At 60.9% G+C, this 51,466-nt stretch carries 50 protein-coding genes and 1 tRNA gene (1 of these 51 running past the window's edge); 13 read left to right on the plus strand and 38 right to left on the minus strand.

Annotated elements, in window-relative coordinates; all coding sequences use genetic code 11:
- From AKL28_RS11830 to AKL28_RS24835, 3 genes are all read right to left on the minus strand, one after another.
- Positions 1 to 889, minus strand: partial view of an ABC transporter substrate-binding protein gene (locus AKL28_RS11830; RefSeq protein WP_050468340.1) — the 5' portion only. 263 nt of this gene lie to the left of the window's left edge; 889 of the gene's 1,152 nt are visible here — the first part of the coding sequence; the start codon lies at positions 887 to 889; its stop codon lies off the left edge, out of view.
- Positions 890 to 1,020: 131 nt separating this feature from the next.
- Complete coding sequence (locus AKL28_RS11835; protein WP_050468341.1) at positions 1,021 to 1,464, minus strand: acyl-CoA thioesterase; 444 nt, start codon at positions 1,462 to 1,464, stop codon at positions 1,021 to 1,023.
- Entirely contained in the window at positions 1,461 to 1,778 is a 318-nt protein-coding gene (locus tag AKL28_RS24835) for a hypothetical protein (protein WP_197091055.1), read from the minus strand. Before AKL28_RS24835 ends, AKL28_RS11835 begins: the two co-directional genes overlap by 4 nt.
- 76 nt (positions 1,779 to 1,854) lie before the next feature.
- Between AKL28_RS24835 and AKL28_RS11840 the strand changes: the two genes are divergently transcribed.
- On the plus strand, positions 1,855 to 3,531 hold the full coding sequence (locus AKL28_RS11840; RefSeq protein ID WP_050468342.1) for an electron transfer flavoprotein-ubiquinone oxidoreductase: 1,677 nt from the start codon (positions 1,855 to 1,857) through the stop codon (positions 3,529 to 3,531).
- A gap of 82 nt (positions 3,532 to 3,613) precedes the next feature.
- Here AKL28_RS11840 and AKL28_RS11845 read toward each other — a convergent pair whose 3' ends face one another.
- The 21 genes from AKL28_RS11845 to AKL28_RS11945 form a co-directional block, all read right to left on the minus strand.
- Entirely contained in the window at positions 3,614 to 4,192 is a 579-nt protein-coding gene (locus tag AKL28_RS11845) for an NUDIX domain-containing protein (RefSeq protein ID WP_050468343.1), read from the minus strand.
- Between the two features lie 156 nt (positions 4,193 to 4,348).
- Positions 4,349 to 4,663, minus strand: a complete 315-nt coding sequence (locus tag AKL28_RS11850; RefSeq protein ID WP_050468344.1) for a DUF2818 family protein — start codon at positions 4,661 to 4,663, stop codon at positions 4,349 to 4,351.
- A gap of 13 nt (positions 4,664 to 4,676) precedes the next feature.
- Positions 4,677 to 6,185 (minus strand): NADH-quinone oxidoreductase subunit NuoN, encoded by a 1,509-nt coding sequence (gene nuoN / locus AKL28_RS11855; protein WP_050468345.1) that lies wholly within the window; start codon positions 6,183 to 6,185, stop codon positions 4,677 to 4,679.
- A gap of 221 nt (positions 6,186 to 6,406) precedes the next feature.
- A complete protein-coding gene (locus AKL28_RS11860) occupies positions 6,407 to 7,897 on the minus strand; it encodes an NADH-quinone oxidoreductase subunit M (RefSeq protein ID WP_050468346.1) in 1,491 nt (496 codons plus the stop codon).
- A gap of 27 nt (positions 7,898 to 7,924) precedes the next feature.
- Positions 7,925 to 10,009 carry an NADH-quinone oxidoreductase subunit L gene (gene nuoL / locus AKL28_RS11865; protein WP_050468347.1) on the minus strand — a complete coding sequence of 695 codons (2,085 nt, stop codon included), beginning with the start codon at positions 10,007 to 10,009 and terminating at the stop codon, positions 7,925 to 7,927.
- 105 nt (positions 10,010 to 10,114) lie between these two features.
- Positions 10,115 to 10,423: an NADH-quinone oxidoreductase subunit NuoK gene (nuoK, locus tag AKL28_RS11870; protein ID WP_050468348.1), complete on the minus strand. Its 309-nt coding sequence runs from the start codon at positions 10,421 to 10,423 to the stop codon at positions 10,115 to 10,117.
- Between the two features lie 18 nt (positions 10,424 to 10,441).
- A complete protein-coding gene (locus tag AKL28_RS11875) occupies positions 10,442 to 11,098 on the minus strand; it encodes an NADH-quinone oxidoreductase subunit J (RefSeq protein WP_050468349.1) in 657 nt (218 codons plus the stop codon).
- Between the two features lie 171 nt (positions 11,099 to 11,269).
- Complete coding sequence (gene nuoI / locus AKL28_RS11880) at positions 11,270 to 11,758, minus strand: NADH-quinone oxidoreductase subunit NuoI (protein ID WP_050468350.1); 489 nt, start codon at positions 11,756 to 11,758, stop codon at positions 11,270 to 11,272.
- Between the two features lie 21 nt (positions 11,759 to 11,779).
- The gene (gene nuoH / locus AKL28_RS11885) at positions 11,780 to 12,850 is read right to left on the minus strand and encodes an NADH-quinone oxidoreductase subunit NuoH (RefSeq protein ID WP_050468351.1); all 1,071 of its coding nucleotides are present in this window, start codon (positions 12,848 to 12,850) and stop codon (positions 11,780 to 11,782) included.
- Complete coding sequence (gene nuoG / locus AKL28_RS11890; RefSeq protein WP_050468352.1) at positions 12,850 to 15,177, minus strand: NADH-quinone oxidoreductase subunit NuoG; 2,328 nt, start codon at positions 15,175 to 15,177, stop codon at positions 12,850 to 12,852. The genes nuoH and nuoG overlap by 1 nt, the downstream gene beginning before the upstream one ends.
- A 76-nt stretch (positions 15,178 to 15,253) precedes the next feature.
- Positions 15,254 to 16,549 carry an NADH-quinone oxidoreductase subunit NuoF gene (gene nuoF / locus AKL28_RS11895; RefSeq protein ID WP_050468353.1) on the minus strand — a complete coding sequence of 432 codons (1,296 nt, stop codon included), beginning with the start codon at positions 16,547 to 16,549 and terminating at the stop codon, positions 15,254 to 15,256.
- Positions 16,546 to 17,037, minus strand: coding sequence for an NADH-quinone oxidoreductase subunit NuoE (nuoE, locus tag AKL28_RS11900; protein ID WP_050468354.1), 492 nt, complete (start codon positions 17,035 to 17,037; stop codon positions 16,546 to 16,548). The genes nuoF and nuoE overlap by 4 nt, the downstream gene beginning before the upstream one ends.
- 83 nt (positions 17,038 to 17,120) lie before the next feature.
- Positions 17,121 to 18,374 (minus strand): NADH-quinone oxidoreductase subunit D, encoded by a 1,254-nt coding sequence (locus AKL28_RS11905; protein WP_050468355.1) that lies wholly within the window; start codon positions 18,372 to 18,374, stop codon positions 17,121 to 17,123.
- Positions 18,374 to 18,970: an NADH-quinone oxidoreductase subunit C gene (locus AKL28_RS11910; protein WP_050468356.1), complete on the minus strand. Its 597-nt coding sequence runs from the start codon at positions 18,968 to 18,970 to the stop codon at positions 18,374 to 18,376. Before AKL28_RS11910 ends, AKL28_RS11905 begins: the two co-directional genes overlap by 1 nt.
- Before the next feature lie 9 nt (positions 18,971 to 18,979).
- Positions 18,980 to 19,456 (minus strand): NuoB/complex I 20 kDa subunit family protein, encoded by a 477-nt coding sequence (locus AKL28_RS11915; RefSeq protein WP_006712940.1) that lies wholly within the window; start codon positions 19,454 to 19,456, stop codon positions 18,980 to 18,982.
- 3 nt (positions 19,457 to 19,459) lie between these two features.
- Positions 19,460 to 19,819: an NADH-quinone oxidoreductase subunit A gene (locus AKL28_RS11920; protein WP_050468357.1), complete on the minus strand. Its 360-nt coding sequence runs from the start codon at positions 19,817 to 19,819 to the stop codon at positions 19,460 to 19,462.
- A 119-nt stretch (positions 19,820 to 19,938) separates the two neighbouring features.
- Positions 19,939 to 20,023 (minus strand) — tRNA-Leu (locus AKL28_RS11925).
- A 109-nt stretch (positions 20,024 to 20,132) separates the two neighbouring features.
- Positions 20,133 to 20,513 carry a preprotein translocase subunit SecG gene (secG, locus tag AKL28_RS11930; protein WP_082221464.1) on the minus strand — a complete coding sequence of 127 codons (381 nt, stop codon included), beginning with the start codon at positions 20,511 to 20,513 and terminating at the stop codon, positions 20,133 to 20,135.
- An 81-nt stretch (positions 20,514 to 20,594) separates the two neighbouring features.
- Positions 20,595 to 21,344, minus strand: coding sequence for a triose-phosphate isomerase (tpiA, locus tag AKL28_RS11935; protein ID WP_082221465.1), 750 nt, complete (start codon positions 21,342 to 21,344; stop codon positions 20,595 to 20,597).
- A 107-nt stretch (positions 21,345 to 21,451) separates the two neighbouring features.
- Entirely contained in the window at positions 21,452 to 22,429 is a 978-nt protein-coding gene (locus AKL28_RS11940; RefSeq protein WP_050468360.1) for an NAD(P)H-quinone oxidoreductase, read from the minus strand.
- A gap of 27 nt (positions 22,430 to 22,456) precedes the next feature.
- A complete protein-coding gene (locus AKL28_RS11945; protein WP_402700313.1) occupies positions 22,457 to 23,020 on the minus strand; it encodes a winged helix DNA-binding protein in 564 nt (187 codons plus the stop codon).
- Between the two features lie 161 nt (positions 23,021 to 23,181).
- On the opposite strand from AKL28_RS11945, the gene pxpB reads away from it, so the two are divergent.
- The 6 genes from pxpB (at position 23,182) to AKL28_RS11975 (ending at position 28,617) form a co-directional block, all read left to right on the plus strand.
- A complete protein-coding gene (pxpB, locus tag AKL28_RS11950) occupies positions 23,182 to 23,835 on the plus strand; it encodes a 5-oxoprolinase subunit PxpB (RefSeq protein ID WP_050468361.1) in 654 nt (217 codons plus the stop codon).
- Positions 23,832 to 24,866, plus strand: coding sequence for a 5-oxoprolinase subunit C family protein (locus tag AKL28_RS11955; RefSeq protein ID WP_050468362.1), 1,035 nt, complete (start codon positions 23,832 to 23,834; stop codon positions 24,864 to 24,866). Before pxpB ends, AKL28_RS11955 begins: the two co-directional genes overlap by 4 nt.
- 9 nt (positions 24,867 to 24,875) lie before the next feature.
- Positions 24,876 to 25,616 (plus strand): 5-oxoprolinase subunit PxpA, encoded by a 741-nt coding sequence (gene pxpA / locus AKL28_RS11960; protein ID WP_050468363.1) that lies wholly within the window; start codon positions 24,876 to 24,878, stop codon positions 25,614 to 25,616.
- A 215-nt stretch (positions 25,617 to 25,831) separates the two neighbouring features.
- Positions 25,832 to 26,560 carry a DUF969 domain-containing protein gene (locus AKL28_RS11965; protein ID WP_050468364.1) on the plus strand — a complete coding sequence of 243 codons (729 nt, stop codon included), beginning with the start codon at positions 25,832 to 25,834 and terminating at the stop codon, positions 26,558 to 26,560.
- Entirely contained in the window at positions 26,557 to 27,543 is a 987-nt protein-coding gene (locus AKL28_RS11970; RefSeq protein WP_050468365.1) for a DUF979 domain-containing protein, read from the plus strand. Before AKL28_RS11965 ends, AKL28_RS11970 begins: the two co-directional genes overlap by 4 nt.
- A 69-nt stretch (positions 27,544 to 27,612) precedes the next feature.
- On the plus strand, positions 27,613 to 28,617 hold the full coding sequence (locus tag AKL28_RS11975; RefSeq protein WP_050468366.1) for a DUF2891 domain-containing protein: 1,005 nt from the start codon (positions 27,613 to 27,615) through the stop codon (positions 28,615 to 28,617).
- An 82-nt stretch (positions 28,618 to 28,699) separates the two neighbouring features.
- Here AKL28_RS11975 and AKL28_RS11980 read toward each other — a convergent pair whose 3' ends face one another.
- The 3 genes from AKL28_RS11980 to rpsO form a co-directional block, all read right to left on the minus strand.
- Positions 28,700 to 29,986 (minus strand): NAD(P)/FAD-dependent oxidoreductase, encoded by a 1,287-nt coding sequence (locus AKL28_RS11980; RefSeq protein WP_050468367.1) that lies wholly within the window; start codon positions 29,984 to 29,986, stop codon positions 28,700 to 28,702.
- Between the two features lie 327 nt (positions 29,987 to 30,313).
- The gene (gene pnp / locus AKL28_RS11985) at positions 30,314 to 32,452 is read right to left on the minus strand and encodes a polyribonucleotide nucleotidyltransferase (RefSeq protein WP_050468368.1); all 2,139 of its coding nucleotides are present in this window, start codon (positions 32,450 to 32,452) and stop codon (positions 30,314 to 30,316) included.
- A 315-nt stretch (positions 32,453 to 32,767) separates the two neighbouring features.
- Complete coding sequence (rpsO, locus tag AKL28_RS11990; protein ID WP_050468369.1) at positions 32,768 to 33,037, minus strand: 30S ribosomal protein S15; 270 nt, start codon at positions 33,035 to 33,037, stop codon at positions 32,768 to 32,770.
- A 258-nt stretch (positions 33,038 to 33,295) separates the two neighbouring features.
- On the opposite strand from rpsO, the gene AKL28_RS11995 reads away from it, so the two are divergent.
- Positions 33,296 to 33,817 (plus strand): outer membrane protein assembly factor BamE, encoded by a 522-nt coding sequence (locus AKL28_RS11995; RefSeq protein WP_050468370.1) that lies wholly within the window; start codon positions 33,296 to 33,298, stop codon positions 33,815 to 33,817.
- 102 nt (positions 33,818 to 33,919) lie between these two features.
- Here the strand turns inward: AKL28_RS11995 and AKL28_RS12000 are convergent, their stop codons facing one another.
- The 4 genes from AKL28_RS12000 to AKL28_RS12015 form a co-directional block, all read right to left on the minus strand.
- Positions 33,920 to 35,272 carry a GntP family permease gene (locus AKL28_RS12000; protein ID WP_050468371.1) on the minus strand — a complete coding sequence of 451 codons (1,353 nt, stop codon included), beginning with the start codon at positions 35,270 to 35,272 and terminating at the stop codon, positions 33,920 to 33,922.
- A gap of 134 nt (positions 35,273 to 35,406) precedes the next feature.
- On the minus strand, positions 35,407 to 35,790 hold the full coding sequence (locus AKL28_RS12005) for a RidA family protein (RefSeq protein ID WP_050468372.1): 384 nt from the start codon (positions 35,788 to 35,790) through the stop codon (positions 35,407 to 35,409).
- A gap of 106 nt (positions 35,791 to 35,896) precedes the next feature.
- Complete coding sequence (locus tag AKL28_RS12010; RefSeq protein ID WP_050468373.1) at positions 35,897 to 37,411, minus strand: N-acyl-D-amino-acid deacylase family protein; 1,515 nt, start codon at positions 37,409 to 37,411, stop codon at positions 35,897 to 35,899.
- 1 nt (position 37,412) lies between these two features.
- Positions 37,413 to 38,297, minus strand: coding sequence for a MurR/RpiR family transcriptional regulator (locus AKL28_RS12015; protein ID WP_050468374.1), 885 nt, complete (start codon positions 38,295 to 38,297; stop codon positions 37,413 to 37,415).
- 148 nt (positions 38,298 to 38,445) lie between these two features.
- Between AKL28_RS12015 and AKL28_RS12020 the strand changes: the two genes are divergently transcribed.
- Together AKL28_RS12020 and AKL28_RS12025 are read left to right on the plus strand one after the other, a co-directional pair.
- Positions 38,446 to 39,738, plus strand: a complete 1,293-nt coding sequence (locus AKL28_RS12020) for an amino acid deaminase (RefSeq protein WP_050468375.1) — start codon at positions 38,446 to 38,448, stop codon at positions 39,736 to 39,738.
- A 28-nt stretch (positions 39,739 to 39,766) separates the two neighbouring features.
- Positions 39,767 to 40,687: a sugar kinase gene (locus AKL28_RS12025; RefSeq protein WP_050468376.1), complete on the plus strand. Its 921-nt coding sequence runs from the start codon at positions 39,767 to 39,769 to the stop codon at positions 40,685 to 40,687.
- A gap of 48 nt (positions 40,688 to 40,735) precedes the next feature.
- Here the strand turns inward: AKL28_RS12025 and AKL28_RS12030 are convergent, their stop codons facing one another.
- Together AKL28_RS12030 and AKL28_RS12035 are read right to left on the minus strand one after the other, a co-directional pair.
- Positions 40,736 to 42,073, minus strand: coding sequence for a tetratricopeptide repeat protein (locus tag AKL28_RS12030; RefSeq protein ID WP_050468377.1), 1,338 nt, complete (start codon positions 42,071 to 42,073; stop codon positions 40,736 to 40,738).
- A gap of 229 nt (positions 42,074 to 42,302) precedes the next feature.
- Complete coding sequence (locus AKL28_RS12035) at positions 42,303 to 43,847, minus strand: aminotransferase-like domain-containing protein (protein ID WP_050468378.1); 1,545 nt, start codon at positions 43,845 to 43,847, stop codon at positions 42,303 to 42,305.
- Positions 43,848 to 44,183: 336 nt separating this feature from the next.
- On the opposite strand from AKL28_RS12035, the gene AKL28_RS12040 reads away from it, so the two are divergent.
- The 3 genes from AKL28_RS12040 (at position 44,184) to AKL28_RS12050 (ending at position 46,937) form a co-directional block, all read left to right on the plus strand.
- A complete protein-coding gene (locus AKL28_RS12040; RefSeq protein WP_050468379.1) occupies positions 44,184 to 44,537 on the plus strand; it encodes a hypothetical protein in 354 nt (117 codons plus the stop codon).
- A 165-nt stretch (positions 44,538 to 44,702) separates the two neighbouring features.
- Complete coding sequence (locus tag AKL28_RS12045; RefSeq protein WP_050468380.1) at positions 44,703 to 46,208, plus strand: sensor domain-containing diguanylate cyclase; 1,506 nt, start codon at positions 44,703 to 44,705, stop codon at positions 46,206 to 46,208.
- A 3-nt stretch (positions 46,209 to 46,211) separates the two neighbouring features.
- Entirely contained in the window at positions 46,212 to 46,937 is a 726-nt protein-coding gene (locus tag AKL28_RS12050) for an alpha/beta fold hydrolase (protein WP_050468381.1), read from the plus strand.
- A gap of 193 nt (positions 46,938 to 47,130) precedes the next feature.
- Here the strand turns inward: AKL28_RS12050 and AKL28_RS12055 are convergent, their stop codons facing one another.
- The 5 genes from AKL28_RS12055 to AKL28_RS12075 form a co-directional block, all read right to left on the minus strand.
- Complete coding sequence (locus tag AKL28_RS12055; protein WP_050468382.1) at positions 47,131 to 47,655, minus strand: hypothetical protein; 525 nt, start codon at positions 47,653 to 47,655, stop codon at positions 47,131 to 47,133.
- A gap of 215 nt (positions 47,656 to 47,870) precedes the next feature.
- Positions 47,871 to 48,737, minus strand: coding sequence for a CDP-diacylglycerol--serine O-phosphatidyltransferase (gene pssA, locus AKL28_RS12060; protein WP_050468383.1), 867 nt, complete (start codon positions 48,735 to 48,737; stop codon positions 47,871 to 47,873).
- 74 nt (positions 48,738 to 48,811) lie between these two features.
- Positions 48,812 to 49,456, minus strand: a complete 645-nt coding sequence (locus AKL28_RS12065) for a phosphatidylserine decarboxylase (protein ID WP_050468384.1) — start codon at positions 49,454 to 49,456, stop codon at positions 48,812 to 48,814.
- 225 nt (positions 49,457 to 49,681) lie between these two features.
- Positions 49,682 to 50,200, minus strand: a complete 519-nt coding sequence (locus AKL28_RS12070; protein ID WP_231602411.1) for a vesicle formation protein — start codon at positions 50,198 to 50,200, stop codon at positions 49,682 to 49,684.
- 113 nt (positions 50,201 to 50,313) lie between these two features.
- Positions 50,314 to 51,084, minus strand: coding sequence for an SIMPL domain-containing protein (locus tag AKL28_RS12075; protein WP_050468386.1), 771 nt, complete (start codon positions 51,082 to 51,084; stop codon positions 50,314 to 50,316).
- Between the last annotated feature and the right edge of the window lie 382 nt (positions 51,085 to 51,466).

Below are 51,466 nucleotides of genomic sequence, written 5' to 3' on the forward strand. Positions count from 1 at the left end.
CCTTTTGGTAAGCCTCGATGAAGGCCTTGCGCTTGGGGGTGTTGCCGTCCTGGATGAAGGTCTGCGGCATGCGTGCGCCGTTGCCGTTCTTGCCGGAGTTGTCGATGAAGTTACCCATCGACAGCGGCCAGCTGCCGATGATAGGCACGTGCCAGTTCAGCTTTTCCATGCCGTTGGCGATCTGCGCCAGTTCCGGGCCGATGCCGTAGGTCAGCACGACTTGTGCGCCGCCCTGCTTCGACTTCAGCAGTTGCGCAGTCATGTCGACGTCCTTGATGTTGTACTTCTCAACGGCAACCGGGGTGACCTTCTTGGAAGCCAGCACCTTTTCCAGGTCTTCACGGCCGAGCTGGCCGTAGTTGGTGGAGTCGGCCAGGATCGCGACCTTGGTGTACTTCTGCTTGTCGACCGCTTCATCGGCGATCATCTTGGCCTGGATCTGGTCGGAGGCCGAGGTGCGGAAGACGTAGTTGTCCTTGTCCTTCTCGAACTGCTTGGTGATCACGCTGCCGGTGGCGACGTTGTTGATGACGGGGATCTTGGCTTCCTGATAGAAGCGCTGCGATGCCAGCGCCACACCGGTGTTGATGAAACCGACGGTGGCAACCACCTTTTCCTTGTTGATCAGTTCCTGCGCGATCTGTACGCCGCGTTCGTTCTTGGCTTCATCGTCGCGCTCGATCAGTTGCACCTGGCGTCCCAGCAGGCCGCCTTGGGCATTGATTTCAGCCACGGCCAGCTTGACGCCGTCACGCATGGAAGCGCCCATGGGGGCGGAACCACCGGTGTACGGACCGGATACACCGATCTTGATGGGGTCGGCTGCCTGCGACGACATCGCAAACGTCATCAATGCGGCAGCTACCAAGGCTTGGGTCTTGTATGTCATGTCTTCCTCCAGGAATTTAATTGTCGGCTAGCACATCTTTTGGCGGCTAAGCTCTTGTCACTCCTTCCGCTCTTGTGGCGGTTCTCGCAGAAGTGTCGGGCCGATTCTGTCGTAGTTTCCTTTCTCGAAACTTACAACCCTGTCAGGAGCTGTCGCAACGAGTCAGGAAGCGCCGTTGATTTTTCTTTTTCGAAATCGACCCAAACTATTTTTGCAGCGCCATCAGCATAAATGATCTCAGGCTTGCTAGCGTCACGGATGATATACGTAGTTTCCACACTCGTGCGCCCCATCTGGCCCACACCCATCTCCACCGTGATGCTGGCCGGATACTTCATCTGGCGCCGGAAGTTGCAGTGCGCATTGACGATGACCGGCCCCTGGCCAGCAACTGCCATGGTCCCGCAGACCTCATCCAGCCACTCGATGCGGCATTGCTCCATGAAGCGGAAATAGATGGTGTTGTTGACGTGGCCGAGGGCATCCATGTCGCCCCAGCGGATGTCCTGCTTCGAGATGTGCAGCAGTTTTCCTGCTTCCGGTCTTGCGGTGGCGGCGTTTGCGTGGCTGGTCATGCATGGTCCTTTCTATTGTTCAATTCATCGATCAGTGAAATTTTTTTCATCCCGGCGACACCGGATGCGGCGCAATGTTTCCTGACGGCATCAACAAAAACCATCTTACGGATCACTAACAACGCCGCCGTTTCGCGCACGGGCGGCATTGCATAACATTCTGTTATCAACTCACGCCATATCTGTATGAGTGACGGATACAAAATCCAATAAAATACGCGGCATTGCCGAAAAACACACCCGGCGCAGCTTACGAATCTGCCGCCGACGCGAAAAATTTCATTCGCGGGACGCATAAAAACTCGGTTGCCCACTAGCGTTCCGGCGAAAAATACTGAACAATAGCACGATCGTTCGAAAATATGCGGTTCATATAATTACGGGACACCCATGACTTCCTCTCAAGACCTGCTTGAACAATACGGCCCACGCGAAGCGATGGAATACGACGTGGTGATCGTCGGTGGCGGCCCGGCCGGGCTGTCGGCGGCAATCCGCCTGAAACAGCTGGCCGCGCAGCACAGCCGCGAGGTGTCGGTGTGCGTACTGGAAAAAGGCAGTGAAGTCGGCGCCCATATCCTGTCCGGCGCAGTGATGGACCCGCGCGCATTGAGCGAACTGATCCCCGACTGGAAAGAGCAAGGCGCGCCGCTCAATACGCCGGTCACCGAAGACCGTTTCCTTTTTCTCTCCGCCAGCAAAGCCTATAAGACACCGTCTTGGCTGCTGCCAGCCTGTTTCCAGAACCACGGCAACTACGTCATCTCGCTGTCCAACGTCACCCGCTGGCTGGGCCAGCAGGCTGAGGCCTTGGGCGTGGAAGTGTTCGCCGGCTTCCCGGCGGCCGAGGTGCTCTATCACGAAGACGGCTCGGTCAAGGGCGTGGCCACCGGCAACCTGGGCATCAACAAAGAAGGCGAACCAACTGCCGAATTCCAGCTGGGCATGGAGCTGCATGCAAAGTACACCTTCTTCGCCGAGGGCGCGCGCGGCCATCTGGGCAAGCAGCTGATTGCGAAATACCAGCTGGATGCCGGCCGCGATCCGCAAACCTACGCCATCGGCATCAAGGAACTGTGGGAGATCAAGCCGGAGATGCACCAGCCTGGCCTGGTAGTGCACACCGCCGGCTGGCCGCTGGAGAACGATACCTATGGCGGCTCCTTCCTGTATCACCTGGAGAACAACCAGGTGGCGGTGGGCTATGTGGTCGGCCTGGCTTACCAGAATCCCTACCTGTCGCCGTTCGAGGAATTCCAGCGTTATAAAACCCATCCGGAAATCCGCAAGTTCTTCGACGGCGGCAAGCGCATCTCATATGGCGCACGCGCCATCACGGCCGGCGGCATCCAGTCGCTGCCCAAGCTGGTGTTCCCGGGCGGCGCCCTGATTGGTTGCGACGCGGGCTTCCTCAACGCCTCGCGCATCAAGGGCAGCCACGCTGCGATCAAGAGCGGCATGATGGCTGCAGACGCCGCGTTCAACGCACTCAATGAGAACCGCCAGGGTGATGAATTGACCACTTATCCGGCTGCCTTCGAGCAATCGTGGCTGAAAGAGGAATTGCACAAGGCACGCAACTTCAAGCCGTCGATGAGCAAGGGACTTGTCACCGGAACGCTGCTGGTCGGCATCGACCAGGTGCTGTTCGGCGGCAAGGCGCCGTGGACGATGCATCATGCGCATGCCGACCATGAATGCCTGAAACCGGCGGCCAACTATGCGCCGATTGCCTATCCGAAGCCGGATGGCAAGCTGACCTTCGACCGCCTGTCGTCGGTGTTCATCTCCAACACCAACCACGGCGAAGACCAGCCGGCGCATTTGACCTTGAAGGACAAGAACGTGCCGGTGCAGATCAACCTGGCGCAGTACGCCGGCCCCGAGTCGCGCTATTGCCCGGCTGGCGTGTATGAGTTCGTGAAGAATGAGGACAACAGCGACCGCCTGCAGATCAACGCGCAGAACTGCGTGCACTGCAAGACCTGCGATATCAAGGACCCGACCCAGAACATCGTGTGGGTGACGCCGGAAGGCGGTGGCGGGCCGAATTATTCGGGTATGTAAGTACCCTCCTCCAGATGGACAAAAGCCGCATCTCTGATGCGGCTTTTTCATTGGCGGTCACGAACGATGCTTCATCACCCCATCATGCAGCAGGAGACGAAGACGCCGATGGCGTCCATTGGCCGTTGACGATCTTCTCCAGCCAGAAAGTGCCGATCACGGTTTTGACGTCGGTGATCCGGCCGGTGCGCACCTGCTCGATCAGCTCAGACAAGGGTGCTTTGTAGATATCGAGGAACTCGCCCTCGTCCAGTTTGCGCTCCCCTTCCTGCAAGCCGCGCGCGACATACAGTTCGAGCCGCTCATCGGCATAGGCGATGGCATTGTGGATGGTACAGATGTGCTGCCAGTCGGTGGCGGTGTAGCCGGTCTCTTCCAGCAGCTCGCGCTTGGCGCATGCGAGTTCGTCTTCGCCCGGATCGATCTTCCCTGCCGGGAACTCAATGAACACGCGGCCCAGTGGATAACGGAACTGGCGTTCCATGAGCACGGTGCCGTCGTCGAACAAGGGCAACACGGTGACTGCACCGGGATGCTTGATGTATTCACGCACGGCTTCCTTGCCATCGGGAAGGGTCACCGTATCGCGCTGGACTTTCAGGAAATCGCCGTCATAGACCTGCTGGCTGTCTTTTTGCGTTTCTCTCAGATGTGCATCCATATTGGGCTCGCAAAATCGAAGGTAGATGGGAAATGGCGCGACTCTTTCCGGCCCGTGGCGGCCGGAGGAATCGGAGGACGGAATGCTGCTGCCAGATCGCTTGTGCTGCGGTACCAGCGCGGCGACCGTCGGAACGGATGGCCGCGCATGCCTGGATCAGCCGTGCTTCTTGCGCAGGTAGCGCAGCACGTAGCCGGGATAAGCAAGCACCAGAAACAGACAACCGGTGATTGCATAAAATTCCCAGCCTTGGGAGAAGATGTTACCAATGCCGGCTTCGAGGAAATGCGCCACCAGCCCGACAACGAAGTAGAGAACCAGCAACTCGATCAGGCGAACCCATAGCGGCTTGATATAGGCAGCATCCTTCTTGAGCGGCACCAGCGCGAAAAGCTGCTGGTTGAAGAAAGGCAAATTGGCCGCAAGCGCGGCCAAGAGGATGACAATCCAGCTGAACAGGGAAACGTTCACTGTTTCCCCGCGCTTATGCCACTACCTTGCTGAGAAAGGTAGCCAATGTCGTCACGATGGCATTGGTGCAGGCATCCATCAGGTGGCCAGGCCACAGGCCGATTGCCAGTGCCGCGATACCGTTGAGGCTCAGCACCAGGCGCATGTCGGGAGTGGCGACGATCTTGGTGTTGTCGACCGGATCGTCAAAGTACATGACCTTGACCACGCGGATGTAGTAGAACGCGCCAACCAGCGAGAACAGCACGGCCAGCACGGCCAGCCAGATCTGGCCGGTACCCAGCACAGCCTGCAGCACCGACAGCTTGGCATAGAAGCCGACCAGCGGCGGAATGCCTGCCAGCGAGAACATCAGGATCATCATGACCGCAGCGAACCACGGGCTGCGCTGGTTCAGGCCCTTGAAGTCTTCGATCTTGTCGGCTTCGAAGCCGGCGCGCGAGAGCAGGATGATGACGCCGAAGGTGCCCAGCGTGGTGATCACATAGGTGACCGCGTAGAACATCGAGGAGCTGTAGGCGTTGACGGCCGAGAACAGGTTGCCATCCACCACGCCCGACATCATGCCCAGCAGCATGAAGCCCATGTGCGAGATGGTCGAATAGGCCAGCATGCGCTTGATGTTGCTTTGCGCGATCGCAGTGACGTTGCCCAGGATGATCGACAGTACGGCCATGACCATCAGCATCTGCTGCCAGTCCACCGCCAGCGGCAGCATGCCTTCGACCAGCAGGCGGAAAGTAATCGCGAAAGTAGCCAGCTTCGGTGCAGCGCCCAGCAGCAGCGTCACCGGGGTCGGCGAACCTTGATAGACGTCCGGCACCCACATGTGGAACGGCACGGTACCCAGCTTGAAGGCCAGGCCGGCCACCAGGAACACGATGCCGAACACCAGCACGGTGCGGTCGACCGTACCCGAGACGATGGCGCGGAACACTTCATTCAATTCCAGCGAACCGCCGGTGGCGCCGTACAGCATCGACATGCCATACAGGAGGAAGCCCGACGCCAGTGCGCCCAGGATGAAATACTTCATGCCAGCTTCAGTCGAAGCGGCGTTGTCGCGGCGCAGGGCGACCAGCGCATACAGCGACAGCGACATCAGTTCCAGGCCCAGGTAGATGGACAGGAAGCTGTTGCCGGAAATCATGATCATCTGACCCAGCAGGGCAAACAGCGCCAGGGCGTAGTATTCGCCGCCCAGGTGGCCGCCGGTGATGCCGCGCTCGGTATTGTATTGGCGCGAGTAGACCAGGGTAACGCCGACGCCCAGGTAGGTGAACAGCTTCAGCAGGTTCGACAGCGGATCCGAGACGAACATGTTGTTGAAGGTGTAGACCGTCGCACCGCCGTTAAGGTCGCCGATGGTCAGCACCGCGCAAACCACCAGCACTGCCAGCGACAGCAAGTAGGTGACGATGCGCTTGGCTTCCGGCAGGAACATATCGATCAGCAGGATCACCGAAGTGGCGATCAGCAGAAATATTTCCGGATAGACAGGGATCAGATTAATGTTGTTCATTTAGTTACCGCTTGTGTTCGTCCGCTCGTTTCGTCGGCGTATCGGTCCGCTAGTTACGGTGCTGTCCTCGCCTGTCGCCGTTGGCTTCCTTCGAGGCTCCTGCTCACCGTGAAACGCAGCCGGACTGTCGCTTCGCTTGGCCGGCATGCTGCACCGGCTTGTCTGTTACTTACTCAACCGGCAGGGCCCGTACCAGCACCCCACCCTTCCAACCGTCAAGATCAGTTGATCTTGGATACCGCAACGTGCTGCAACAGGTCGGTCACCGAGGTCTGGATGCTGTCGGTGATGATCGCCGGATACAGGCCCATGACCATGGTGGCAATCGCCAGCAGGCCAAGGATGAGGAATTCGCGCGGATTGAGGTCGACCAGCGCTTCCACATGGTGGTTCGCGACAGCGCCGAAGATCACGCGCTTGGCCAGCCACAGCGAGTAGGCCGCGCCCAGGATCAGGGCGGTGGCGGCCAGCAGGCCAATCCAGAAGTTGAATTTGACGGCGCCCAGGATCACCATGAATTCGCCGACGAAGCCGGAGGTCGCCGGCAAGCCGCAGTTGGCCAGCGAGAACAGAATGAAGAAGAAGGCGAAACGCGGCATCTTGTTGACCACACCGCCGTACTGGGCGATTTCGCGGGTATGCATCTGGTCGTACAGCACGCCGATACACATGAACATCGCGCCGGAGACGAAGCCGTGCGAGATCATCTGTGCGATGCCGCCCTGCACTGCCAGGTCGTTGAACATGAAGAAGCCCAGGGTGACAAAGCCCATGTGCGCGATCGACGAGTACGCGACCAGTTTCTTCATGTCCTGCTGCACCAGTGCCACCAGGCCGATGTAGATCACGGCGACCAGCGACAGGAAGATCATGAAGCCAGACAGCGCATGGCTGGCATCAGGCAGGATCGGCAGCGAGAAGCGCAGGAAACCGTAGGCGCCCAGCTTCAGCATGATCGCGGCCAGCACGATGGAGCCGCCGGTCGGCGCCTGCACGTGGGCATCCGGCAGCCAGGTGTGCACCGGCCACATCGGCACCTTCACCGCAAAGGCGGCCAGGAAGGCGAAGAACAGGATCTTCTGCTCCAGCATCGACAGCGGCAGCTGGTGCCAGGTCGGGATATCGAAGCTGCCGCCCGAGACGAAGTACAGGTAGATCAGCGCGACCAGCATCAGCAGCGAGCCGAGCAGCGTGTAGAGGAACAGCTTGAAGGCCGCGTACACGCGGTTGTCGCCGCCCCACACGCCCACGATGATGAACATCGGGATCAGGGTCGCTTCGAAGAAGACGTAGAACAGCATCGCGTCCAGCGACGAGAACACGCCGATCATGATGCCCGAGAGGATCAGGAAGGCGCCCATGTACTGGCCGACGCGCTTCTCGATCACCTTCCAGCCGGCCAGCACCACGATCACCGTGATGAAGGCGGTCAGCGGCACGAACCACAGCGAGATGCCGTCCAGGCCCAGGAAGTAGGAGATGTTGAAGCGATCGATCCAGGGCGTCTTCTCGACGAACTGGTAACCGTGCGCGGCCACATCGAAATGCTGGATCAGGGGGAAAGTAATGACCAGGCCGACCAGCGAACCGAACAGCGCCAGCCAGCGGGCCAGGCCCGGATTGCTGTCGCGACCGACGGCCATTACGAGGATACCGAATGCGATCGGTACCCAGATCGCAAGGCTCAGGATGGGAAAAGTTGACTGCATCATGGTTGTTATTTACTTAACTCCGACAACTTATTTGGCGAATGGGAACGGCATGAACCACACCAGGAAACCCAGCACGCCGATGATCATCACGAACGCATAGTGATAGATGTAACCGGATTGCCAGAGGCGCGTAAATTTCGAGAACCAGCCGACCACCTTGGCGCTGCCATTGACGAACAGGCCATCAATGATGCCTCGGTCGCCCACTGTCGACAGGCCGCTGCCCAACAGGCGCGCCCCACCGGCAAACACGACGTCGTTGAACTTGTCCATGTAGTACTTGTTGTCCAGGATCGTGTAGACCAGGCTGAACTTTTCCTTGAACCAGGCCGGCACGCGCGGGTTGATCATGTAGCAGTAGTAGGCCACTGCCACACCGGCGATCGCCAGCCACAGCGGTGCGCTGGTGAAGGCATGGGTCACCATGGCGACCGGACCGTGGAACTCGTGCGCCAGTTCTTCCATGACCTTGTGGTTTTCGCCGAAGAAGATCACGCCCTTGAAGAAGTCGCCATACAGCATCGGCGCAATCGCGAAGAAACCGACGATGACCGAAGGGATAGCCAGCAGGATCAGCGGCAGGGTCACCACCAGCGGTGACTCGTGCGGCTTCTGGCCTGGGGCCAGGCCGTGGTGGTGCTCGTCGTGGCTATGGTCGTCATGGCCATGGGCATCGTGCGCCACGTGGGCAGCAGGCGCATGGTGATCGTCATGGCCGTGGTCATGCACCTTGCCGAAACGCTCCTTGCCATGGAACACCATGAAGTACATCCGGAACGAGTAGAAAGCGGTCACAAACACGCTGGCCAGCACGGCGAAGTAAGCGAAACCGGAGCCTGCCAGGTGCGACTCGGCGGCGGCTTCGATGATCGAATCCTTGGAGTAGAAACCGGAGAAGAACGGCGTACCGATCAGCGCCAGCGAACCCAGCAGCGAGGTGATCCAGGTAATGGGCATGTACTTGCGCAGGCCGCCCATGTTGCGCATGTCCTGGTCGTGGTGCATGCCGATGATGACCGAGCCCGCGCCGAGGAACAGCAGCGCCTTGAAGAAAGCGTGGGTCATCAGGTGGAATACCGCCACCGAGTAGGCCGATGCGCCCAGCGCGACGGTCATGTAGCCCAGCTGCGACAGCGTCGAATACGCAACCACGCGCTTGATGTCGTTCTGCATGGTGCCGAGGAAGCCCATGAACAGCGCAGTGATGGCGCCGACCACCAGGATCACCGACAGCGCGGTGTCGGACAGTTCGAACAACGGCGACATGCGGGTCACCATGAAGATGCCGGCGGTCACCATGGTCGCCGCGTGGATCAGTGCGGAGATCGGGGTCGGGCCTTCCATCGAGTCCGGCAGCCAGACGTGCAGCGGGAACTGTGCCGACTTACCCATGGCGCCGACGAACAGGCAGATACATGCCACGGTCAGCAGCATCCAGTCGGTACCCGGCAGGGTCAACTGGGCCAGCTCGGCGCGCTTGGCGAACACTTCGCTGTAGTCCATCGAACCTGCATAGGCCAGCAGCAGGCCGATACCCAGGATGAAGCCGAAGTCGCCGACGCGGTTGACCAGGAAGGCCTTCATGTTGGCCTTGATGGCGGTCGGACGGGTATACCAGAAACCGATCAGCAGGTAGGACACCAGGCCCACCGCTTCCCAGCCGAAGAACAGCTGCAGGAAGTTGTTGCTCATGACCAGCATGAGCATCGAGAAGGTGAACAGGGAGATGTAGGAGAAGAAGCGGTTGTAGCCGTCGTCATCCTTCATGTAGCCGATGGTGTAGATGTGGACCATCAGCGAGACGAAGGTCACCACGCACATCATCATGGCGGTCAGGCTGTCGACCAGGAAACCGACTTCCAGCTTCAGGCCGGCCACCGTCATCCAGGTGTACAGCGTACCGTTATAGGTCGCGCCGTCCAGCACTGCGAGCAGCGTCTGGAACGAGATGATGGTCGCGATCAGCACGCCCAGAATGGTCGCGGTATGCGATACCTTGCGGCCAACCACGTTGCCGAAGAATTTGGTACCCATGAAACCCGCGATCGCAGATCCCGCCAACGGCGCCAGGGGTACGGCAAGAAGAAGATGTGGGTTAAGTTGCCCCGCCATGATGAACCTTATCGCTTATTGGCTGCCCCGCTCTGTTGCCGCGGGGCCTCCCATCTTTAAATGAAATTTAAATCGAGTCTCGGACTGCGACCTACACCCGATCCGTCAGCCCTTGAGGCTGTCCAGATCTTCGACGTTGATGGTATCCAGGTTACGGAACAGCACCACCAGAATCGCCAGACCGATCGCGGACTCAGCCGCCGCCACGGTCAGGATGAAGAACACGAAAACCTGTCCGGCCGCATCACCGAGGTAATGCGAGAAAGCAATGAAGTTCATGTTGACCGCGAGCAGCATCAGTTCGATGGCCATCAGCAGCACGATGATGTTCTTGCGGTTCAGGAAAATACCGACGATCGAGGTCGCGAACAGGATCGCGCCGAGGATCAGGTAATGAGAGAGCGTAATTGCCATGTTGTCTTCTCGCCCTTCTTAAGATGGTTGTCCGGGAGTCGGGGTACCGTCGCCGGCGCCGGCTTCGGTGCCGTTGTTGCGGGTCGACTCCGACTTCATGCTGACTAGGCGCACGCGGTCCGAAGCCTTGACCTTGACGGCCTTGGCCGGGTCGAAGTACTTGGTGTCCTTGCGCTTGCGCAGGGTCAGTGCGACGGCGGCGACAATGGCCACCAGCAGGATCACGGCCGCGATTTCAAACGCGTAGACATATTCGGTATAGATCAGGATGCCCAGCGGCTTGGTCTGGCCGATGGTGTCGGATGCGGCCGGCACCTGCGCATCGGAGGTCCAGAAGCTGCGCAGCAGCACGGCGGCCATTTCCAGCACGATGATCACGCCAATGGTGGCTGCCAGCGGGAAATAGCCCCAGAAACCTTCTCGCATCTTGTCCAGGTTGATGTCCAGCATCATCACCACGAACAGGAACAGCACCATCACCGCCCCGACGTAGACCAGCACCAGCACGATGGCCAGGAATTCGGCCTTGAGCAGCATCCAGATGCCGGCTGCCGAGAAAAACGACAGCACCAGGAACAAGGCCGCATGCACCGGATTGCGGGCCGTGATGACGCGCACTGCAGCGATCACGAGGATCACCGAGAACACGTAGAACAAGACAGTTTTAAATTCCATAATCAACCAGAAGTTGGTTCAGTCAGCACGGAATCACGGCAGGGCCGGATTCCATCGCAATACATCTATTACCAATGCACGCATTCGGTTCTTGCTGCATCGGCGCCCGTTTCCGGAGGCCTTTGCCACCCTATCCCACCGTTCGGCCAATGCCGGCGGCGGGAATCCAAATCAGCGATACGCTGCGTCTGCGGTACGGGCGGCGGCGATTTCGTTTTCGTAACGGTCGCCCACTGCCAGCAGCATTTCCTTGGTGTAGTACAGGTCGCCCCGCTTTTCACCGTGGTATTCCAGGATGTGCGTCTCGACGATCGAATCGACCGGGCAGGACTCTTCGCAGAAACCGCAGAAGATGCACTTGGTCAGGTCGATATCGTAACGGGTCGTACGGCGCGAGCCGTCGGCACGCTGCTCCGATTCGATGGTGATGGCCATCGCCGGGCACACCGCTTCGCACAGCTTGCAGGCGATGCAGCGCTCTTCGCCGTTCGGATAACGGCGCAGCGCATGCAGGCCGCGAAAACGCGGCGACTGCGGCGTCTTTTCCTCAGGGAACTGCACCGTGATCTTGCGCTTGAACAGGTAGCGCCCAGTCAGGGCCAAGCCCTTGAACAGCTCCCGAAGCATCAGGCTGCCGAAAAAATCCTTAATCGCTTCCATTTTTAGCCTCAGCCTTCAATCTTATTTCCAGATATTCCACGGCGTCTGCATCCAGACGGCCACCACGACCAGCCAGACCAGCGTCAGCGGAATGAATACCTTCCAACCCAGGCGCATGATCTGGTCATAACGGTAGCGCGGGAACGAAGCGCGCACCCAGACGTACACCGACAGGAAGAAGAAAGTCTTTGCACCCAGCCAGATCCAGCCCGGGATGAAGTCCAGTGCGGCAATCGGAGACGACCAGCCGCCGAAGAACAGCAGGCTGCACAGGATCGAGATCAGGATCATGCTGGCGTATTCGGCCAGGAAGAACATCGCAAACGACATGCCCGAGTATTCGATCATGTGGCCGGCCACGATTTCGGATTCGCCTTCCACCACGTCGAACGGGTGGCGATTGGTTTCAGCGATGCCCGACACCAGGTAGATCACGAAGATCGGCAGCAGCGGCAGCCAGTTCCACGACAGGAAGTTCAGGCCCATGTCGGCGAAGTAGCCGCGAGTCTGGCCCAGCACGATCTCGGTCATGTTCAGGCTGCCCGACACCATCAGCACCACCACCAGGCAGAAGCCCATGCAGATTTCATAGGACACCATCTGCGCCGAGGCGCGCATGGCGCCCAGGAACGCGTACTTCGAGTTGGATGCCCAACCGGCGATGATGACACCGTAGACTTCCATCGAGGTAATCGCCATCAGGTACAGCAAGCCGGCATTGACATTGGCAAGCACGTGCTCAGGCGAAAACGGGACCACTGCCCAGGCGGCCAGCGCGGGCATGATGGTCATCACCGGCGCCAGGTAGAACAGTACCTTGTTGGCCTTGGCCGGCGTCGAGATTTCCTTGAAGATCAGCTTTACGGCATCGGCGATCGGCTGCAGCAGGCCTGCCGGGCCCACGCGATTCGGCCCCAGGCGCACGTGCATCCAGCCGATCAGCTTGCGCTCCCAGTAGGTCATGTAGGCCACGCAGATCAGCAGGGGCACCATCACTACCAGGATCTTGACCAGCGTCCACACAAAAGTGAACAGGTACGGCCCCAACAGGGCCGGACCGGCTGTATTGATTTGGGCGATCAGGTGATCCATTACGCTTTCTCCACGACGATTGCGCCAAACATGCCGCCCAGTGCAGAGGTCGAAGCGTGCGCCGCGGCGACGCGAACCACGTTTTCCGGCAGTTTTTTATCGATGGCCGCGGTCAGCGCGGCGCTGCCTTGGCCTTGTTTTACATTGACACGATCACCGACGGCAATGCCCAGCTTGGCGGCCAGCGCGGCAGAGAGCCATGCCTTGGGCGCTTGGCCGTCGGCAGTCTCCAGCAGCGGTTGCGAACGGCGGGCGATCGCATCGGCGAAGTAGATAGGCACATCGGCCACGCGTTCCAGCGAACCGGCAACGGCTGCAGCTGCTTGCAATTGCAGCGAAGCGATGTTGTTCAGGCGTGCCGACAAGTCGGTTTCCTTGCCCAGCAGTTCGTCGCGGATGGATTCGGCGGTGTCGTACTCGAAGTTTTCCAGTTCCAGCAGGTTACCCAGCACGCGCAGGACCTTCCAGCCCGGACGCGCATCGCCGGCCGGCTTGACGGTGCCGTTGAAGCTTTGCGCACGGCCTTCGGCGTTGACGAAGGTGCCGGCGGTTTCGGTGAACGGTGCGATCGGCAGCAGCACGTCGGCGTAATCGGCGCCATGCTTGTAAGCCGACATCGCCACGACCATTTCAGCCTGGTTCAGTGCGGCGCGCGCGGCTTGCGGATCGTAGCTGTCCAGTTCCGGTTCGGCGTTGAGCAGCAGGTAAGCCTTGCGCGGCTGTGCGAATGCGGACAGCGCGTTGGCGCCCTTGCCTGCGGCCGGTACGGCGTTGGCCAGGTAGCCGCCGACGGCGTTGCCGCCTTCGGTCAGGTAACCCAGCTTGGCGCCGGTCTGTTCGGCAATCCATTGCGCCGCTGCATGCAATTGCGATGCTTGCGGATGCTGGACGGCGGCGTTGCCCAGGAACACGCCCTTGGACTCGCCCGACAGCAGGCTGGCGGCGGTTGCCTTGGCTGCGTCCGATGCGGTCACGCCGGCAAAAGCGGCGGGAGCAGCGATGCCCTTGGCTTCAGCCACGGCGACGGCGACTTCACCCAGTGAAGCCAGCCATGCGGATGGCGCTGCCACGATCTTGTTGGCGATTGGCATCAGCAGGTCGTCATCGGTAGCGTGCAGCACGCTGATCTTGGCGCCGCTCTTGGCCGACTGGCGCAGGCGGGCAGACAGCAGCGGATGATCCTTGCGCAGGAAGGAGCCGATCACGAACACGCGGTTCAGCTCGGAGAATTCGACGATGGACATGCCCAGCCACGGCTTGATCTGGCCGTCCAGCGCGAAGTCGGATTGGCGCAGGCGGAAGTCGACGTTGTCGGAACCGATGCCGCGCACCAGCTTTTGCAGCAGGCTCAGCTCTTCCAGCGTGGAGTACGGCGTACCCAGTGCGGCGATGCTGTCAGCGCCATGTTCGTTGCGGATGTTGCGCAAGCCATGCGCGACATATTCCAGCGCGGTCTGCCAATCCACTTCCTGCCACTTGCCGTCTTGCTTCAGCATCGGCTTGGTCAGGCGCTCTTCGCTGTCCAGCGCTTCATAGGCGAAGCGATCCTTGTCGGAAATCCAGCACTCGTTGACTTCTTCGTTCTCGAGCGGCAGCACGCGCATGACCTTGCCGCCCTTGACCTGGACGATCAGGTTGGCGCCGACGCTGTCGTGCGGGCTCACCGACTTGCGGCGCGACAGTTCCCAGGTACGGGCGCTATAGCGGAACGGCTTGGAGGTCAGCGCGCCGACCGGGCACAGGTCGATCATGTTGCCCGACAGTTCGGAGTCGACGGTCTTGCCGACGAAGGTGGTGATCTCGGAATGCTCGCCGCGGCCCAGCATGCCCAGTTCCATCACGCCGGCCACTTCCTGGCCAAAGCGCACGCAACGGGTGCAGTGGATGCAACGGTTCATTTCCTTCATGGAAATCAGCGGGCCGACGCTCTTCGGTTCCACCACGCGCTTTTCTTCTTCGTAGCGCGAGGTCGAGCCGCCGTAGCCGACCGCCAGATCCTGCAGCTGGCACTCGCCGCCCTGATCGCAGATCGGGCAATCCAGCGGGTGATTGATCAGCAGGAATTCCATCACGCCCTTCTGGGCCTTGACCGCCTTTTCGCTGGCGCTGCGCACGATCATGCCGGCGGTGACCGGAGTGGCGCAGGCAGGCAGCGGCTTCGGGGCCTTCTCGACCTCGACCAGGCACATGCGGCAGTTGGCCGCGATGGACAGTTTCTTGTGATAGCAAAAGTGAGGAATGTAAGTGCCAAGCTTGTTGGCAGCATCCATGACCATGCTGCCTTCTTGCACTTCAACTTTTTTGCCGTCTATTTCGATTTCAACCATGGCTGTTTGCCCAAGCTAAATATTCTTTGCTAATGACACCCGGCGGCCTGTTCGGCTACCGGGCATCCCCTGCCCGTCAGATGTATGCCGGAACCAGGCAGTGTTTGTGCTCGATGTGGTATTCGAACTCTTCGCGGAAATTCTTGATGAATGCGCGCACCGGCATCGCCGCCGCGTCACCCAGCGCGCAGATGGTGCGGCCCTGGATGTTGTCGGCCACCGAATTGAGCACGTCCAGATCTTCCAGCTTGCCGTGGCCCTTCTCGATACGCTCCACCATGCGGTACATCCAGCCGGTGCCTTCACGGCACGGGGTACACTGGCCGCACGACTCTTCAAAGTAGAAGTACGACAGGCGCAGCAGCGACTTGACCATGCAACGCGTCTCATCCATCACGATGACCGCGCCCGAGCCCAGCATCGAGCCGGCCTTGGCGATGGCATCGTAGTCCATCGTGGTTTCCATCATCACGTCGCCGCGGATCACCGGGGCGGACGAACCGCCGGGGATGACCGCCTTGATCTTCTTGCCGCCGCGCATGCCGCCCGCCAGTTCCAGCAAGGTGGAGAACGGTGTGCCCAGCGGGATCTCGTAGTTGCCCGGACGCTCGACGTCACCCGAGATCGAAAAGATCTTGGTGCCGCCGTTGTTCGGCTTGCCCATCTCGGCATAAGCCTGCGCGCCCACCTTGAAAATGAAGGGGACGGCTGCAAACGTCTCAGTGTTGTTGATAGTAGTCGGCTTGCCGTACAGGCCGAAGCTGGCCGGGAACGGCGGCTTGAAGCGCGGCTGGCCCTTCTTGCCTTCCAGCGACTCCAGCAGCGCGGTTTCTTCGCCGCAGATGTAGGCGCCGTAACCGTGGTGCCCATGCAGCTGGAAGCTGAAATTGGTGCCCAGGATGTTATCGCCCAGGAAACCGGCGGCACGCGCCTCTTCCAGCGCTTCTTCGAAGATCAGGTACGCATCGAAGATTTCGCCGTGGATGTAGTTGTAGCCGACCGTGATGCCCATCGCATAGCCGCCGATGATCATGCCTTCGATCAGCGCGTGCGGGTTGTAACGGATGATGTCGCGGTCCTTGAAGGTGCCCGGTTCGCCTTCGTCTGTGTTGCAGACGAGGTATTTCTGGCCCGGGAACTGGCGCGGCATGAAGCTCCACTTCAGGCCGGTCGGGAAACCCGCACCGCCGCGGCCGCGCAGGCCGGAAGCCTTGAGCTCGGCGATGACCTGCTCGGGAGGCATGTTCTCGCTGATGATGCGCTTGAGCGACTCGTAGCCGCCGCGCTTGACGTAGTCTTCGAGGTGCCAGTTCTTGCCGTCCAGGTCGGCCAGGATCAGCGGTTTGATGTGGCGGTCGTGCAGGCAAGTCATTTCTTCAGTTCCTCCAGCAGCGCGTCGATCTTTTCATCCGACATCCAGCTGCACATGCGGTGGTTGTTGACCAGCATGACAGGCGCGTCGCCACAGGCGCCCATGCACTCGCCTTCCATCACGGTGAACTGGCCATCCGCGGTAGTTTCCTTGTAACCCACGCCCAGCTTGTGCTTGAGGTGGTGCGCAGCGCGCTCGCCCCCCGACAGCAGGCACGGCAGGTTGGTGCACACGGTGATCTTGTGCTTGCCCACCGGGCTGGTGTTGAACATGTTGTAGAAGGTGGCGACTTCCTGCACCGCGACCGCAGGCATGCCGATGTAATCGGCAACTTCCTGCTGCAGCTCGGCGGGCAGCCAGCCGTGTTCAACCTGGGCGATGCGCAGCGCGGACATGACCGCAGACTGACGCTGGTCCGCCGGATACTTCGCGAGTTCGCGATCGATTTTCTTAAGAGCTTCTTGACTTAACAGCATAGCGTTGGCCATCCATGCGCATTACTTTGCGCGGTTTTATTGGATATTCCCCAAACCGGACGGGCTCTTTATGGAAGCCCGCCTTGTATTCGACATCAGCGGTCGATTTCACCAAACACGATGTCCTGCGTACCGATGATCGTGACCGCATCGGCAATCATGTGGCCCTTGGCCATTTCGTTCAGGGCTTGCAGGTGGGCAAAGCCCGGTGCACGAATCTTCAGGCGGTAAGGCTTGTTGGCGCCGTCCGACACCAGGTAGATGCCGAATTCGCCCTTCGGATGCTCGACAGCGGCATAGGCCTCGCCCGGCGGCACGCGGAAGCCTTCGGTAAACAGCTTGAAGTGGTGGATCAGGTCTTCCATGTTGGACTTCATTTCAGTCCGCTTCGGAGGAGCAACCTTATGGTTGTCGGTAATCACCGGGCCCGGGTTGTTGCGCAGCCACTCCACGCACTGCTTGATGATGCGGTTCGATTGGCGCATTTCAGCCACGCGCACCAGATAGCGGTCATAGCAGTCGCCGTTCTTGCCGACCGGGATATCGAAGTCCAGCAGGTCGTACACTTCGTACGGCTGCTTCTTGCGCAAATCCCATTCGATGCCCGAGCCGCGCAGCATCGGACCGGAGAAGCCCATTTGCAAGGCACGTTCCGGCGACACCACGCCGACGCCGACCAGACGCTGCTTCCAGATACGGTTATCGGTCAGCAGGGTTTCGTATTCATCGACATAAGTCGGGAAACGGTTGGTGAAGTCTTCGATGAAGTCCAGCATCGAGCCCTGGCGATTTTCGTTCAGGGCGCGGATGGCCTTGTCGTTGCGGACGATCGAGGCCTTGTATTGCGGCATGGTGTCCGGCAGGTCACGATAGACGCCGCCCGGACGGTAATAAGCTGCGTGCATACGCGCGCCGGAGACGGCTTCGTAGCAATCCATCAGGTCTTCGCGTTCGCGGAAGGCATACAGCAGCACGCCCATCGCACCTACGTCCAGTGCGTGCGCACCGATCCACATCAGGTGGTTCAGCAGGCGGGTAATCTCATCGAACATCACGCGGATGTACTGGGCGCGCATCGGCACTTCCAGGCCCAGCAGGCGCTCGATGGCCATCACATAGCCGTGCTCGTTGCACATCATCGACACGTAGTCCAGGCGATCCATGTACGGCACGGACTGCAGGTAGGTCTTCTGCTCGGCCAGCTTTTCGGTCGCGCGGTGCAGCAGGCCGATGTGCGGGTCGGCACGCTGGATGACTTCGCCGTCCAGCTCCAGCACCAGGCGCAGCACGCCGTGCGCTGCCGGGTGCTGCGGACCGAAGTTCAGCGTGTAGTTTTTAATCTCAGCCATTATTTGATCCCGTAGTTTTCTTCACGAATGATGCGCGGCGTGATTTCGCGCGGTTCAATCGTTACGGGTTGATAGATGACGCGCCTTTGTTCGGCGTCGTAGCGCATTTCGACATAGCCCGACACCGGGAAGTCCTTGCGGAACGGGTGGCCGATGAAGCCATAGTCGGTCAGGATGCGGCGCAGGTCGTCATGCCCTTCGAACAGGATGCCGTAGAAGTCGAACGCTTCGCGCTCATACCAGCCGGCCGAATTCCAGATGCTGGAAACCGAGGCCACGATGGGTAGGTCGTCATCCGGTGCGAACACGCGCACGCGCACGCGCCAGTTATGCGAAATCGACATCAGGTGCGATACCGCGGCAAAGCGCGCACCATCCCAGGCGCCGTCGCCGTACGTCGAGTAGTCGACGCCGCACAGGTCGAGCAGCTGTTCGAAACGGGTATCGGCGTGATCGCGCAGGACGCGCATGGCCGAAAGATAGTCGGAAGCCTTGACCACCACGGTGACTTCACCGAGCGCCACCGTCAGGTTCTGAAGATACCCTCCAAGCGCGTTGCGCAGGGCTGCTTCGAGAGTTTCCAATTTTGTTGTCATACAGCCCTCTTAGCGCGCGATGGTATTGGTGCGCTTGATCTTGTTTTGCAGCTGGATCACGCCATACAGCAGCGCTTCAGCAGTCGGCGGACAGCCCGGCACATAAACGTCGACCGGAACGATGCGGTCGCAGCCGCGCACCACCGAATAGGAATAGTGATAGTAGCCGCCGCCGTTGGCGCACGAACCCATCGAAATCACCCAGCGAGGCTCTGGCATCTGGTCATAGACCTTGCGCAGCGCCGGCGCCATCTTGTTGCACAGCGTGCCGGCCACGATCATCAGGTCGGACTGGCGCGGCGACGGACGGAACACCGCACCGAAACGGTCGAGATCGTAACGCGAAGCGCCGACGTGCATCATTTCAACTGCGCAGCAGGCCAGACCGAAGGTCATGGGCCACAGGGATCCGGTACGGGTCCAGTTGATTACCTTATCCAGCGAGGTGGTAACAAACCCCTCATTCAATACGCCTTCAATAGACATGGTTTACTCCCAATCCAGGGCACCCTTTTTCCAGATGTACCAAAACCCGACAACAAATTCAGCGATGAACACCATCATCGTGATGAAACCAGACCAGCCCAGCTCGCGCACGGACACGCCCCACGGGAAGAAAAACGCAGTTTCCAGATCGAACAGGATGAAGAGGATGGCGATCAGGTAATAGCGCACGTCGAACTTCATGCGCGCGTCTTCAAACGCTTCGAAACCGCATTCGTATGGAGATGTTTTTTGCACGTCAGGCTTGTGAGGACCAAGCAGACGCCCCAAGAGCTGGGGAGCGACACCGACGCCGATGCCAACGAGGATAAACAGAAGGACTGGGAAGTAATTTTCGAGGTTCACGATTGGCCGTTTACGTTGGTTTTAATCGATGGGAATGATTCTCAATATCAATCAGAAACTTCCTCGACAAAAAGCCAGCTCAGGCACGTGGACCTTTGCTGGCTTTTGATTCATTTCTATGGTGCCGACGACGAGACTCGAACTCGTACAGCTTTCGCCACTACCCCCTCAAGATAGCGTGTCTACCAATTTCACCACGTCGGCCTGAGACTGCTATTGTACCTGCATTTGTTACTCTTGTTCAATGCACAATCAGCCGAAAACAGCGATTCTTCTATGCTTATTCGCGCATTGTTTCAGAATCCGCAAAAGCTTATTTCGGAATCTGATTCGATTGGTCAGCCGGCTTGGCTGCATCCGCCGGAGCTGCGGGTGCAGCAGGAGCAGCTTGCGATGCCGCAGGCACAGTCGCCGGGATCGGCAGGTTGTCCATCACGCCGCCGCTTTGCGACACATGATGGTTGCCGATGAAGGCCAGGCCCAGCGTCGCAACGAAGAAGATCGCCGCAGCCACTGCGGTCGACTTCGACAGGAAGTTCGACGAACCGGTCGCACCGAACAGGCTGCCGGACGCGCCGGAACCGAACGCCGCTCCCATGTCCGCGCCCTTGCCATGCTGCAGCAGCACAAGACCGATAATCGCCAGCGCCGCCAGCACCTGAACTACAACCACAACCAAAGACAAAGTATTCATTTCAACGTATCCACTCTAACTCTTGATATTTTGCCCGCAGCCGGAAGTATCTCGCCCCCCGGCTGACAAACCCTTTACAGCTCAGGCCGCAGCCTGAATGATTGCCAAAAAATCCACCGCCTTCAACGCCGCGCCGCCGATCAGGCCGCCATCGATATCGGCCATCGCCAGCAATTGCACCGCATTGTCCGGCTTCATGCTGCCGCCGTACAGGATGCGGACCTTGGCCGCAGCCTCGGCACTCTTGACCACCAGACGCGCACGCAGCATGGCGTGCACATCCTGCACCATTTCCGGCGTTGCGGTCTTGCCGGTGCCGATGGCCCACACCGGCTCGTAAGCCACGACGATGCGCGCGACATCTGCGGCATCCAATGCTTCCAGCACCACATCCAGCTGGCCGCCCACGACTTCATTGGTCTTGCCCGCCTCTCGCTGCGCCAGCGTTTCGCCGACACACACTACCGGCACCAGGCCCGCCTTGAGCGCAGCAACCGTCTTGGCCGCCACGGCGGCATCAGACTCGCCATGATAGGCACGGCGCTCGGAGTGGCCGATGATCACGTATTGGCAGCCGAACTCGTTGAGCATGGCCGCCGACACCTCGCCGGTATAGGCGCCCGAAGCATGCGCGGACATATCCTGCGCGCCCAGGGCAACCGCCGAACCGGCAACCGCCGCCTGCACTTGCGCCAGATACGGTGCAGGAACGCAAACGGCCACGTCGCATGCCTGCGCGGACAGGCCTTCCTTGATGCCGGCAACCAGGGCCGCGTTGGCAGCCAGGCTGCCGTTCATTTTCCAGTTACCCGCTACAAGTTTGCGCCGCATAGTGTTCTGACGAGATTGGTATTCAATTTGGATAACCTCGTATTGTAGCCGGTTGGCGTAAAGACGGTCAAACCTCGTCTCCCCACGCTACAGCACATCGGCACGGATTACAGCTGCAGCATGATCTTGCCGATGTGCGCACTGCTTTCCATCATGGCGTGCGCCTGCGCCGCCTGTTCCAGCGGGAAGGTATGGTGAATGACCGGTTTGATCTGGCCTGCTTCGATCAGCGGCCAGACGCGCTCGCGCAGACTGGCGGCAATCGCCGCCTTGAAGCTCACCGGGCGCGGGCGCAGCGTCGACCCCGTGATGGTCAGGCGGCGGCGCATCACCTGCCCCATGTCCAGTTGCCCCTTGCTGCCGCCCAACTGGGCGATGAAGACCAGGCGGCCATCGTCGGCCAGCGTCTTGATTTCGCGCGGCAGGTAGTCGCCGCCGACCATGTCCAGGATCACGTTAGCGCCTTTGCCGCCGGTCGCTTCCTTGACCACCGCTTCGAAATCCTCGGTCTTGTAATTGATCGCGCGCTCAGCCCCCAGCGCCTCGCAGGCGCTGCATTTCTCGACACTGCCGGCAGTAGCAAACACGCGATGCCCGAGCGCCTTCGCGATCTGGATCGCAGTCACACCGATACCGGAAGAGCCGCCCTGCACCAGCAAGGTTTCGCCGGCGGCCAATGCGCCGCGGTCGAACACATTGCTCCAGACGGTGAAATAGTTTTCCGGCAAGGCCGCCGCCTCCAGCGCACTCAATCCTTTGGGTACCGGCAGGCACTGCGTCAAGGGTGCGGCGCAATACTCGGCATAACCGCCGCCCTGCACCAGGGCGCACACCAGGTCGCCCTTCCTGAAACCGCTGCCGGCCAGGTCGCCATCGACGATCTCACCTGCCACCTCCAGTCCCGGCAAGTCCGAAGCACCCGGCGGCACCGGATAATTCCCCGTGCGCTGGAACACATCGGGACGGTTGACCCCGGCCGCATGCACCTTGATCAGCACTTCGCCCTGCTTGAGTTCCGGCACCGGGCGCTCGCACAGTTGCAGTACCTCGGGGCCGCCATATTCCTTGATTTCTATCGCCCGCATCTTCTATCCTTTTCTGCCGTGATCCGCTTACAGCGAAGCGGCGGCACGCGCCGCCGTGTCGTACAGACCGGAGGCATTGCGCAACAATTGTGCCGCCTCGCCGATCTCCTGGTTGGGAATACCGCTCTCGGCCTGCACTTCGATCAGGCAGTGCTCGCGCACCTCGCGATATTTCATGCACAGCTCCTGCCCCGCCGGCGTTGCCGAAAACAGCAGTTCCTTGCCTGCTTTCTCGCTCTTGACGTAACCGGCCTTCACCAGCTTCTTCAATGCATAGGTGACCACATGGGTGTCTTCAACGTTCAGTACAAAACAGATATCGGCCAGCTTCTTCTTGCGCTCACGGTGATTGACGTGATGCAGCAGCGACACCTCGATGGCGGTCATGTCCTTGGCGCCGGCCGCGGCCATGCAGCGCACCATCCAGCGATTGAAGGCATTGCCGGCCATGATCAGCGCATACTCAAGCTCGGACAGCTCGGCGCTGCGCTCGGAAACCAGGTGCTGGGAAGAAACGATCTTGGTCGCCTGTTGCGGCAATGAAACTTGGTCGGCAGCAAGCTGATCGGGGATAAAGGTCTCGTTATTCATAGAGGCTGTTCTATCAAGGCATCGAAATAACACACTATATCGCAAGGACAAATAAATAATTTATCGATATATTGTTCATATTTTGATCAAACTGTAATATCCCAAGGAAATACGGGACAAGATGCAAATCTTCGCACCTCTCGAAACGAACAGCCAAGCACATGCAAGAACCGCAGATTCATCCACTGGGCGATAGCGCGCTGCTATGCAGCCTTCCCGCGCCGGCGACGCTGCCACAGCAGCAACGCATCTGGGCACTGGCCGAACTGGCCGCCGCCTGGGATGAGGTAAGCGAAGTCGTCCCCGGCATGAACAACCTGATGCTGATACTCAAGCATCCCGCGGTCGAGCGCGATACCCTTGCCCGGCGCATCATCCGGCTCTGGCCCAAACTCGGCGCCACCAAGGCCCAAGGCCGCACTGTCGAGATCCCGGTGGTCTATGGCGGCGCCGACGGCCCCGACCTGCAATCGGTGGCAGACCACACCGGCCTGTCTGTGGATGAAGTCATCAAGCGCCACAGCGGCGGCGACTACGTGGTCTACTTCATCGGCTTCATGCCGGGCTTCGCCTACATGGGCGGGCTGGCGCCGGAGCTGGCCACGCCGCGCCACACCGAGCCCCGCCTGTCCATCCCGGCCGGATCGGTCGGCATCGGCGGCGAGCAGACCGGCATCTACCCGATGGCCTCGCCCGGCGGCTGGCAGTTGCTGGGCCGCACTTCCGCCCCCCTGTTCGATCCCGCGCAAAATCCGCCGACGCTGCTGCGTCCCGGCGACCATGTGCGCTTTACCGTGGAGCGCGTGGAACAATGATAGAAGTCATCCAACCCGGCCTGCTGGCGTCGGTGCAGGATCTCGGCCGCCACGGCCACTGCCGGCTCGGCATCAATCCGGGCGGCGCGCTCAACACGCTGGCGCTGTCGATGGCCAACCTGCTGGTCGGCAACCCCGTCGACGCGGCCGGCATCGAAATCACCATGGGCGCCTGCGAAATCCGCTTCACCGCCGACACCCGCATTGCCTTGGGCGGCGACGACATCGGCGCCACGCTGGACGGCAAGCCCATTGCAGCCTGCTGGAGTATCCCGGTGCGCGCCGGCAGCACGCTCAAACTTGTGCCTGCGCTTCCCGACTCCCCCAGCCAGCTTCCGCGCCACAGCATGCGCACCTATCTGGCCGTGGCCGGCGGCATCGACGTGCCGGTCATGCTGGGTTCACGCAGCACCGATCTCAAGGCCGGTTTCGGCGGGCACCGGGGACGCGCCCTGCGCAAAGGCGACAGGCTCGCCATCGGCGACGCCCGGCAAGCCCGGGCCACCGTCGTCGGCCCCGCCTTCGGCGTGCGCTCGCCGCACTGGCGCGGGGTCGCCTTGTATGACGATGACAGCAGCCGGCACGTAACGCTGCGTGTCTTGCCCGGCCCCGAATTCCAGCAATTCACCAATGCCTCCAAGGATGCGCTATGGCGCCATGCATGGCGCATCACGCCCAACAGCAACCGCATGGGCTACCGCCTTGAAGGCACAGAACTCAAGCGCAAGCATGGCCGCGACATGCTGTCGCACGGTGTGGTGCCCGGTGTGATCCAGGTACCGCCTTCGGGCCAGCCGATCATCCTGATGGGCGATGCACAAACCACCGGCGGCTATCCGAAAATCGGCGTGGTGATCGGCGCCGATTTGTGGAAGCTGGCGCAAGCGCCGCTCAATGCGACCCTGCGCCTGGAGCTCTGCGACATGCAAGGCGCACTGGCAGCCCGCGAAGAACAGCAACGCTATCTGGACTCCATCCGCGACGCCGTCGCCGCACTGGATTGGTCGCGCGCGATGCTTTACCGAAAATAAGGACACGCCATGCATATCGACCTCAATGCCGACCTTGGTGAAGGCTGCGACACCGACGAGCAATTGCTGACTCTGGTCAGCTCCGCCAACATCGCCTGCGGCTGGCATGCCGGCGATGCCGCAACCATGCTGCGCAGCGTGCGCTGGGCGATGCAGAACCATGTTGCCATCGGCGCCCATCCCAGCTTCCCCGACCGCGAAAATTTCGGCCGCAGCACCATGCACCTGCCGCCCGAGGACATCTTCAGCGGCATGCTGTACCAGCTCGGCGCGCTGGATGCCATCGTGCGCGCCGAAGGCGGCCGCATGACGCATGTCAAACCGCATGGCGCCCTGTACAACCAGGCCGCCAAAGATGCAGTGCTGGCCAACGCCATCTGCGCCGCCATCCGCACCTTCAACCCTGAACTCAGCCTGTATGGCCTGGCGGGCAGCGAGCTCATCGCCGCCGCCCGCCACGCCGACCTTGCCGCGGTGGAAGAAGTCTTCGCCGACCGCGCCTATGAGCCCGACGGCAGCCTGGTCAGCCGCAGCAAACCCGGCGCCATGATCGATAACGATGAAGCGGCGATCGCGCAGACGCTGTCGCTGGTCAAGGACAAGCAAGTCAAGGCCATTGACGGCAGCATCGTGAACGTCAATGCACAGACCGTATGCCTGCACGGAGATGGGCCGCATGCGCTGGACTTTGCGCGCCAGATCCGTGCACGCCTGCACAGCGAACGCATCGCGGTGCGAGCGGCCGCATAGCCAACCCGGTTCCATTTTTGTTGTTCCGCTTCCAGCAATCGAAAACAGAAGTTTCGCAGTACCAGCAGTTAAGAATAAGACCTTGAAGATGTCACGGGCCGTGTCGTTCATACATGGTTTTTCATCCTTGCGTGAACGGCATCTGGCACACGGCATTGGCACAGGCCTTGCAATCGCCATCATGACTTTCATCTTTCAATGCAAGGGAGATTTCCATGGATAGCACGACTCTGCTGCCGCTGATCGGGATACCGATTGTCGTGGCCGGCTTTGCCTTACGCTTCAACCCGCTGCTGGTGGTCACCGTGGCCGGCCTGTCCACCGGACTTGCCGTCGGCATGGACTTCGGCATGCTGCTGGAAACCTTCGGCGAGAAGTTCGTCAACAGCCGTTCGCTGGCGACTTTCCTGCTGATCCTGCCGATCATCGGCCTGCTTGAGCATTACGGCCTGAAGGAACGCGCGCAAGCATGGATTTCCAGCATCGCCAGCGCCACTTCGGCACGCATCCTGATGCTGTACTTCGTGGTGCGCGAAGGTACCGCCGCGCTGGGCCTGATCTACCTCGGCGGCCAGGCGCAGACCGTACGCCCGCTGCTGGCGCCGATGGCCGAAGGCGCCGCCGTCAACGCCTACGGCAAGGACCTGCCGCAGCACATCCGCGACAAGATCAAGGCCCATGCCGCGGCCTGCGACAATATCGCCGTGTTCTTCGGCGAAGACATCTTCATCGCCTTCGGCGCCGTGCTGCTGATGGATGCCTTCCTGAAGGAAAACGGCATCACCAACATCGAACCGCTGCATCTCGGCCTGTGGGCGATCCCCACCGCGCTATCGGCGCTGGTGATCCACATGTTCCGCCTGACCCGCCTCGATGCCTCCATCCGCCGCGATGTCGACACATGGAAAGCCGCCCAATCCAACACCTCAGAGGTGCCGGCATGACGACGCTGATTTCCATCAACCGCATCTACTACCTGATCGGCGTCATCGTCATGCTTCTGGTCGGCATGACCCTGCGCGACAAAGGCAACCCCAAACGCTATACCACCGCGCTGTTCTGGTTCCTGTTCGGCGCCGTGTTCCTGTTCGGCGACCTGCTGGTCGATGGCCTGGGCAAGCCGATGGCCTACCGCATCATCGGCGCCGCCGTGATCATCATTTCGCTGATCGCCGGCACCGGCTTGTTGTCCATGGGTTCCTACGCCACCACCACGTATGAAGAACGCGTGGCCTCCGCCAAGCGCCTGGGCAACTGGCTGTTCTTCCCGGCAGTACTGATCCCGGTGATTACGGTGGCCTGTACCGTGCTGCTCAAGGGCGTCTCGGTCGGCGACGTGTTCCTGCTCGACCAGAAACAACTGACGCTGGCGGCGCTATGCGTGGCCTGTATCTGCGCCTTGATCGCCGGTTGGGCATTGACCGGCGGCACGCCGCTGCAAGCGGTGCGCCAGTCGCGCCGGCTGGTGGACTCGATCGGCTGGGCCGCGATCCTGCCGCTGATGCTGGCCATGCTGGGCGGCGTGTTCGTCGCCGCCAAGACCGGCAACTCGGTGCAGCAAGTGGTGAGCCTGTTCGTCAACCCGGACAACCGCTTCCTGGTGGTGGTGATCTACTGCGTCGGCATGGCGCTGTTCACCATGGTAATGGGTAACGCCTTCGCCGCCTTCCCGGTCATGAGCGCGGGCATTGCCCTGCCCTTCCTGATCGTGGGACACCACGCAGACCCGGCGCCGCTGGTGGCCATCGGCATGTATTCGGGCTACTGCGGTACGCTGATGACGCCAATGGCAGCCAACTACAATATCGTGCCGGCCGCATTGCTTGAACTGAAGAACAAGTACCAGGTGATCAAGGTGCAGATCCCGACCGCCCTCACCTTACTGGCCGTCAATGTGCTGCTGATGTACTTCCTCGCTTTCCGCTGAGACCGGAAGTCCTGACAGCGGCACCTGCCGTGGCCGCCCTGGCGGTCACGGACGTTTCAAGGAGTCCCCATGCAACTGAACATCCAGCAAGCCGAATCCTTCGCGCGCATGCCGCTGGCCTACCTGCGCCATGAGTACCCCAACCACATCATGCACCTGCTCAACGACGAGCAGGATGTGCTCTCGCCACGCGCGCTGCATCCGGTGTTCTATGGCTGCTACGACTGGCACTCGGCAGTGCATGGCTACTGGCTGCTGCTGCGCTGCATTCGCCGCTATCCCGAGCTGCCGGCGCTGGCCGACATCGGCGCCATCTTCGACGAGCATTTCACACCGGAACTGATGGAGCGCGAAACCGATTACTTCCGCGCCCCCAATCGCACGTCATTCGAGCGCCCCTACGGCTTCGGCTGGATCCTGGCGCTGGATCAGGAACTGGCGCAATCGCAGCATCCGAACGTGCCGCAATGGCATGCATCGATGAAGCCGCTGACCACCGAGATCCGCAGCCGTCTGCTGGGCTACCTGTCCCGGCTGAGCTACCCGATCCGGGTCGGCACGCACTACAACACGGCGTTCGCCTTGACGCTGTCGCTGGACTACGCGCGCCACACACAGGATGGCGAACTGGAAACGGCCATCGTCGCGGCATCGCTCCGCTACTACGGCAACGATACCGACTATCCCGCGCACTACGAACCGGGCGGCGACGAATACATCTCGGGCGGGCTGGCAGAAGCGCTGCTGATGACCAAGGTCCTGCCGGCCGGCAGCTTCCAGTCCTGGTTCGACAACTACCTGCCGCGCATCGCCGAGGTCACGCAGATCATGCAGCCGGCCACGGTGAGCGACCGCACCGATCCCAAGATCGCCCACCTGGACGGATTGAACCTGTCGCGCGCATGGTGCATGAAGCACATCCTGCGTCACCTGCACGCCGACCATCCGGCGCGCGCGGCCATCGGCGCCGCGATAGATCGCCACATCGCGGCGTCGATCGATCACGTGGTCGGCAGCCACTACAGCGGCGGCCATTGGCTGGCGAGCTTCGCCTTGCTGGCGCTGGAAGGCTAAGCCGGTAAGCGGGACGACCGCCGCAATGAAAAAGGCCCTCGTGCATTCAAGCGCACGAGGGCCTTGTCGTTGACAGCCGCCGTTACTCAACCGATGGCTTGTGCGGCGTCTCCTGTTTCCCATGCATGGTGCTGGAAATGACCCGCGCGCTGCGCTTGAAGGTCAGATAAGCCCAGGCCCAGTCGCTCATCACCATCACGCGGTTGCGGAAGCCGATCAGGAAGTACACGTGCACGAACAGCCAGAATAGCCATGCAGGGAAACCCGAGAACTTGAACTTGCCCACCATCGCGATCGCGGCCTTGCGGCCGATCGTGGCCAGCGAGCCATAGTCCTGGTATTTGAACGCTTGCAGCGGCCGGTTGGCGATGCGGTTCTGGATGTTGCGCGCGGCCACCCGCCCCATCTGCTTGGCCGCCGGCGACACGCCCGGCACAGGCTTGCCATCCGACTGGGCGGCGGCCAGGTCACCGATCACGTAGACATCATCGCGCCCGGCGATGTTCAGCTCAGGCGATACCGGCACGCGGCCGGCGCGGTCCAGCTCCACGCCCAGCGACTTGCCCAGCGGCGAGGCCGCCACGCCAGCCGACCAGATCACGGTACGCGAGGCCAGCGTCTGCTCGCCGCCGAAGTTGGCATAGCGCACGCACTGCTCGTCGATGTGCACCACGCGGCTGCCGGTACGCACATCCACGCCCAGCTTTTGCAGTTGTTCGCGCGCTTTCTCGGAAAGGTCTGGCGGATAAGCGCCAAGGATGCGATCCGAGCCCTCGATCAGCACCACGCGCGCCGAATGCGGGTCGATGTTGCGGAACTCGCCGCGCAGCGTGTGGCGCGCGATCTCGACCAGGGTGCCGGCCATTTCCACGCCGGTAGCGCCGCCGCCGATGACGGTGAAAGTCAGCCACTCCTGCCGGCGGCGCTCATCAGTTTCGCGCTCGGCATATTCAAACGCCATCAGGATGCGGCGGCGGATGTCGAAGGCGTCTTCCAGCGTCTTGAGCCCCGGCGCCAGGCCAGCCCATTCGTCGCGCCCAAAATAGCTGTGGGTGGAACCGGCAGCCACGATCAGGTAGTCGTAGTCGATGCGCGTGCCATCTTCCAGCGAGACCGACTTGCCATTCACATCGATGGAAGTGACATCCGCCATCAACGTGGTGACATTGCGCTGTCCCGACAGGATGTTGCGGATGGGAGCGCTGATGGCCGGGGCAGACAAGCCCGCGGTAGCCACCTGGTACAGCAGCGGCTGGAACAGGTGATGGTTGCTGCGATCGATCATGGTGATGCGGACATCCGCGCCAGCCAGTTCGCGGGCGGCGGCCAGTCCGCCGAAACCACAGCCGATGATGACTACGTGGGGCATGGGCTTCCTTTCAAAAGTAAATTGTTTTTATGGCTGCCCCAGCCTTTCGGCCACGGCGGCACTGTCCCCTACTCTCTATTCGGATCTGCTTGCGCTGCCAGGCCACGGTTCCCCCATGACACCGCGGCCGCGAAGATAATTTGATCTTCGTCAATGCAGACGGACAGAATCTCACATATTTGCCTCGAAAGCACTTGGCCACTTTGTCATACCCCACGCCGCCCAAATAAGCAGCCACAAAAGAAAATCCCCCGAAGCCTTGCGGCCACGGGGGATTTTCAAGCGTCGCTGGTGTCCGGCGACAAGGCCGGAACCTGCAAGCCGGTCTTACTGAGCTTCGTTCGAAGCAGCCGCTTCCGGCGCTTCTTCAGCTTGTGCAGCCTTCATCGACAGCTTCAGGCGGCCACGGTCGTCGGTCTCCAGGACCTTCACGCGCACTTGCTGGCCTTCCTTCAGGTAGTCGGCCACGGCGTTGACGCGCTCGTTGGCGATCTGGCTGATGTGCAGCAAGCCGTCCTTGCCCGGCAGGACCTGGACGATCGCGCCGAAGTCCAGCAGCTTGAGCACGGTGCCTTCGTAGACCTTGCCCACTTCGACGGAAGCGGTCAGTTCTTCGATGCGGCGCTTGGCTTCCTGGCCAGCCGACGCGTCGACGGAAGCGATGGTGACCACGCCTTCGTCGCTGATGTCGATCTGGGTGCCGGTTTCTTCGGTCAGCGCGCGGATCACGGCGCCGCCCTTGCCGATCACGTCACGGATCTTCTCCGGGTTGATCTTGATGGTGATCAGGCGCGGTGCGAAGTCGGACAGCTCGCCACGGCCCGAAGGCACGGCTTCCTGCATCTTGCCCAGGATATGCTGGCGGCCTTCCTTGGCCTGCTCCAGCGCCACCTGCATGATTTCCTTGGTGATGCCCTGGATCTTGATATCCATCTGCAGCGCGGTGATGCCTTCGGCAGTACCGGCCACCTTGAAGTCCATGTCGCCCAGGTGGTCTTCGTCACCCAGGATGTCGGTCAGCACGGCGAACTTGTTGCCTTCCTTGATCAGGCCCATGGCGATACCTGCCACGTGCGCCTTCATCGGCACGCCGGCGTCCATCAGTGCCAGGCAGCCGCCGCAGACGGAAGCCATCGACGAGGAACCGTTGGATTCGGTGATTTCCGACACCAGGCGCACCGAGTAGCTGAACTCGTCAGCTGCCGGCAATGCGGCCAGCAGCGCGCGCTTGGCCAGGCGGCCGTGGCCGATTTCGCGGCGCTTCGGGGTACCGACGCGGCCGGTTTCGCCGGTGGCGAACGGAGGCATGTTGTAGTGAAGCATGAAGCGGTCGGTGTACTCGCCCAGCAGGCCGTCGATCTTCTGCTCGTCGCGTGCGGTACCCAGCGTGGCCACGACCAGCGCCTGGGTTTCGCCACGGGTGAACAGGGCCGAACCGTGGGTACGCGGCAGCACGCCGGTACGGATCGAGATCGGACGCACGGTGCGGGTGTCACGGCCGTCGATGCGGGGTTCGCCTTCCAGGATCTGCGAACGCACGATCTTGGCTTCCAGGTCGAACAGGATCGAACCGACTTCAGCGGAATCGGCAGCCACGGTGCCGTTGGCGACAGCTTCTGCCACCAGCGCTTCGTTGACTTGCGCCGACACGCTCTTCAGCTTTTCGGTGCGGGCTTGCTTGTCCTTGGTCTGGTAGGCTTCGCGCAGCGGGCCTTCGGCCAGTTGCGACACGCGCGAGATCAGCGCTTCGTTCTTGGCCGGGGCGGTCCATTGGACTTCCGGCTTGCCGCCGTCGCGCACCAGCGCATGGATGGCTTCGATCACGGCCTTCGACTGCTCGTGGCCGAACACGACCGCGCCCAGCATCACTTCTTCGGACAGTTGTTCGGCTTCGGACTCAACCATCAGCACGGCGGTTTCGGTGCCGGCCACGACCAGGTCCAGTTGCGAGGACTTCAGTTGCGTCTGGGTCGGGTTCAGCACGTACTGGCCGTCGATGTAGCCCACACGGGCGGCGCCGACCGGGCCATTGAAAGGGATGCCGGCCAGCGACAGCGCTGCCGAGGAGCCGATCATCGCGGGGATGTCAGGATCGATTTCCGGGTTGACCGACAGCACGTGCACGATCACCTGGACTTCGTTCAGGTAGCCTTCCGGGAACAGCGGGCGGATCGGACGATCGATCAGGCGCGAGGTCAGGGTTTCCTTTTCGGAAGGCTTGCCTTCACGCTTGAAGAAACCGCCGGGAATACGGCCGGCCGCATAGGTTTTTTCGATGTAATCGACGGTCAGCGGGAAGAAGTCCTGGCCGGGCTTTGCTTCCTTGCGGGCCACCACGGTAGCCAGGATGACGGTGTCTTCAACCGACACGAGCACGGCGCCGGAAGCCTGGCGAGCGATTTCGCCGGTTTCCAGCGTGACTTGGTGCTGGCCATACTGGAAGGTCTTGGTAACTTTATTAAACACGGTATTTCCTTTCTTTTATGGAGCCTGCCCCGACTGTGTTCACGGTGCGCGGCTTCCTTTTGCCGACAGATTTTCAGGCGCTGTCGTTCACCTCACCACAGCCGCAACCTATCGGCATGCGGCTTACGACGAACGCGGCCATGCTGCGCCACGATGAGACTAAAACGATGAATCCGCAAAACTCCCGCCAATGCTGCAGGCGGGAACGATTCCACATGCAACGATGGAATCGTAAAAAAACAAAATGCCCGCGTCAGCTAGTGACGCAGGCATTCTGGCTATGACCCGTGAAACGGATGGAAACGCGGAGTCAAATTACTTACGCAGACCGAGTTTTTCGATCAGTGCGCGGTAACGGTCGGCGTCCTTGCCCTTCAGGTAGGAGAGCAGGCTCTTGCGACGGTTAACCATCTTGATCAGGCCGCGGCGGGAGTGGTGATCCTTGCTGTGTTCCTTGAAGTGACCGTTCAGGTCGTTGATGCGTGCGGTCAGCAGCGCAACTTGCACTTCAGGAGAGCCGGTGTCGTTCGTACCACGGGCGTTATCGGAGATAATGACAGCCTTGGCTGCTTTTTCGATGGACATGCTATTTACCTTTCACAAGCGGTGTGCGGAGCAACCAATCCGGGCCCTGCATACCGTGAACAAAAAATTGAATTCCGGCCAAAATGACCAGACGCGGAAGTATATAGCAAAATCCAGTTTATTCAAATACTTAGAGCCAACCGGATGGATGCCATGGAAGAACCATTGCACACCCGGCAGGCTGGCAACAGCCCTAAACGCAACTTTCCCGGCAACACTACAATGCCGGAATGACAATAAACTTCAGGACGACAAGCCATGCATACCCTATTTTCCCTCCGCCGCCCGCGCATGATGCTGGCGGCCGCGCTCGCCGCCGCTTCGATGCTGACCGGATGCGCATCGCTGTTCCAGCCGCCGGTCGCGCCTGGCGAAGCTGAAGAGCAAGTCCTGGCCCGCCTGGGGCCGCCGACCAACGTTTACCAGGATGGCAATACCCGCCTGTTCGAATACGGCGCCGGCGCCTTCGGCCAATACCAGTACATGGCCCGCATCGGCCCCGACCACCGGCTGGTTTCCTATGAGCAAGTCTGGACCATTGAAAACTTCCGCGCGATCCGCGTCGGCCAGGACACGAAAGAAGACGTGCTGCGCCGAGTCGGCCGGCCGACCGAGATCACCCGCTATGCGCGTATCCCGTACGAAGCGTGGAACTACGGCTTCAAGGAAAGCGGTGTGTGGAACTCACAGATGACGGTCTATTTCACCGACCAGGGCATCGTGCAGAAAGTGGAAAACGGCCCCGATCCGCGTTTCGATGATTCGCGCTTCCCCTTCTGATCCCCGTATCGCCACGTCCCCTCCGCACCAAAGAAAAAGGCCGCACATGCGGCCTTTTCCAATACTGCGCCCATCACGGCGACAGGATGATGCTACGCCGGATCAGATCACGGTCGCCAGCGCCAGCGTGAACAGCAGCGCCACCACGGAGACGATGGTTTCCATCACGGTCCAGGTCTTGAAGGTTTGCGGCACGGTCATGTTGAAGTATTCCTTGACCAGCCAGAAACCGCCGTCGTTGACGTGCGACAGGATCAGCGAACCGGCGCCGGTAGCCAGCACCATCAGCTCGGGACGGGTGCCCGGGATGCTGGCGACGATCGGCGCCACGATACCGCAGGCCGTGGTCATCGCCACGGTGGCCGAACCGGTTGCCACACGGATCAGCGCAGCCACGAACCAGCCCAGCAGCAGCGGCGACAAGTGCGCATCGGTAGCGATGCCGACGATGGCCTTGGACACGCCGCCGTCCATCAGGATGCGGCCGAAGCCGGCGCCGGCGCCCACCACCAGGGTGATGCTGGCGATCGGCGCCAGGCACTCGTTGGTGAACTTGAGGATCTGGTCGGCGCCGAAGCCGCGCGCCTTGCCGAACGTCCAGAAACTGACCAGCGTGGCGATCAGCAATGCGATCACCGAGTTGCCGATCAGGCGCAGGAAGTCGTTGGCGAAGGTCTTGGGCGCGAAGAACAGGTCGGCCCAGCTACCGATCAGCATCAGCACCACCGGCAACAGGATGGTGAACAGCGTGATGCCGAAGCCCGGCAGTTGACGGTCCTTCTTGTGTTCTTCGACGAACTGCGCGATCAGCGGGTTATCCGGATTGGGGATGACCACCTTGGAGATCAGCTTGCCGAAGATCGGGCCGGCAATGATCGCCGTCGGAATACCGACGATCAGCGCATACATGATGGTGCGGCCGATATCGGCGCTATACGCAGTCACCGCCAGCAGCGCCGCCGGGTGCGGCGGGATCAGGCCGTGCACCACGGACAGGCCGGCCACCATCGGGATGCCGACCAGCACCATGTTGGTGCCGGTGCGCTTGGCCACGTTGAAGGCGATCGGCACCAACAGCACGAAACCGACTTCGAAGAACACCGGCAAGCCGACGATGAAGGCCACGACCATCATCGCCCAGTGCACGTTCTTCTCGCCGAAAGCCTTGATCATCGTATTGGCGATGCGCTCGGCGCCGCCCGACTCGGCCATCATCTTGCCCAGCATCGTGCCCAGGCCCACCACCAGGGCAATGTGCCCCAGCGCCCCGCCAACGCCGGTTTCGAAGGCCTTGACGATATTGCCCATCGGCATGCCCACGGCCAGGCCCAGCACCAGCGAGACGACGATCAGGACGATGAACGGATTCATCTTGAATTTTGCGATCAGCACGATCAGTGCGATCACTGCTACCAGTGCGTACACCAGCAGCGCAGTTCCTTGTACAGCCTCCATCTGGCTCTCCTCTTCAGAAGGTAAAAACACCTGCCGGCATACAGCTCCCCTGCCGGCTCTTTATTTAAGTCTCCAACTCATCAACATCTGCGGCGAAGCGTCTTGACCCCGCTCCGCCACCGGTACGTCGCCGATCAGCGCTTGAACGCCACGCAATCGACCTCGACCTTGCAATCCACCACCATGCTCGACACCACACAGGCACGCGCCGGCGGATTGGCGCCGAAGTATTCCTTGAACACCTTGTTGAAGGATTGGAAGTCGCGCGGGTCGTCCAGCCAGACGCCGCAACGCACCACGTGTTCCGGGCCGTAACCGGCTTCCTTCAGGATCGCCAGCACGTTCTGGATGGCCTTGTGCGACTGCGCGACGATGCCGCCGTCAATCACTTCGCCATTTTCCATCGCCACCTGGCCGGATACATACAGCCAGCCGTCGGCCGCCACCGCGCGGGCAAACGGCAAATGCTGGCCGCCGGTACCGCTGCCGCCTTCCACACCAAATCGTTGAATGCTCATTACTGCTCCTTTGCTAAAAAATGAATGCGCCTGTGGCAGGGCATTCGGTTTGCGATTGGCTTTTACGTTTTTTGTTTTTCGAATTCCTGCTGATACCGCCCAACGCTTAAACGTGCGCGAAGGCCCGCTCCGCTTCCGTCTCGCGCGGCTGGCGCGCCAGGAAACGCCCGGCGCGCTCGCCGGTGGCTTTCTTGTCGCTGCCGCGATAGGCCAGCTTGCCATTGACCCAAACCGCATCGATGCCATGCGCCGGCTGCATCGGGTCGGTGAAGCTGGCAGCGTCGCGCACGGTATCGGCATCGAACAGCACCAGGTCGGCCCAATAGCCTTCCCGCACGAAGCCGCGCTCGTGCAAGCCGAAACGCAGCGCCGACAGGCCGGTCATCTTGCGCACCGCAGCCGCCAGCGAGAACAGCTTCTGTTCGCGGCTGTAATAGCCGAGCACGCGCGGGAAAGCGCCCCACAGGCGCGGGTGCGGCAACGGATCGTTAGGCAGGCCATCGGAACCGACCACGGTGGCCGGATGGGACAGGATGCGGTTGACGTCATCGTCCGACATGCAGTGGTAGACGGCGCCGGCCGGCATCAGGCGGGCGGCCGCGGCATGCAGGTCGACCTGCCATTCGGCGGCGACCTGCTTGAGCATCTTGCCGCCTTGTTCCGGATGCGGCTCGGACCAGGTGACCTGGATATCGTAAGCGTCGGTCACCTGCTTGAGGTCCAATGTCGACGAGCTGGCGGTATAGGGATAGCAGTCGCAGCCGACGTGCTGATGCTTGCCGGCCAATTCCAGCGCCTTGAGCACTTCGCCGCTGCGTCCCCAGTTCTCGACGCCGGCGCACTTCAGGTGCGAAATCACCACCGGCACGCGCGCATGCTTGCCGATGCGGAATGCCTCATCCATGGCATCGAGGATGTCGGCGAATTCGCTGCGCAGGTGGGTGGCGTACATGGCGCCGAACTCGGCCAGCGGCTCGGCCAGCGCCAGTACTTCGGCGGTGGGCGCGTTGATCGCGTTGCCGTAGGCCAGGCCGGTGGACAGGCCCAGCGCGCCGTGCTCCAGCGCCTCGTTCAGTTGCGCGCGCATGCCGGCGATCTCTTGCTCGCTGGCGGCGCGGTCGAGGCGGTCCATATGGTTGTTGCGCAGTGCCGTATGGCCGACCAGTGCAGCGACGTTGATCGATGGCTGCGCGGCATTGACCGCCGCCACATAACTGGCGAAGGTCGGGTAATGGAAAGCCTCGGACTTGCCCAGCAAGTTCATCGGATCGGGCGGATCGCCCTTGAGGCTCACCGGCGCGGCGCTGATGCCGCAATTGCCGACCACCACGGTCGTCACGCCCTGCGACAGCTTGGGAAACATCTCGGGGGTGCGGATGACGTTGGTGTCGTCATGCGTATGCACGTCGATGAAGCCGGGCGAGAGCACGCGGCCGGTAGCGTCGATGGTGGTGTCCGCCTGCCAGCCGGACAATTGGCCGATAGCGGCGATGCGGCCGGCCGTCACGGCGACATCCGCCGCGACAGGATCAGCGCCGGTACCATCAATGACGAGGGCGTTGCGGATCAGCGTATCGCAATGGCCGGTGGCAGATGTGGAATTGGAATTGGCAAGGGTCATATCAGTCTCCCAGCGGCTGGTGGCGATCGCCTCCGCCGCGATGCGTGTCGAGCACGTATTTCAGCCGGCGCAGGCGCTCCTGGCTGTTCTCTTTCTGCAGCAGGGCAAGCTCCAGCACCAGCATGTCGAGCGTCACCATCATGGCGTAGCGTGATGAGGACGGTTTGAAAATCAGGTCGGTTTCCAGCGTCTTGATCGGCAGCAGCACATCGGCCATCTTCGCCAGCGGCGAACCGAGTGCGGTAATGGCGATCATCTTGACGCCATATTCGCGCGCCACCTCGCAATTGGCCAGCAGTTCAGGCACATTGCCGGTAGCGGAAAACACCAGCAGCACGTCGTTCTTTTCCAGCGTGGCGGCCACCATCTTTTGCAGCATGGCATCGTGATAGGTCGCCACCGGGCGCCCCAGGCGCACCAGGCGATAGCGCGCCTCGTCGGACATCATGGTGGAACCGCCGCCCATGCCGAAACAGTAGATCATGCGGGCATCGCGCAGGAGGCCGGCGGCTTCCATCAGCATGTCCGGATTGAGCATGGCGCGGTTGAGCTCCAGCACCGCGTGGATATCGTTGTAGACCAGATCAGCCAGTTCCGGCGGCTGCGCGGAAGGCGCGGCCTTGGCGCCGTCGAAGAAGCGCTGCCCCACCGCCACCGCCTGCGCCAGCAGGAACTTGAACTCACGCACGTCGCGGCAGCCCATGGCCTTGGCGAAACGTGTCACGCTGGCTACGGATACGCCGGCCTTGGACGCCAATTCACCGATGCTGGCGCTGGCGGCCGACGACAGGTCGCCCAGGATGGCCTCGGCCACCTTCTGTTCGGCCAGGCGCAGCGTGCTGCTGCGCTCGGTGATGCGGGAGACGATGTCGAAAGTGTGGGCCATGAAATCAAGTCGAAGATTTGCGTATGCTGTGCCGCAGCTTGCGGAATATGTTTTCCGGAAACAATTTATGTTATTTACTAACACGCTTAAAACATAGTAAATTCAAGGGTATTATTACGTCAATCCAATTTTTACAGGAATAATTGCGATGAATGATACAAACTACCAAATTGCTTATCAGACCGGCATCATCGACCCTGTAAACAAGGGCCTGGGCTCCCTGGAGCAGCCGCTGGCGCCGCAGCAGGCAGGTTCGGTCAAGTGGAACCTGCTCAATGAAGACATCAGCCTCCCGACCGCCGTTCTCTACGAAGAAAAACTCGCACACAACCTCAAGTGGATGCAGGACTTCGTCGGCCAATACAAGGTAAAGCTGGCGCCGCACGGCAAGACCACCATGGCGCCCAAGCTGTTCAAGCGCCAGCTCGACACCGGCGCCTGGGGCATCACCCTGGCCACCGCACACCAGACCCTGGCCGGCTACCGCCATGGCGTGCGCCGCGTGATCATGGCCAACCAGCTGGTAGGCAAGCGCAACATGGCGATCATCTCGGAGCTGCTGGCCGATCCCTCTTTCGAATTCTTTTGCCTGGTGGACTCGGCCGACCTCGTCGACCAGCTCGGCCGTTTCTTCGCCGAACGCAAGCAAACCCTGAACGTGCTGCTGGAGCTGGGCCCGGCCGGCGGGCGCACCGGCGTGCGCAATGACGAGCAGCAAGCCGCCGTGCTGGAAGCCGTCAAGCGCTGGGACAGCATCGCGCTGGCCGGCGTGGAAGTGTATGAAGGCGTGCTCAAGGAAGAAGTGGACATCCGCACATTCCTGCAGCGCGCAGTGGCCTGTGCCAAGGCGCTCGCGCAGCAAGGCCTGCTGGCCAAGCGCGTGGCGCGCGGCCCGGCGGTGCTGACCGGCGCCGGTTCGGCCTGGTACGACGTGGTGGCAGAAGAGTTCGCCCAGGCCGACATCGGCGTGCCGCTCGACGTGGTGCTGCGCCCCGGCTGCTACCTGACGCACGACGTCGGCATCTACCGCGCCGCGCAGGCGCAGATCCAGGTACGCAACCCGGTCGCGCACAGCATGCGCAGCCAGCTGCAACCGGCGCTGCAGCTGTGGGCCTACGTGCAATCGATCCCCGAAACCGACAAGGCCATCATTGCGCTGGGCAAGCGCGATGCCGCCTTCGATGCCGGCCTGCCGCTGCCGGTCGCGCGCTTCCGCCCGGGCAACGACAGCCAGCCGTCGGCCACGCCCGCGCACTGGGAAGTGACCGGCATGATGGACCAGCACGCCTACCTGAAGATCGCCGCCGGCGACGACATCAAGGTCGGCGACATGATCGCCTTCGACATCTCGCACCCCTGCCTGACCTTCGACAAGTGGCGCCACCTGCCGGTGGTGGACGGGAAGTTCGACGTGATCGACATCGTCCAGACCTTCTTCTGACCCATCCACAGCCAGCACAGTCAAGAACATGAGCAACAAGATCCTCGCCTACGGCGAAGCCATGGTGGAATTCAACCAGAGCATTTCCCAGTCGCGCAATTATCTGGAAGGCTTCGGCGGCGACACCTCCAACTTCGCCATCGCCGCCGCCCGCCAAGGCGCCGATTGCGCCTACATCAGCGCGGTCGGCGACGACCACTTCGGCCGCAACCTGCTGGACCTGTGGCAGACGGAAAAGGTCGGCACCGAGCATATCAGCGTCGTCCCGGGCGCCTCGACCGGCATCTACTTCGTCACCCATGACGGGGCCGGCCACCACTTCCACTACCTGCGCGCCGGTTCTGCCGCCAGCCGCTACACGCCGCAGCAATTGCCGCTGGACGACATCGCCCGGGCCCATGTGCTGCACTTGTCCGGCATCAGCCTAGCCATCAGCGAAAGCGCCTGCGACAGCGGCCTGGCCGCGATGGCCCACGCGCGCAAATCCGGCGTACTGACATCGCTGGACACCAACTTGCGCCTGCGCCTGTGGCCGCTGGAACGCGCCCGCGAGAAGATGGTCGAGGCCTTCAAGCTGTGCGACATCTGCCTGCCAAGCTGGGAAGACGTTTCCATGCTGACCGGCCTGGAAGACCGCGACGCCATCGTCGACCAGTTGCTGTCGTATGGTGTCAAGCTGGTGGCGTTCAAGCTGGGCGAGCAAGGCTGCTATGTCGCCACGCCCGACGAACGCCGCATGGTGGCGCCGTATCCCGTGCAGGCGTTGGACGCCACCGGCGCCGGCGACTGCTTCGGCGGCGCCTTTGTGGCGGAATTGGTGGCGGGCCGCGATCCTTTCAGCGCCGCGCGTTACGCCAATGTGGCGGCGGCGCTGTCGACCACCGGCTACGGTGCGGTCGAGCCCATCCCAAGCCGCCAGAAAGTCGAAGCGGCCCTGAAGGCCGCCTGATATCCATTGCGTTTTAGGGCGGGTTGCCGGTTTGCCCGGCAACCCAAGCTACCCCAGGCGTTTCGCCACGAACAGTATGCCGGCCACCGACTGCCGGATCTCCTCGCGCAGGATCTGGTCGCTGTCGTGCACCACTTCCATTCCGCTGTTTTTCAAATGCTGGCGCACATAGTCGCGGCTGTGCCGATAGCGTCCGCTGGCGTGCAGGCAAAAGCCTGATGGCGCCGTATCCTGCGGCTCGACCGCTTCCACCGTGAAGATGAAATAGCCGTCCTTGCGCAGCGCGCCGGCAACCTGCCTGAACACGACGCCAAGGTCGCCGAAGTAGATCATGGTGTCGGCTGCCGCCACTAGGTCGCAGGACAAGGGATGGCGGCTCAGGTAATCGCCGATCTCGGCCTTTTCGAGATGGGCATAATGCCCGCCGGCCCGTGCCTTCTCCAGCATCTTGCCCGCCAGGTCGACGCCGGTGATCGTATGCGCGAACGGCGCCATGTAGGGGCCGCACAGGCCGGTGCCGCAACCGATATCGAGCGCCTCGAACTGGCGCGCAGGCTGTGCCACCAAGGCCAGGCCCTCGCCGATCAGGCGGGGACCGCGGTAACCCAGGCTCTCCAGCAGGTTGGATTCGAAGGTATCGGCGTAGTGGTCGAAGTGGAATTCGATATAGCGGTCCGATGCGCGCTCAGGCACATCCAGTTGCGAACATGCGGCCAGCATGTGAGCCGCGATCGGATTGCCCGGTTCTTCCTCCAGCCAGGCGCGGTAAGCCTGTGCGGCTTCCTGCAGACGGCCGAGGAAGTAGAAGGAAATCCCCAGCATCTGCTTGGACTTGCCTTCCAGCGGCGGCAGCACGTAGGCGCGGCATTGGTAATGAGAGGCCTGCATCTTGTCGCCTGCCGCCTCATGGATATTGCCCAGGTGGAGCAAGGCCGGGACGAATTCGGGATCGATCTCCACCACGCGCAGGAAAGACTGTGTTGCGTCTTCTTGCTTGCCTTGCTGCAGTTGGGCGGCGCCGAGGTTATTCCAGATCGTATGGTCGCCGGGAGCGATGGCCAGCGCATCGCCGTAGGCTTGCTCGGCCTCATCGAAGCGGCCAAGCGCAAACAGCACATTGCCGAGGTCGTTTTGCCAGCCCGCATCCTCAGACTCGAGGGCGCAGGACAGCATCAGTTTTTCGACAGCTTCATCGTGCCGACCGACCTGATGCAGGTAAATACCGAAGTAATGCAGCGCCAGCGGCTGGATCGGGTCCTGTTCCAGCACCGCCTCATAGACGGCGGCAGCGGCGTCCAACTGCCCCGCCATGTGGGCATCGATGGCTTGTCGCAGCGAGGCCAGATGCTCCGGATTGTCGTTAGAAAGCGATTCAGGCGATTGCATTAAGGAGTCCCCGATCAATGGCGGCAATGTTGTGCCAGTGTACATCGTCTTTACATTTTCCTTACTCATGTAAACGACAAATGCGCACGCAATGGCCACTGCATGGCGGGCCATTTTTTCCAATCTTTCGGGGGGAGACTTTTCAAGCGCGGCGAGTCCTGCCAGAACGGCGTGGCTGAAAAAAAAGCCGCTTACAAAAGCAGCTTTGGAGATACATCAAATAAACCTGTCAGGCTGCCAGGCTATGCCCGATCTGGCCCAACTGGCGCAAGGCCTGATCCAGTTCACGGGTGAAGGGATGGCCGCAGCAGATGCGCAGGAAATGCCCATAACGGTTGGAGTTGGAAAAGATCGCGCCAGGCGATACCCCGACGCCCTCCGCCAGCGCCTGCTCAAACAGGCGCTGCGAGCACACCTGCGAGGGCAGTTCCACCCACATGCCGACGCCACCGCTGGGCACGGTCAGGCGCGTGCCTTCCGGGAAGTACGCAGCGATCGATTCAGCCATGCGCTCGCGCTGCTCCTTGAGCAGCTCGCGCAGACGCCGCAGATGGCGGTCGTAAGCCGGACTGGCAAGAAAATCGGCGGCCGTGATCTGGGTCCACTCCTCATTGGCGCGGGTATGGGTGAACTTGAGCATCATCACCCGCTCATGCCAACGGCCGCCGTTCATCCAACCCAGGCGCATGCCCGGCGCCAGCACCTTGTTGAGCGAAACGCAATAGATCACATTGCCGCTGCGGTCGCGGCTCTTGAGCGTCGAAGGCGCCACATTGCCATCGGCCAGCTCGGTGTAGGCGTCATCCTCGATCAGCGGCAGATGCAATTCTTCGCACAGGCGCACCAGCTTATCCTTGTTGACATCGGGCATGATGCAACCGAGCGGGTTCTGCAGGTTGGGCACGACCACCACGGCCTTGATATTGCCGTAGGTGCGCACTGCCAGTTCCAGCGCCTCGGCCGAAATCCCCGTATGCGGGCTGGTCGGGATCTCCAGCGCGCGCATACCGAGGTTCTCCAGTGCCTGCAACAAGCCAAAGTAGGTCGGCGACTCCACTGCGATGGTGTCGCCAGGGCCGGCGACGGCGCGCAGCGCAAGGTTGAGCGCCTCGATGCAGCCGTGCGTGACCACTACCTCATCGGCGTCGATGCGCATGCCGGCGTTGAGTGCGCGGCGCGCCACCGCCTGCCGGAACCCCTGGTTGCCATTGTGCGGCATGGCGCTGGTAAGCAGCTCAGGATGCTCGCGCAAGGCGCGCATGGCGGCCTGCTTGAGGGTATCGACGGCATATAGCTCCGGCGCGCAAGTCATTCCGGACAAGTCGATGCGCGGTGCGCACTTCTGGCGCAGCGCGATGTACTTGGAGACCTTTTCGTGGATGCCGACGTATTGGGCCGGATCGATCGCCATCAGGCTCTTGGGCTCCTGCACCGGGCGGATCGCCGAGCGGCGCGGCTGGCGCACAAAGTAGCCGGAACGGGGCCGCGCTTCCAGCCAGCCCCCCTCTTCCATATGGCGCAAAGTCTGCAAGGAAGTCGACAGGCTGACCTGGTGCTGGCGCATCAGGTCGCGCACCGATGGCATGCGGTCGCCTACCACCAGGGTGCCGGCCTGTATGGCGCCCTGATAATGCTCGGCCAGCTTACGGTACAGCGGCATGCGGGAAGCACCGGCATCGGGTACGGCGTCGGAGCCTGAAGGGGCGGAAACCGTGCCGTCGGTCAGCGCCGGCCGGGTGTCGGTAGAGTCGGGAATAAGCAGGCTGGTATCCATAACAGCATCATCTTCTTGCAGCAAAAACCAGAACAGATACAGAGTATTCGAAAAAAGACGATAACAGATTCAAAATTCACTGCCTGTTACGCCACAGTCTGTTTTTTCCTGTGCCTGTTGCGCTTTTGCCGCTCTCCTTAGACTTCAAGAACCTGTTCAACATCTCGGCGAGAGTTGGGCAAATGTCATTTCAGGATGGGATGCAAGGCGCAAAACGTAGACGGGCCGTGCGGCCCGGCGAGGCTTTGCAACGCCGCAGACCGCCTGAAAGGGCATTTGAACAAGCTCGGCGAGATGTTGAACAGGTTCTCAGAACCCAACAGACGGAGGAACATCATGCAAAGTCCAACCCCCAGCTATCCGCTAGCCAGCCAAACTGTCCGGCTGGCGCGCGGCCAGACCATGCAAGTGTGGCTGCCCGCCGGCAGCCTGGTGGTGAACAATGCATCATCGGCACGCGTCACCCAGGCGCCGCAATGGATGTTCGACCAGCTGGTAGAACGGCACAGCACCCTGAGCGATGGGCAAGCCATCGGGATCGAACACGCCGGCTGGGTGGAAATCATGACGCCGCAGGGAGGCGAAGTCCTGTGCCTGCGGCCGCAATTGCAACCATGGCCCCGGCGTCTCTTGTCGGCATGCAAGCGATTGCTGAATTGGGGACAACAAACCGCGCCTGCCGGCCAGTGACCTTATGGACGAAGACGGCGGGAAAACATTTCCCGTCGTCAATCTCCATAAACGCCGTGCTTCTGGCCACATATTTATACAAATACTTTGACCCAATATTCGAAGTTACTGCAGAGATTTCCGTAAAACCATTACACTTCCATCATCCCTCAAAGATGAAGTGTTATGCAGAACGACCATCCCTCCAATGCTTCCCCGGCTTCACGCAATCCTGCCCAGGCGTTGTCCGAGCAGGAAACCTTCGACCTGACTCCAGTTTCCCTCTGGAAAGAAGACTATAGCGGCATGAAGCGCCTGTTCGACGAATGGCGCGCACAAGGCGTAGTCGATCTGCGGGCTTACCTGAAAGAAGACCTGACGCGCGCGCAGGCTTGCGCACGCCAGATCCGCGTAGTCGACGTCAACCGCCGCACACTGGAATGGTATGAAGCGCGCGACCTGGAACACCTGGTTGCCAACCTGGACAAGGTGTTCCGCGATGACATGATCGACACGTTCATCGACGAACTGGTACAACTGTGGGAAGGCAAGCAGAACTTCTCGAGCTACACGGTCAACTACACGCTCGGCGGCAAACGGCTGGATATCCAGCTCTCCGGGCGCATCATGCCCGGCAGCGAAGAGAGCTGGGATTACATCCTGCTCGCCATCGAAAATGTCACCGAACGCGAAACGGCGCGCAAGAAGCTTTCGCGCAGCGAAAACTATGCGCGCGGCCTGTTCGAGTATTCGCCGATCTCGCTGTGGGTGGAAGACTTCAGCCAGGTCAAGCGCCTGTTCGACGACCTGCACCGCATCGGCATCACCGATTTCCGCACCTTTACCGATGTGCATCCGGAATTCGTCGAGCGCTGCATGCAGGAAATCCGCGTCATCGACGTCAACCTGCAAACGCTTTCCATGTTCGCTGCGCCGGACAAGGCGACGCTGCTGTCGCGCCTGTCGGATATCTTCCGCGACGACATGCACCACCATTTCAACGAGCAGCTGATCGAACTATGGAACGGCAACCTGTTCCATCAGCGCGAAGTGGTGAACTATTCGCTCACCGGGGACCAACTGTACGTACACCTGCAATTCTCGGTCTTCCCCGGCCACGAAGACAGCTGGGGACTGGTGCTGGTGGCGCTGACCGACATCACCGCGCGCAAGAAGGCGGAAGCCTATCTGGAATTCCTCGGCAAGCATGACGAGCTGACCAAACTGTACAACCGCGCCTACATGGTCGATGAGCTTAACCGCCTGGAGCGCAAGGGGCCCTTCCCGGTCAGCGTCATCGTGGCAGACCTGAACGGCCTGAAGGAAGTCAACGACGAGCTCGGGCACGCCGCCGGCGATGCCTTGCTGCGCCGCGTGGGCGAAGTGCTGGGCAAGGCGGTGGAACGTCCGGGCAGCGTGGCGCGCACCGGCGGCGACGAATTCGCCATCTTGCTGCCGGCCACCGACGAACGCAGCTGCGCCGCGCTGATAGAACAGATCCAGAAACTGGTCGACCTCAACAACCAATTCTATTCCGGCATCACATTAAGCCTGTCCATGGGATCGGTGACTGCCATGCCGGGCGAACGCCTGGAACACGTGGTTCAACGTGCGGACACGCTGATGTACGAGGCCAAACGCCAATATTACGCCAGCACCCCTGGCCTGGAACGCCGCCAGCCGCTGGACTGAACCATGCATTTCAAGCCGACTGCAGGCGCCAATTGCGCCATCAGGCAAGATATCGATTTGCAAGCCGGCGTGGAAACGCTGGCTTGCGACCTCATCTCCGCAAATGGCTGTGGCGCCGTGCACACCCTGTTCCTGCATGGCGCCGGGCAAAGCACCCGGGAACGCCAGTGGCCAGTACGGGAGACGCTCGCCCTGCAGGGCTGCGCCAGCGCCGCCATCGATTTTTCCGGACATGGCGACAGCACCGCACTGAGCCCCAATTCATTGGCCAAGCGCGTCGATGAGGCCCAGGCTGCGCTGGATCGTTTTACCGAGGCGCCGCGTACGGTCATCGGCGTGAGCATGAGCGGAGAGATCGCCATGCGCCTGGCCTGCCGGCCGGAAAACCGGATTACCCATCTGGTGACCATCGTCGGCGCCATCTATGATGGCGCTGCATTCAACCTCCCTTTCGGTCCCGGCTTCACCGCCGCGCTGCGACGCCCGGATAGCTGGCGCGATGCCGACTCGCTGGCGCTGATCCGTGGCTATCGCGGCCGCATCACGCTCATCCGCGCCAGCGAGGACAAGGTCATTCCAAAGGAAATTGCGGAGCTGATCGCCGCCAATGCGCATGCGGCAGAACAATGCCGCATCGTCGACTTGCCCGGCGTCGATCACCGCGTCAGCGAACGCAGCGCCCAGGATGAGGCCCTGCGTGAATTACTGGCGAAACTGATCGCGGACTAAGAACCTGTTCAAAGGCTCTGCGCGAGTGGATCAAATGCTATTTCAGGATGGGATGCAAGGCGCAAAACGCAGCCGGGCCGGTGGCCCGGCGAGGCTTTGCAACGCCGCAGACCGCCTGAAAGGGCATTTGAGCCACCGCGTCGAGACTTTGAACAGGTTCTAAGAGCCTGCCGATGACTTCGGCAAGAGCCGGTCAGGCTGTCGTGGAAAACAGCGAACCGACGATGCCCTGTGTTACGAGATCGCTCACAATGCTGTCGGTCATGTCCGGATTGGATTTGAGCAGCGCGCTCAGTTGCGAAGTAAGGCCGGTGTCCAGGCCTGTGAATTCACCGGAACCGTTATAGATGCCGGCAGCGGTGGGCGGCGATGCAATGCCGGAAAGAATGCCTTGGTCAAGCGACTGCGTGGCCTGGTTCTGGGTAGTATCGCTGGGCGCATTCTGGGCCGTGCCTGCATCCACAATGGAATTGAATACGCCCGCCGCGTTATAGATCAGTCCGTCCGTGCTGCTTGAATTGGAATTGCCCAGACTGACGATGACCGATGCATCCGCAGCCAGTTCAACCGCCTGCTGCACCGCTGCCGGGTTATCGACTGCGGCAACAGTCCCTCCGGCATTGGCGCCCGATGCCGAGCCGGTACTGCTGCCAAGACTGCTGGAACCGGTGTAAGCGGACAGGCTGCTGAGCGTATTGAGCGAAGTGTCGATAGCCATGTGAATAAGCGATGCGGGAAGCGTTACCAAGTCTGTTGCAAGCGTAGCTCAGTAAACGCTGAACAGCCAACGAAAGCCTTGGCAAAATTCTAGGAAAAATTCAGCGGCTTAACAAGGTGATTTCCCCACACCGGATGCAATCGCTGCCACCAAACAAAAACGCTCGGCAAAGCGAGCGTTTTTGAAAGACATGTCAGCTTATCGTCAGCCTTGGCTTAATGCCTATCCTCACCATGTTCGTCCGTGGTCTGGACGATACTGACCGGCTTGCCCTTCACGCGTTGCCAGACATACACCCCATATCCCGACAGGCCATACAGCACAAACAGGCCAAACAGCACCTTGGACGGATCGCTCGAAATCACCACCAGCAAGACCACTACCAGCAAGGCGGCGATGAACGGCACGGGCTTGCGGAAGTTGACGTCCTTGAAGCTGTAGAACGGCACATTGGTGACCATGGTGATACCGGCGTAGAGGGTGATGACCCAGGCGGCCCAGCTGAGGTCGGTGCCGGCAAAGCGCAGGTCGTCCATCAGCCAGACGAAACCGGCCACCAATGCCGCCGCTGCCGGGCTGGGCAAGCCCTGGAAGTAACGCTTGTCGACCACGGCGATGTTGGTATTGAATCGCGCCAGCCGCAATGCGCCGCCTGCGCAGTACACGAACGCCGCGAGCCAGCCGAGTTTGCCCATGCCGCGCAAGGACCATTCGTACACCACCAGCGCCGGCGCAGCGCCGAAAGACACCATGTCGGACAAGCTGTCGTATTGCGCACCGAACTCGCTCTGGGTATTGGTCATGCGCGCCACGCGGCCGTCCAGGCTGTCCAGCACCATGGCGACGAAAATCGCAATGGAGGCATAGTCGAACTTCAGGTTCATCGCCATCACAATGGCGTAGAAACCGCAGAACAATGCAGCGGTGGTAAACGCATTGGGCAACAGATAGATGCCGCGCGACCGCCGGCGCACCACACCCGGCCCCGCTTCATCCAGCTGCGAAGCATAGGCCTTGGGCCCGCGCAGGGATTTCGGGAAAGGGATGCCGCCTTTGGCTTTGCGTCGTCGGAAAGTTGCCATTGATGTTTATCGTTTGATATTGCAGGAAACCGCGTGAAGAAAGACTTGCTTCGCGCGGAGCGATAACGGGGGAATCAGAGTTCAGCCAGAATGGTTTCAGTGGCCGAGACCTTTTCGCCGACAGTGACTTTGGGTGTGGCGCTCAGCGGCAAATACACGTCCACGCGCGAACCGAAGCGGATAAAACCATAGCGCTGGCCGCGCGCCAGCACGTCGCCGGCTTTCACATAGCACAGGATACGGCGCGCGATCAGGCCGGCGACCTGCACGCAAGTCACGCTGTGGCCGGTGGTGGTCGTAATGGCCAGCGCATTGCGTTCGTTTTCCAGCGATGCCTTGTCGAGGTCGGCATTGACGAACTTGCCGGGGAAATACTGGACAGTCTCAATCTTGCCGTCCACCGGCGCACGATTGGAGTGGACGTTGAAGACGTTCATGAACACGCTGATCTTCAGCGCTTCACGGTCGGTATAGGGGTCATGGGCACGGGCTACCACCACGATCCGGCCATCCGCCGGCGACAACACGGCATTGGCTTGCTGCGGGATCACGCGCGGCGGATCGCGGAAGAACTGCAATACGAACAGTGCGATGATCCACAAGGGCAGCGACCAGGCGCCGCAAAAGAAGGTCGTCACCAGTGCGACCACGACGGCGATCGTCAGGAATGGCCAGCCTTCACGGGCGATAATGGGATGGGGATAGTGGTTATTGTTCAATGTTGCTCCAATGATCGCGGAAATTTCAAAAGTAAAAGCGTGCTTATTCTAGTCCAGCCCCTGCCAAATGCAACGAAATGCAACCATCACAGGCGCAAAGAACGGGCTTTGCGGCCGGATTTATCTCTGTTTGCATGAGATTGGCCTGGAAATGCAGGGCCAGGAACCGATCGGCCGGCATTTCGCACTGCGATGCCTGCCGCGCTCCTGCTGTATTTACCTGGCTCAGGGACGCGCTGCGGCCCGCACGAAGGAGAACTTCAACTCATTGCGCGACACATTGATGCCGGACTGGATACTGGTGACCTGCATCTGCCCCACCATCACCACCACCCCCGCGTCGCCATAATCGAAACCGGTGACTTCCATGCTACGCCGCAGATTGCCCTGGGTACGCTCTTCAGGCTTGTCATTGATGATGCCCGGCGCTTGCTTCAACAAAGGCTGGCAGGCTTTGATCTCGCCCACCATGCGCTGGTAGGCCTGGCCCAGTTCGACCGGCGTGGCGAACCGCCAGACGCAGGAGTAACCGGCGGAGTCGCCGCTGATGGCGCAACTGCGCGCGCCGTCCAGCAGGAAGTTGGAACCGTATTCCTTTCCGACGCCTTCCTTGCCCTCTTTTTTCCAGCCGTCAAAATGGGATTGCGACTGCTGATAGGCGGCGCCCATATCCGCGCAGATGTCGGCATGCGCCAATCCGATCGACAACAGGCCGGTTGCCAGAAACACGGAGAAATTTTTCATTACCCGCATGATGGGCCCTAAAAACGGAAAAGAGGCCGATTATAGCCTCCCTTCCTGTCGTGCCTGGCCGTCATGTCATGACCGGGGCAACCGATTGCGAATGATGTGTCCGCTTATTTGAAGCGCACCTTGCCGACCAGGCGCATGCTGACCGTGGACTCGCCCGGCTCAAAGCTGGGTTCGGCCACCGATGCCGCCTCCGGCGCCATGTCTGCGCGCATCATCATCGCTGCCTTGGGCATCGGCCGATCGTTGGCCGCGTAGTTGCCGGAGCCTTCAAAATCCAGCGTCTCCAGCACGGCATCCGATACCGTGCGATGCATGGAACCGGCGATGAAACCGATGCGTTCTTCCAGGTTCTTGTAGGTGGCATCGAACAGCGCCGCATCCAGCTTCTTGGTCGCGGCCGGGCTCAGGCCGAATTGCAGGCCGTTCAGGTTCAGGAGGCTCTGCGCCGACGATACCGTCTTGGGCAGGCCGGCCAAATTTTGCGTGACCACTTCCAGATACTGGCCGACGCGCCAGCCGACAATGGGGCGTGTCTTGGGGACGGCACGAGGCTGTTGCGGCGTTACCGGCTGCGGCTCAGCATAGATGGCATAGGTGTAATAGCCGTAGCTCTTGAGCGTAGCCTGCGGATCCTGACGCTTGATGATATCGATACCCTGCTTCATCTTCTGGTTCACGCGCGAAGCAGCGGCCGTTTTGTCCTTATCCTGCTCCTCGACCTGCAGCGTCACGTGTGCCTGGTCATTGGGTACACTCAATTCACCGGTGGCCGGTACCACCACCATGCTGCCGGTGGTCTGGATAGTCTGCGCCTGTGCGGCGATGCAAGCAGTCGCCAGTGCGGCGCCGAGCATCAGTTTGCGGGTAGTTGTCATATTGTCCTCGCTTGGTGTTGTTGGTGGAGCGGGTTTTGCATGATGCGCCTGGCATCATCGATCCCGGCACTTCGACGATATCGCATCACATTTAGTTCTTGCTTTGTGTGCAACAAGGCGTAACGGCGGATACAAAAACATTGTCGGGAAGCGCATCTATTCCCTCTGATCATCTATTCTTCGTCTTCGCATTTTGCCTCAAGACTTGTCGTCGAGTGTCATCATCCTGATGATGTGTTGATGCAGAACTGACTTCGACTCGGGCTACACCTGCCCTGTCGTCCTGATGCAAGGTTTGTTTATGCAGAAAAAGAAAAGGACGCCGAAGCGTCCTTTTCTCTCGTACTGAAACTAAACCAAGCTTAGTTCTTGGTCTGGTCAA

The organism is Herbaspirillum chlorophenolicum (assembly GCF_001189955.1).
In the GTDB taxonomy this organism is placed as follows: domain Bacteria; phylum Pseudomonadota; class Gammaproteobacteria; order Burkholderiales; family Burkholderiaceae_D; genus Herbaspirillum; species Herbaspirillum chlorophenolicum.

What these genes read in the sequence shown, in the direction of transcription:
- nuoH (WP_050468351.1), bottom strand. Translation starts at nt 12,850, where the DNA reads ATGGATCACCTGATCGCCCAAATCAATACAGCCGGTCCGGCCCTGTTG.
- AKL28_RS11910 (WP_050468356.1), bottom strand. Translation starts at nt 18,970, where the DNA reads ATGACAACAAAATTGGAAACTCTCGAAGCAGCCCTGCGCAACGCGCTT.
- AKL28_RS11965 (WP_050468364.1), top strand. Translation starts at nt 25,832, where the DNA reads ATGGATAGCACGACTCTGCTGCCGCTGATCGGGATACCGATTGTCGTG.
- nuoI (WP_050468350.1), bottom strand. Translation starts at nt 11,758, where the DNA reads ATGGAAGCGATTAAGGATTTTTTCGGCAGCCTGATGCTTCGGGAGCTG.
- pssA (WP_050468383.1), bottom strand. Translation starts at nt 48,737, where the DNA reads ATGGCAACTTTCCGACGACGCAAAGCCAAAGGCGGCATCCCTTTCCCG.
- pxpA (WP_050468363.1), top strand. Translation starts at nt 24,876, where the DNA reads ATGCATATCGACCTCAATGCCGACCTTGGTGAAGGCTGCGACACCGAC.
- AKL28_RS12035 (WP_050468378.1), bottom strand. Translation starts at nt 43,847, where the DNA reads ATGGATACCAGCCTGCTTATTCCCGACTCTACCGACACCCGGCCGGCG.
- AKL28_RS12025 (WP_050468376.1), top strand. Translation starts at nt 39,767, where the DNA reads ATGAGCAACAAGATCCTCGCCTACGGCGAAGCCATGGTGGAATTCAAC.
- AKL28_RS12015 (WP_050468374.1), bottom strand. Translation starts at nt 38,297, where the DNA reads ATGGCCCACACTTTCGACATCGTCTCCCGCATCACCGAGCGCAGCAGC.
- AKL28_RS12030 (WP_050468377.1), bottom strand. Translation starts at nt 42,073, where the DNA reads ATGCAATCGCCTGAATCGCTTTCTAACGACAATCCGGAGCATCTGGCC.
- AKL28_RS11845 (WP_050468343.1), bottom strand. Translation starts at nt 4,192, where the DNA reads ATGGATGCACATCTGAGAGAAACGCAAAAAGACAGCCAGCAGGTCTAT.
- nuoK (WP_050468348.1), bottom strand. Translation starts at nt 10,423, where the DNA reads ATGGCAATTACGCTCTCTCATTACCTGATCCTCGGCGCGATCCTGTTC.
- AKL28_RS12020 (WP_050468375.1), top strand. Translation starts at nt 38,446, where the DNA reads ATGAATGATACAAACTACCAAATTGCTTATCAGACCGGCATCATCGAC.
- AKL28_RS11940 (WP_050468360.1), bottom strand. Translation starts at nt 22,429, where the DNA reads ATGCGGGCGATAGAAATCAAGGAATATGGCGGCCCCGAGGTACTGCAA.
- AKL28_RS11955 (WP_050468362.1), top strand. Translation starts at nt 23,832, where the DNA reads ATGATAGAAGTCATCCAACCCGGCCTGCTGGCGTCGGTGCAGGATCTC.
- AKL28_RS12075 (WP_050468386.1), bottom strand. Translation starts at nt 51,084, where the DNA reads ATGACAACTACCCGCAAACTGATGCTCGGCGCCGCACTGGCGACTGCT.
- AKL28_RS11840 (WP_050468342.1), top strand. Translation starts at nt 1,855, where the DNA reads ATGACTTCCTCTCAAGACCTGCTTGAACAATACGGCCCACGCGAAGCG.
- AKL28_RS11835 (WP_050468341.1), bottom strand. Translation starts at nt 1,464, where the DNA reads ATGACCAGCCACGCAAACGCCGCCACCGCAAGACCGGAAGCAGGAAAA.
- AKL28_RS11860 (WP_050468346.1), bottom strand. Translation starts at nt 7,897, where the DNA reads ATGATGCAGTCAACTTTTCCCATCCTGAGCCTTGCGATCTGGGTACCG.
- AKL28_RS11980 (WP_050468367.1), bottom strand. Translation starts at nt 29,986, where the DNA reads ATGCCCCACGTAGTCATCATCGGCTGTGGTTTCGGCGGACTGGCCGCC.
- AKL28_RS11905 (WP_050468355.1), bottom strand. Translation starts at nt 18,374, where the DNA reads ATGGCTGAGATTAAAAACTACACGCTGAACTTCGGTCCGCAGCACCCG.
- AKL28_RS12045 (WP_050468380.1), top strand. Translation starts at nt 44,703, where the DNA reads ATGCAGAACGACCATCCCTCCAATGCTTCCCCGGCTTCACGCAATCCT.
- AKL28_RS11945 (WP_402700313.1), bottom strand. Translation starts at nt 23,020, where the DNA reads ATGAATAACGAGACCTTTATCCCCGATCAGCTTGCTGCCGACCAAGTT.
- AKL28_RS12050 (WP_050468381.1), top strand. Translation starts at nt 46,212, where the DNA reads ATGCATTTCAAGCCGACTGCAGGCGCCAATTGCGCCATCAGGCAAGAT.
- AKL28_RS12005 (WP_050468372.1), bottom strand. Translation starts at nt 35,790, where the DNA reads ATGAGCATTCAACGATTTGGTGTGGAAGGCGGCAGCGGTACCGGCGGC.
- AKL28_RS12070 (WP_231602411.1), bottom strand. Translation starts at nt 50,200, where the DNA reads ATGAAAAATTTCTCCGTGTTTCTGGCAACCGGCCTGTTGTCGATCGGA.
- AKL28_RS12040 (WP_050468379.1), top strand. Translation starts at nt 44,184, where the DNA reads ATGCAAAGTCCAACCCCCAGCTATCCGCTAGCCAGCCAAACTGTCCGG.
- pxpB (WP_050468361.1), top strand. Translation starts at nt 23,182, where the DNA reads ATGCAAGAACCGCAGATTCATCCACTGGGCGATAGCGCGCTGCTATGC.
- nuoL (WP_050468347.1), bottom strand. Translation starts at nt 10,009, where the DNA reads ATGGCGGGGCAACTTAACCCACATCTTCTTCTTGCCGTACCCCTGGCG.
- AKL28_RS11975 (WP_050468366.1), top strand. Translation starts at nt 27,613, where the DNA reads ATGCAACTGAACATCCAGCAAGCCGAATCCTTCGCGCGCATGCCGCTG.
- rpsO (WP_050468369.1), bottom strand. Translation starts at nt 33,037, where the DNA reads ATGTCCATCGAAAAAGCAGCCAAGGCTGTCATTATCTCCGATAACGCC.
- AKL28_RS11995 (WP_050468370.1), top strand. Translation starts at nt 33,296, where the DNA reads ATGCATACCCTATTTTCCCTCCGCCGCCCGCGCATGATGCTGGCGGCC.
- nuoN (WP_050468345.1), bottom strand. Translation starts at nt 6,185, where the DNA reads ATGAACAACATTAATCTGATCCCTGTCTATCCGGAAATATTTCTGCTG.
- secG (WP_082221464.1), bottom strand. Translation starts at nt 20,513, where the DNA reads ATGAATACTTTGTCTTTGGTTGTGGTTGTAGTTCAGGTGCTGGCGGCG.
- AKL28_RS12010 (WP_050468373.1), bottom strand. Translation starts at nt 37,411, where the DNA reads ATGACCCTTGCCAATTCCAATTCCACATCTGCCACCGGCCATTGCGAT.
- nuoE (WP_050468354.1), bottom strand. Translation starts at nt 17,037, where the DNA reads ATGGCCAACGCTATGCTGTTAAGTCAAGAAGCTCTTAAGAAAATCGAT.
- AKL28_RS12000 (WP_050468371.1), bottom strand. Translation starts at nt 35,272, where the DNA reads ATGGAGGCTGTACAAGGAACTGCGCTGCTGGTGTACGCACTGGTAGCA.
- AKL28_RS11915 (WP_006712940.1), bottom strand. Translation starts at nt 19,456, where the DNA reads ATGTCTATTGAAGGCGTATTGAATGAGGGGTTTGTTACCACCTCGCTG.
- AKL28_RS11970 (WP_050468365.1), top strand. Translation starts at nt 26,557, where the DNA reads ATGACGACGCTGATTTCCATCAACCGCATCTACTACCTGATCGGCGTC.
- nuoG (WP_050468352.1), bottom strand. Translation starts at nt 15,177, where the DNA reads ATGGTTGAAATCGAAATAGACGGCAAAAAAGTTGAAGTGCAAGAAGGC.
- AKL28_RS12055 (WP_050468382.1), bottom strand. Translation starts at nt 47,655, where the DNA reads ATGGCTATCGACACTTCGCTCAATACGCTCAGCAGCCTGTCCGCTTAC.
- tpiA (WP_082221465.1), bottom strand. Translation starts at nt 21,344, where the DNA reads ATGCGGCGCAAACTTGTAGCGGGTAACTGGAAAATGAACGGCAGCCTG.
- nuoF (WP_050468353.1), bottom strand. Translation starts at nt 16,549, where the DNA reads ATGACTTGCCTGCACGACCGCCACATCAAACCGCTGATCCTGGCCGAC.
- AKL28_RS11875 (WP_050468349.1), bottom strand. Translation starts at nt 11,098, where the DNA reads ATGGAATTTAAAACTGTCTTGTTCTACGTGTTCTCGGTGATCCTCGTG.